The sequence below is a fragment of the Pararhizobium capsulatum DSM 1112 genome (assembly GCF_030814475.1).
Lineage (GTDB): Bacteria > Pseudomonadota > Alphaproteobacteria > Rhizobiales > Rhizobiaceae > Pararhizobium > Pararhizobium capsulatum.
On record NZ_JAUSVF010000001.1, the window covers coordinates 570344 to 624948 of the forward strand.

The 54605-nt window shown below is 60.3% G+C and carries 59 protein-coding genes (2 of these 59 running past the window's edge); 30 read left to right on the top strand and 29 right to left on the bottom strand.

The window, feature by feature from the left end; genetic code table 11:
• The 4 genes from QO002_RS02585 to QO002_RS02600 form a co-directional block, all read right to left on the bottom strand.
• Positions 1–351, bottom strand: partial view of a YiaD family glycine zipper/OmpA-like lipoprotein gene (locus QO002_RS02585; RefSeq protein WP_307226393.1) — the 5' portion only. The gene continues 315 nt to the left of window position 1, outside the view; only the first 351 of its 666 coding nucleotides appear in the window; it begins with the start codon at positions 349–351; the stop codon falls past the left edge of the window.
• A gap of 187 nt (positions 352–538) precedes the next feature.
• Positions 539–913: a hypothetical protein gene (locus QO002_RS02590; RefSeq protein WP_307226395.1), complete on the bottom strand. Its 375-nt coding sequence runs from the start codon at positions 911–913 to the stop codon at positions 539–541.
• Positions 914–1031: 118 nt separating this feature from the next.
• Entirely contained in the window at positions 1032–1562 is a 531-nt protein-coding gene (locus tag QO002_RS02595; RefSeq protein ID WP_307226397.1) for a GNAT family N-acetyltransferase, read from the bottom strand.
• Between the two features lie 7 nt (positions 1563–1569).
• On the bottom strand, positions 1570–2142 hold the full coding sequence (locus QO002_RS02600) for a helix-turn-helix domain-containing protein (RefSeq protein WP_307226399.1): 573 nt from the start codon (positions 2140–2142) through the stop codon (positions 1570–1572).
• Positions 2143–2326: 184 nt separating this feature from the next.
• Here QO002_RS02600 and QO002_RS02605 point away from each other — a divergent pair, with 184 nt between their 5' ends.
• From QO002_RS02605 to QO002_RS02620, 4 genes are all read left to right on the top strand, one after another.
• On the top strand, positions 2327–3604 hold the full coding sequence (locus tag QO002_RS02605; RefSeq protein ID WP_307226402.1) for an MFS transporter: 1278 nt from the start codon (positions 2327–2329) through the stop codon (positions 3602–3604).
• A 72-nt stretch (positions 3605–3676) separates the two neighbouring features.
• Positions 3677–5503 carry a translation elongation factor 4 gene (gene lepA, locus QO002_RS02610; RefSeq protein ID WP_370878442.1) on the top strand — a complete coding sequence of 609 codons (1827 nt, stop codon included), beginning with the start codon at positions 3677–3679 and terminating at the stop codon, positions 5501–5503.
• A gap of 45 nt (positions 5504–5548) precedes the next feature.
• Positions 5549–5791, top strand: coding sequence for a type II toxin-antitoxin system CcdA family antitoxin (locus tag QO002_RS02615; RefSeq protein ID WP_307226407.1), 243 nt, complete (start codon positions 5549–5551; stop codon positions 5789–5791).
• Positions 5791–6090, top strand: coding sequence for a CcdB family protein (locus tag QO002_RS02620; protein WP_307226409.1), 300 nt, complete (start codon positions 5791–5793; stop codon positions 6088–6090). Before QO002_RS02615 ends, QO002_RS02620 begins: the two co-directional genes overlap by 1 nt.
• Before the next feature lie 71 nt (positions 6091–6161).
• Here QO002_RS02620 and QO002_RS02625 read toward each other — a convergent pair whose 3' ends face one another.
• Positions 6162–7202 (bottom strand): glutamine synthetase beta-grasp domain-containing protein, encoded by a 1041-nt coding sequence (locus QO002_RS02625; RefSeq protein ID WP_307226411.1) that lies wholly within the window; start codon positions 7200–7202, stop codon positions 6162–6164.
• A gap of 414 nt (positions 7203–7616) precedes the next feature.
• Here QO002_RS02625 and QO002_RS02630 point away from each other — a divergent pair, with 414 nt between their 5' ends.
• From QO002_RS02630 to QO002_RS02650, 5 genes are all read left to right on the top strand, one after another.
• Positions 7617–7820, top strand: coding sequence for a DUF2735 domain-containing protein (locus tag QO002_RS02630; protein ID WP_307226413.1), 204 nt, complete (start codon positions 7617–7619; stop codon positions 7818–7820).
• Between the two features lie 251 nt (positions 7821–8071).
• Complete coding sequence (locus tag QO002_RS02635) at positions 8072–8527, top strand: GFA family protein (protein WP_307226415.1); 456 nt, start codon at positions 8072–8074, stop codon at positions 8525–8527.
• A 77-nt stretch (positions 8528–8604) separates the two neighbouring features.
• Positions 8605–9249, top strand: a complete 645-nt coding sequence (locus tag QO002_RS02640; protein WP_307226416.1) for a lysophospholipid acyltransferase family protein — start codon at positions 8605–8607, stop codon at positions 9247–9249.
• On the top strand, positions 9246–10196 hold the full coding sequence (locus tag QO002_RS02645) for a phosphatidate cytidylyltransferase (protein WP_307226418.1): 951 nt from the start codon (positions 9246–9248) through the stop codon (positions 10194–10196). The genes QO002_RS02640 and QO002_RS02645 overlap by 4 nt, the downstream gene beginning before the upstream one ends.
• Positions 10193–10867 (top strand): CDP-alcohol phosphatidyltransferase family protein, encoded by a 675-nt coding sequence (locus QO002_RS02650; RefSeq protein WP_307226420.1) that lies wholly within the window; start codon positions 10193–10195, stop codon positions 10865–10867. Before QO002_RS02645 ends, QO002_RS02650 begins: the two co-directional genes overlap by 4 nt.
• Here the strand turns inward: QO002_RS02650 and QO002_RS02655 are convergent.
• Complete coding sequence (locus QO002_RS02655) at positions 10864–11604, bottom strand: type 1 glutamine amidotransferase (RefSeq protein WP_307226423.1); 741 nt, start codon at positions 11602–11604, stop codon at positions 10864–10866. The genes QO002_RS02650 and QO002_RS02655 overlap by 4 nt on opposite strands.
• A 185-nt stretch (positions 11605–11789) precedes the next feature.
• Here QO002_RS02655 and rbfA point away from each other — a divergent pair, with 185 nt between their 5' ends.
• The 9 genes from rbfA to QO002_RS02700 all read left to right on the top strand — a co-directional run bounded on the left by rbfA (position 11790) and on the right by QO002_RS02700 (position 20214).
• Positions 11790–12209: a 30S ribosome-binding factor RbfA gene (gene rbfA / locus QO002_RS02660; RefSeq protein ID WP_307226426.1), complete on the top strand. Its 420-nt coding sequence runs from the start codon at positions 11790–11792 to the stop codon at positions 12207–12209.
• Positions 12209–12664 carry a hypothetical protein gene (locus QO002_RS02665; protein WP_307226428.1) on the top strand — a complete coding sequence of 152 codons (456 nt, stop codon included), beginning with the start codon at positions 12209–12211 and terminating at the stop codon, positions 12662–12664. Before rbfA ends, QO002_RS02665 begins: the two co-directional genes overlap by 1 nt.
• A 3-nt stretch (positions 12665–12667) precedes the next feature.
• On the top strand, positions 12668–13603 hold the full coding sequence (truB, locus tag QO002_RS02670; RefSeq protein WP_307226431.1) for a tRNA pseudouridine(55) synthase TruB: 936 nt from the start codon (positions 12668–12670) through the stop codon (positions 13601–13603).
• A 152-nt stretch (positions 13604–13755) separates the two neighbouring features.
• Positions 13756–15441 carry a sensor histidine kinase gene (locus tag QO002_RS02675; RefSeq protein ID WP_370878533.1) on the top strand — a complete coding sequence of 562 codons (1686 nt, stop codon included), beginning with the start codon at positions 13756–13758 and terminating at the stop codon, positions 15439–15441.
• Positions 15425–15790, top strand: a complete 366-nt coding sequence (locus QO002_RS02680) for an SH3 domain-containing protein (protein WP_307226435.1) — start codon at positions 15425–15427, stop codon at positions 15788–15790. The genes QO002_RS02675 and QO002_RS02680 overlap by 17 nt, the downstream gene beginning before the upstream one ends.
• Positions 15791–15972: 182 nt before the next feature.
• Positions 15973–16242 (top strand): 30S ribosomal protein S15, encoded by a 270-nt coding sequence (gene rpsO, locus QO002_RS02685; RefSeq protein WP_307226436.1) that lies wholly within the window; start codon positions 15973–15975, stop codon positions 16240–16242.
• Positions 16243–16560: 318 nt separating this feature from the next.
• Complete coding sequence (gene pnp / locus QO002_RS02690) at positions 16561–18702, top strand: polyribonucleotide nucleotidyltransferase (RefSeq protein ID WP_307226438.1); 2142 nt, start codon at positions 16561–16563, stop codon at positions 18700–18702.
• Positions 18703–18782: 80 nt separating this feature from the next.
• Entirely contained in the window at positions 18783–19805 is a 1023-nt protein-coding gene (locus QO002_RS02695; RefSeq protein ID WP_307226440.1) for a class I SAM-dependent methyltransferase, read from the top strand.
• 172 nt (positions 19806–19977) lie between these two features.
• Positions 19978–20214, top strand: coding sequence for a hypothetical protein (locus QO002_RS02700; RefSeq protein WP_307226442.1), 237 nt, complete (start codon positions 19978–19980; stop codon positions 20212–20214).
• Between the two features lie 101 nt (positions 20215–20315).
• Here the strand turns inward: QO002_RS02700 and htpG are convergent, their stop codons facing one another.
• The 4 genes from htpG to fabA all read right to left on the bottom strand — a co-directional run bounded on the left by htpG (position 20316) and on the right by fabA (position 24887).
• Positions 20316–22199 carry a molecular chaperone HtpG gene (htpG, locus tag QO002_RS02705; RefSeq protein WP_307226444.1) on the bottom strand — a complete coding sequence of 628 codons (1884 nt, stop codon included), beginning with the start codon at positions 22197–22199 and terminating at the stop codon, positions 20316–20318.
• Between the two features lie 90 nt (positions 22200–22289).
• On the bottom strand, positions 22290–23096 hold the full coding sequence (fabI, locus tag QO002_RS02710) for an enoyl-ACP reductase FabI (RefSeq protein ID WP_307226446.1): 807 nt from the start codon (positions 23094–23096) through the stop codon (positions 22290–22292).
• A 4-nt stretch (positions 23097–23100) separates the two neighbouring features.
• Positions 23101–24324, bottom strand: a complete 1224-nt coding sequence (fabB, locus tag QO002_RS02715) for a beta-ketoacyl-ACP synthase I (RefSeq protein WP_307226448.1) — start codon at positions 24322–24324, stop codon at positions 23101–23103.
• A 50-nt stretch (positions 24325–24374) separates the two neighbouring features.
• Positions 24375–24887, bottom strand: coding sequence for a 3-hydroxyacyl-[acyl-carrier-protein] dehydratase FabA (gene fabA / locus QO002_RS02720; protein ID WP_307226450.1), 513 nt, complete (start codon positions 24885–24887; stop codon positions 24375–24377).
• A gap of 321 nt (positions 24888–25208) precedes the next feature.
• On the opposite strand from fabA, the gene irrA reads away from it, so the two are divergent.
• Complete coding sequence (irrA, locus tag QO002_RS02725; protein ID WP_307226452.1) at positions 25209–25628, top strand: iron response transcriptional regulator IrrA; 420 nt, start codon at positions 25209–25211, stop codon at positions 25626–25628.
• Positions 25629–25690: 62 nt separating this feature from the next.
• On the opposite strand, the gene QO002_RS02730 is transcribed toward irrA, so the two are convergent.
• The 10 genes from QO002_RS02730 to mepA form a co-directional block, all read right to left on the bottom strand.
• Positions 25691–26311 (bottom strand): trimeric intracellular cation channel family protein, encoded by a 621-nt coding sequence (locus tag QO002_RS02730; protein ID WP_307233098.1) that lies wholly within the window; start codon positions 26309–26311, stop codon positions 25691–25693.
• 65 nt (positions 26312–26376) lie between these two features.
• Positions 26377–27165, bottom strand: a complete 789-nt coding sequence (locus QO002_RS02735) for a YdcF family protein (RefSeq protein ID WP_307226454.1) — start codon at positions 27163–27165, stop codon at positions 26377–26379.
• A gap of 120 nt (positions 27166–27285) precedes the next feature.
• A complete protein-coding gene (locus QO002_RS02740; protein WP_307226456.1) occupies positions 27286–28464 on the bottom strand; it encodes a TMEM43 family protein in 1179 nt (392 codons plus the stop codon).
• A 222-nt stretch (positions 28465–28686) separates the two neighbouring features.
• Positions 28687–29238, bottom strand: coding sequence for a transglutaminase-like cysteine peptidase (locus tag QO002_RS02745; RefSeq protein ID WP_307226458.1), 552 nt, complete (start codon positions 29236–29238; stop codon positions 28687–28689).
• A gap of 487 nt (positions 29239–29725) precedes the next feature.
• Entirely contained in the window at positions 29726–30361 is a 636-nt protein-coding gene (locus tag QO002_RS02750; protein ID WP_307226460.1) for a 2,3-bisphosphoglycerate-dependent phosphoglycerate mutase, read from the bottom strand.
• Positions 30362–30383: 22 nt separating this feature from the next.
• Positions 30384–31202 carry a 4-hydroxy-tetrahydrodipicolinate reductase gene (gene dapB, locus QO002_RS02755; RefSeq protein WP_307226462.1) on the bottom strand — a complete coding sequence of 273 codons (819 nt, stop codon included), beginning with the start codon at positions 31200–31202 and terminating at the stop codon, positions 30384–30386.
• 20 nt (positions 31203–31222) lie between these two features.
• Positions 31223–33025: an ABC transporter ATP-binding protein gene (locus QO002_RS02760; protein ID WP_307226464.1), complete on the bottom strand. Its 1803-nt coding sequence runs from the start codon at positions 33023–33025 to the stop codon at positions 31223–31225.
• Positions 33026–33147: 122 nt separating this feature from the next.
• On the bottom strand, positions 33148–34173 hold the full coding sequence (locus QO002_RS02765; protein ID WP_307233100.1) for a glucokinase: 1026 nt from the start codon (positions 34171–34173) through the stop codon (positions 33148–33150).
• Between the two features lie 64 nt (positions 34174–34237).
• Positions 34238–34618 (bottom strand): methylglyoxal synthase, encoded by a 381-nt coding sequence (locus QO002_RS02770; protein ID WP_307226466.1) that lies wholly within the window; start codon positions 34616–34618, stop codon positions 34238–34240.
• Between the two features lie 93 nt (positions 34619–34711).
• A complete protein-coding gene (mepA, locus tag QO002_RS02775; RefSeq protein ID WP_370878443.1) occupies positions 34712–35782 on the bottom strand; it encodes a penicillin-insensitive murein endopeptidase in 1071 nt (356 codons plus the stop codon).
• 188 nt (positions 35783–35970) lie between these two features.
• Here mepA and QO002_RS02780 point away from each other — a divergent pair, with 188 nt between their 5' ends.
• The 5 genes from QO002_RS02780 (at position 35971) to QO002_RS02800 (ending at position 42868) form a co-directional block, all read left to right on the top strand.
• Positions 35971–37827 (top strand): extracellular solute-binding protein, encoded by a 1857-nt coding sequence (locus QO002_RS02780; protein ID WP_307226468.1) that lies wholly within the window; start codon positions 35971–35973, stop codon positions 37825–37827.
• A gap of 186 nt (positions 37828–38013) precedes the next feature.
• On the top strand, positions 38014–39105 hold the full coding sequence (locus QO002_RS02785; protein WP_307226470.1) for a microcin C ABC transporter permease YejB: 1092 nt from the start codon (positions 38014–38016) through the stop codon (positions 39103–39105).
• A complete protein-coding gene (locus QO002_RS02790) occupies positions 39105–40256 on the top strand; it encodes an ABC transporter permease (protein ID WP_307226472.1) in 1152 nt (383 codons plus the stop codon). The genes QO002_RS02785 and QO002_RS02790 overlap by 1 nt, the downstream gene beginning before the upstream one ends.
• 8 nt (positions 40257–40264) lie before the next feature.
• Positions 40265–41893, top strand: coding sequence for an ABC transporter ATP-binding protein (locus QO002_RS02795; protein ID WP_307233104.1), 1629 nt, complete (start codon positions 40265–40267; stop codon positions 41891–41893).
• Positions 41894–41908: 15 nt separating this feature from the next.
• The gene (locus tag QO002_RS02800) at positions 41909–42868 is read left to right on the top strand and encodes a 2-hydroxyacid dehydrogenase (protein ID WP_307226474.1); all 960 of its coding nucleotides are present in this window, start codon (positions 41909–41911) and stop codon (positions 42866–42868) included.
• On the opposite strand, the gene QO002_RS02805 is transcribed toward QO002_RS02800, so the two are convergent.
• The 3 genes from QO002_RS02805 to xseA form a co-directional block, all read right to left on the bottom strand.
• Positions 42869–43723 (bottom strand): C40 family peptidase, encoded by an 855-nt coding sequence (locus QO002_RS02805; protein WP_307226476.1) that lies wholly within the window; start codon positions 43721–43723, stop codon positions 42869–42871.
• A 5-nt stretch (positions 43724–43728) separates the two neighbouring features.
• The gene (locus QO002_RS02810) at positions 43729–44064 is read right to left on the bottom strand and encodes a MarR family winged helix-turn-helix transcriptional regulator (protein WP_370878534.1); all 336 of its coding nucleotides are present in this window, start codon (positions 44062–44064) and stop codon (positions 43729–43731) included.
• 116 nt (positions 44065–44180) lie between these two features.
• Complete coding sequence (xseA, locus tag QO002_RS02815) at positions 44181–45773, bottom strand: exodeoxyribonuclease VII large subunit (protein WP_307226478.1); 1593 nt, start codon at positions 45771–45773, stop codon at positions 44181–44183.
• A gap of 141 nt (positions 45774–45914) precedes the next feature.
• On the opposite strand from xseA, the gene QO002_RS02820 reads away from it, so the two are divergent.
• Both QO002_RS02820 and QO002_RS02825 read left to right on the top strand, forming a co-directional pair.
• Positions 45915–46178 carry a spike base protein, RCAP_Rcc01079 family gene (locus QO002_RS02820; protein ID WP_307226480.1) on the top strand — a complete coding sequence of 88 codons (264 nt, stop codon included), beginning with the start codon at positions 45915–45917 and terminating at the stop codon, positions 46176–46178.
• 170 nt (positions 46179–46348) lie between these two features.
• Complete coding sequence (locus tag QO002_RS02825; protein ID WP_307226482.1) at positions 46349–46618, top strand: hypothetical protein; 270 nt, start codon at positions 46349–46351, stop codon at positions 46616–46618.
• A 6-nt stretch (positions 46619–46624) separates the two neighbouring features.
• On the opposite strand, the gene QO002_RS02830 is transcribed toward QO002_RS02825, so the two are convergent.
• Positions 46625–47611 carry a Gfo/Idh/MocA family protein gene (locus tag QO002_RS02830; RefSeq protein WP_307226484.1) on the bottom strand — a complete coding sequence of 329 codons (987 nt, stop codon included), beginning with the start codon at positions 47609–47611 and terminating at the stop codon, positions 46625–46627.
• A gap of 175 nt (positions 47612–47786) precedes the next feature.
• On the opposite strand from QO002_RS02830, the gene QO002_RS02835 reads away from it, so the two are divergent.
• Positions 47787–48737, top strand: a complete 951-nt coding sequence (locus QO002_RS02835) for an aldo/keto reductase (protein WP_307226486.1) — start codon at positions 47787–47789, stop codon at positions 48735–48737.
• 30 nt (positions 48738–48767) lie between these two features.
• On the opposite strand, the gene QO002_RS02840 is transcribed toward QO002_RS02835, so the two are convergent.
• Positions 48768–49712, bottom strand: coding sequence for an AEC family transporter (locus tag QO002_RS02840; protein ID WP_307226489.1), 945 nt, complete (start codon positions 49710–49712; stop codon positions 48768–48770).
• 189 nt (positions 49713–49901) lie between these two features.
• On the opposite strand from QO002_RS02840, the gene QO002_RS02845 reads away from it, so the two are divergent.
• The 3 genes from QO002_RS02845 (at position 49902) to QO002_RS02855 (ending at position 51470) form a co-directional block, all read left to right on the top strand.
• A complete protein-coding gene (locus QO002_RS02845; RefSeq protein WP_307226491.1) occupies positions 49902–50159 on the top strand; it encodes a DUF982 domain-containing protein in 258 nt (85 codons plus the stop codon).
• Positions 50160–50226: 67 nt separating this feature from the next.
• Entirely contained in the window at positions 50227–50526 is a 300-nt protein-coding gene (locus QO002_RS02850) for a BON domain-containing protein (protein ID WP_307226493.1), read from the top strand.
• A gap of 227 nt (positions 50527–50753) precedes the next feature.
• Positions 50754–51470 carry a Crp/Fnr family transcriptional regulator gene (locus QO002_RS02855; protein ID WP_307226495.1) on the top strand — a complete coding sequence of 239 codons (717 nt, stop codon included), beginning with the start codon at positions 50754–50756 and terminating at the stop codon, positions 51468–51470.
• Here QO002_RS02855 and QO002_RS02860 read toward each other — a convergent pair.
• The 4 genes in view from QO002_RS02860 to QO002_RS02875 are tightly spaced (each overlapping or abutting the next) and all read right to left on the bottom strand, a layout consistent with a single transcriptional unit that may run on beyond the window.
• Complete coding sequence (locus tag QO002_RS02860; protein WP_307226497.1) at positions 51451–51966, bottom strand: hemerythrin domain-containing protein; 516 nt, start codon at positions 51964–51966, stop codon at positions 51451–51453. The genes QO002_RS02855 and QO002_RS02860 overlap by 20 nt on opposite strands.
• Positions 51917–52099 (bottom strand): cbb3-type cytochrome oxidase assembly protein CcoS, encoded by a 183-nt coding sequence (gene ccoS, locus QO002_RS02865; RefSeq protein ID WP_307226499.1) that lies wholly within the window; start codon positions 52097–52099, stop codon positions 51917–51919. Before ccoS ends, QO002_RS02860 begins: the two co-directional genes overlap by 50 nt.
• Positions 52096–54339 carry a cation-translocating P-type ATPase gene (locus QO002_RS02870; RefSeq protein ID WP_307226501.1) on the bottom strand — a complete coding sequence of 748 codons (2244 nt, stop codon included), beginning with the start codon at positions 54337–54339 and terminating at the stop codon, positions 52096–52098. The genes ccoS and QO002_RS02870 overlap by 4 nt, the downstream gene beginning before the upstream one ends.
• Positions 54336–54605 carry the 3' portion of a FixH family protein gene (locus tag QO002_RS02875; protein ID WP_307226503.1) on the bottom strand. The gene runs 228 nt beyond the window's last position, so the window shows 270 of its 498 coding nt (coding positions 229–498); its start codon lies beyond the right edge, outside the window; the stop codon is at positions 54336–54338. The genes QO002_RS02870 and QO002_RS02875 overlap by 4 nt, the downstream gene beginning before the upstream one ends.

Sequence of the window (54605 nt, forward strand, 5' to 3'; positions counted from 1 at the left end):
GGTCGCGAAAGTGATGTTCGAAGGCATGTTGAGGATGATGCGGTCGCCGGCGCGGGTCACGGAAACACCGGTCCCCTGCAGCTGGGCGCGCAGTTCAGACTCCTGGCTGTCCATGTAGTTGCCGATCAGGCCGCCGCCGAGTGCGCCGATCCCGGCACCGACGAGCGCTGCGTCACGCCGCCCACGGGCGCTACCGCCAACGAGCAGGCCGGTTGCCACGCCAAGGCCCGCGCCAATCAGCGCGCCGCCAGCCGTGTTCGACATCTTCTGTTCGCCCGTATAGGGATCGGTGGTCGTGCAGCCGGAGAGATAGACGGCCGCGATGGCCGCGATGGCAGTTTTCTTGATCATGGAATCATTCGTCCTCAAAAAGTGCTTCCCTGCTTCATACTACCGATTGCGGCGGGAAGATGAAGACGTTGCATATACACGAGCATATCGTGTTGCAGACGGAGCCGGTGACGTCCTAGGGACGGCGCAACGGTGTGCGAAGATCGAGACAGCGCCGGTTCAAAAACCCGGCGCTGTCTCCGGCTCATTACTCGGTCAGGTCAATTTCTTCGGTGTTGCCGCCGGTGCAGGTGTAGCAGCAATCGTCGCAGGTTTCGGCATTGTCCGGGCCGGTGCCCCAATAGGTAGCCTTGTCACCGGAAACCCAGGCGCCGTAGCAGATTTTTTCGCCTTCATCGCAGGCCAGCGGAATCTGCTTGGTCTCGCCGTCATCCAGATAATAGACCTGATTGTTGCCCGGCCAGACATGGTCACGGTCCTGGCTGTAGAGTTCGAGCTCGACGGCATTCGGATGGCTGTTGCGCATCTGGAAGGTAACGTCGGCTGCAAACGAGGCAGCGACAGAACCCAACAGGATTGCAGCGGAAAGCGCGCCAAGCTGCGCGCGGCGAATGATGGACATGAATGATTTCCCCTTTTGCATCGGCGCCCCGCCGACGCGTATTGGCTAGCATGCAAATCGGGCTTGCGAAACGGGGTGGAGCCAGCCGTTTGCGCCATTTTTGGTAATTATCTGCTGCTCAGATCGCCGAAAGCGATTTGTAAAAAAACGTGGAGCCACAATAACTACCGTCCGGCATCAGCGCGTATTGTGGGATGACACCAACACGCTGCCAGCCGAGCTTCGAATAGATGGTTTCCGCCGCGCTTCCCGTTGCTGTGTCGAGGACCAGAACATGTCTCTTGTGATGGAGCGCCTCCGCTTCTGCTCGCTCCATCAGTAGCCGGGCGAGCCCGAGGCCGCGTGCCCTGCGATGAACCAGCAGCTTCTTCAGGTCCGCCCGGTGCGGCTGGTTCGGCATGGTACCGATGCCAAGTTGCACGGTACCGACAATATCCTCGCCCAGCTTTGCGGCGATCAGCACGGTCTCACCGACTTGAATGGCGGAAACAACACCGCGCCAATAGGGCAGGGCGTCTGCAGTCGAATAGGGGGTCAGGAAGCCGACGGAAGCACCGCCTTCGACACAATCGGAGAGGATTTCGCAGAGCGCCGGTATGGCCGTTTCGGCCTGTGCAGAGGAAAGGACGTGCAGGACAGGTTGGTTCATCGCTGTATCACTTTTTGCGGTTGAGAACGACGGCGTAGCGCGCCGGCTCGTTATAGGGGTTATGGAAGACGTGACCATCGCCCAGCGCCATGAAAAGGCAGTCTCCCGCCTCCAGCACATGGATCTCGTCACGAAGGGTCATGTTGAGCCGGCCGCTGAACAGCCAGATATGCTGTGTTGTCCCGGTCTCGATCTGGTGTGGATCGAAAACAACACGAGCGCCGGGTGGAAACTCGACGTCAACGATATCGACGGAGGAATCGACTCCTTCGGGCGAAACGGAGCGGCGTAGATAACCGGTTTCCGGATCTCGCCACTGACGCTGGTCGCAGCGGCGCGAAAAAGGCGAGGCGGGCGCCTCGTCGGTGGCGAAAAAGCGGGAGAGGGTCGTCCCGAGTGCTGCGCAAAGCCGCGCGAGGAGCTGCGCGGTCGGGCTTGCCTCCGATCGCTCCACTTTGGAAATCATCGCGCGACTTACGCCCGAGCGCGTGGCGAGGTCGTCGAGAGTTAAGCCACGCTGTTGGCGCAGCAGGCGGATGCGTTCGCCAATGGCGGCTTCGAGAGGGTCGTTGTTTTCCATTATATGAGAATTGTATTTTCTCATAATGGAGTCAAGCGACTGGTCATCCCGCCGGAATTATTTTCGCCATGCCGCTTTGGCGATAGCCGGGGCACTTGGCAAACGCTACGATGGTCTCGCTGTCTGCCCGGAAACGTGTTCTATGGCAATATGTTAGATAGCGTTTAAGGAGCAGAGGGTTTCCATGACGGCCGCAGATCACCCGCAGGTTGGCGAACCGGGCGGCTCGCTCTTGTCCATTGCCAGCATCGTCCTTTCCATGGCCTGCGTCGCCTTGGGCAACGGATTGATGCTGGCTTACGTGCCTTTCGTGCTGTCGCGGGCGGATGCTCCCTCCTGGGTTACCGGGGCTGCGGTCACGTCGCTGGCCTTTGGCGGCTTTGCCGGCTGTTTCATCGCAGGGCCGGTCATACGCCGCGTCGGCCATGCCCGTGCCTTTGCTTGCTCTATGGCATTCGTCATAGTCTCGGCCGTCATCATCGCGCTCGGGGTCAATCCACTGTTGTGGCTGGCAGCACGCATGCTCTACGGCATGTCGGGCAACGCAAATTTCATCATCGCCCAGAGTTGGGTCAATCATGCGAGCGCCAACAGCTGGCGTGGCCGTGCCATGTCGGGTTTCTATATGGCCTATGTCATCTGCCTCGGCGTCGGCGCCTGGATCTTCGGCCAGATTCCTGCGGAGGGCAATGTCTCCCCATTGCTGACGATCTGCTTCACCGCCATCGCCATCCTGCCCGTCGGCCTTACGCGGCTTCCCAATCCGCCACCGCCGGCCAAGGTCAGCGTCGATATTCCCATGACCTGGCGCAATTCGCCTGTCGCCTTCGTCGGCGTCCTGGCTGCGGGCGGGCTTTCGATGACGGTGCAGGGTTTCACGCCAATCTATGCCGCTACAAATTCCGTCAGCCAGCAGGACGTTGCGCTGCTGATGTTTGTCATGCAGCTCGGCCTGATCTTCATCCAGTATCCGCTCGGCGTCCTGTCTGACAGGATCGACAGGCGCATCGTGCTGATTATTGCATGCCTGCTGATCGCGGCTGCGGCTCTTGCCGCCTTCTTCGTCCCGTTCTCGCAAATGCTCGTTCTCATGCTGGTCTTCGCGATCTGGGCAGGTGCAGTCGAGGCGGTCTACTCGCTTGCCAATGCCCATGCCAACGACCGCACGGTACCAGCCGATTTCGTGCCATTGGCTTCGACCATGCTGCTCTGCTGGTCGAGTGCGGCGACCATCATCCCCCTGGGGGTCACGGTGTTGACGCCCATTTTCGGACCGCAGACCTTTATCTATGCCGTACTCGGCATCGCATTTGCCTATATTGCCTTTGTTGCGGTCCGCTTGCTGCACCGGGAAGTCATGCCGGCGCACCTGCGCGAGAGCTTCGAGATCAAGACGGCGCAGATGCCAAATGCCGAGGGGCTGGTCGAAGGCCACGGAATGCCAGCGGACACTGGGCGCTGAGCCCGGAATTATAGTCAACAATCGGTGCATTTCCCGCTTTGCGGCGGTTGCGACCACTGCTATATGCGGCCCATGAGCACAACACCTTCAAAGACGCCCCTGTCGCACATCCGCAACTTCTCGATCGTCGCGCATATCGACCATGGCAAATCGACGCTGGCTGACCGGCTGATCCAGTCGACGGGCGGCCTTGCCGCGCGCGAGATGTCGGAACAGGTTCTCGATAACATGGATATCGAGAAGGAGCGCGGCATCACGATCAAGGCACAGACGGTGCGCCTGCACTATGTCGCCAACAATGGTGAGACATACGTCCTGAACCTGATCGATACGCCCGGCCACGTCGACTTCGCTTACGAAGTCTCGCGTTCGCTGTCGGCCTGCGAAGGCTCGCTGCTGGTGGTGGACGCGTCGCAGGGCGTCGAGGCCCAGACGCTCGCCAACGTCTACCAGGCGATCGACAACAACCACGAAATTGTTACTGTCCTCAACAAGATCGACCTGCCAGCGGCCGAGCCAGACCGCATCCGCGAGCAGATCGAGGAAGTCATTGGCATTGATGCGTCGCAGGCCGTGCTGATTTCGGCCAAGACCGGCCTCGGTATTTCTGACGTGCTGGAAGCCATCGTCCATCAGCTTCCCGCGCCGAAGAGCGAAGGTGGTGAGACCGCCCCGTTGAAGGCTCTGCTGGTCGATAGCTGGTACGACACCTATCTCGGCGTCATCGTGCTTGTGCGCATCCTTGATGGCGTGCTGAAGAAGGGCCAGACCGTTCGCATGATGGGCACGGACGCCAAGTATCAGGTTGAACGCGTCGGCGTCATCACGCCGAAGATGGTCAATGTCGACGCGCTCGGCCCGGGCGAGATCGGCTTCATCACCGCCTCGATCAAGGAAGTGGCCGATACCCGCGTCGGTGACACGATCACCGAGGACAAGCGTCCGACCGCCAACATGCTGCCGGGCTTCAAGCCGGCGCAGCCCGTCGTCTTCTGTGGCCTGTTCCCGGTCGATGCCGCAGATTTCGAGGACCTGCGCGCCGCCATGGGCAAGCTGCGCCTCAACGACGCGTCGTTCTCCTTCGAAATGGAATCCTCGGCCGCTCTCGGCTTCGGCTTCCGCTGCGGTTTTCTCGGCCTGCTTCACCTCGAAATCGTCCAGGAGCGCCTCGAGCGCGAATTCGATCTCGACCTGATCGCGACCGCCCCCTCCGTTGTCTACAAGCTGTTCATGACCGATGGCACCGAGCGTGAGCTACACAACCCCGCCGATATGCCCGATGTCGTCAAGATCGCCGAAATCCACGAGCCGTGGATCCGCGCCACTATACTGACGCCGGACGACTATCTCGGCGGCATCCTGAAGCTCTGCCAGGATCGGCGCGGCATCCAGGTGGAACTCACCTATGTCGGCACCCGCGCGATGCTGACCTACGACCTGCCGCTCAACGAAGTCGTCTTCGATTTCTACGACCGGCTGAAGTCGATCTCCAAGGGTTACGCCTCCTTCGACTACCAGATAACCAGCCACCAGGAAGGCCATCTGGTAAAGATGTCGATCCTCGTCAATGGCGAGCCGGTCGATGCGCTGTCGATGATGGTTCACCGTACGGCGGCCGAAAAGCGCGGCCGTGACATGTGCGAGAAGCTCAAGGAGCTTATCCCGAAGCACATGTTCAAGATTCCGATCCAGGCCGCCATCGGCGGCAACGTGATCGCCCGCGAAACCATCTCGGCGCTGCGCAAGGACGTGACTGCCAAGTGCTACGGTGGTGACGCCACCCGCAAGCGCAAGCTGCTCGACAAGCAGAAGGCCGGCAAGAAGCGCATGCGCCAGTTCGGCAAGGTGGAAATCCCGCAGGAAGCATTCATCGCGGCGCTGAAGATGGGCGATGAGTGATCTTTCCATTCATGTTCTATGTGCGTTATAATTCGCACATAGAACATGGATCTGGATATGTCGTCACCCGCTCGTGCATTGGATCAACTCTCCGTCGATAGCCATCTCGTCGCTGAAGCGCGTGAGCTAAAGATTGACGTATCAGTTGCAGCTGCTGAAGGCATAGCCCAGGCAATCCGGACCGAGCGCGAGCGCCTTTGGTTGTTAGAAAACGCGGAGGCAATCCGCCAGTCCAATGAATATGTCGAAAGACATGGTTTGCCATTGGCGAAATATCGCGCTTTCTAATGGCTCGTTTCGACGTTTATCAGATCAAGGGTGGGGATCTTCCGGTCGTCGATCTTCAAGCGACATTTCTCGATAGTCTACACCATCGCGTCGTGGCGCCGCTTATCCCCGCTGAGATTTTCTTCAAGCCGTTGAGCCGTTTGAACCCGAGAATTGTCCTGGAGAACAGGACCTATGTTCTCGCAACTCATCTCATGGCCGCTGTACCAACTCACGAGATTGCTGTGAAAGTGGGAAATGTTTCCCACTGCCGTGACGAGATCGTCGCTGCAACGGATTTCCTCTTCCAAGGGTTCTGAATCAGCTATCCTTCAAAAACAAAACGGCGCGAACAATGTTCGCGCCGTTTCCTGTTTCGGGAGATTGCCAATCAAGCTGCCGCGGAGGCGCTGCCTGCGAGCGGAACTTCGGAGATGGTCTTAAGAACCTGCGAAGCGATCTGGTAGGGGTCGCCCTGGGAGTTGGGGCGGCGATCTTCCAGATAGCCCTTGTAATCGTTCTTGACGAAGGAATGCGGGACGCGGATCGAGGCGCCACGGTCGGCAACGCCGTAGGAGAACTTGTTCCACGGAGCGGTTTCGTGCTTGCCGGTCAGACGCTTGTCATTGTCCGGGCCGTAAACGGCGATGTGGTCCATGAGGTTCTTTTCGAAAGCAGCCATGAGGGCTTCGAAGTATTCCTTGCCGCCGACTTCGCGCATGTATTTGGTCGAGAAGTTGCAGTGCATGCCGGAGCCGTTCCAGTCGGTGTCGCCGAGCGGCTTGCAGTGATACTCGATGTCGATGCCATACTTTTCGGTCAGGCGCTGCAGCAGGTAGCGTGCCATCCAGATTTCGTCGGCAGCCTTCTTGGAGCCCTTGCCGAAAACCTGGAATTCCCACTGACCCTTGGCCACTTCGGCATTGATGCCTTCGTGGTTGATGCCGGCAGCGAGGCACAGGTCGAGGTGTTCTTCGACGATTTCGCGGGCAACGTCGCCGACGTTCGAATAGCCGACGCCGGTGTAGTACGGGCCTTGCGGAGCCGGGTAACCGGACTCGGGGAAGCCGAGCGGGCGGCCGTTCTGATAGAAGAAGTATTCCTGTTCGAAGCCGAACCAGGTGCCTTCGTCGTCAAGAATGGTGGCGCGGGCATTGGTCGAATGCGGCGTTACGCCGTCCGGCATCATCACTTCGCACATGACGAGAGCACCGTTGGTGCGGGCTGGATCCGGATAGATCGCAACCGGCTTCAAGACGCAGTCCGAGGAGCGGCCTTCGGCCTGCATCGTCGACGAACCGTCGAAGCCCCAGAGCGGCAGCTGTTCCAAGGTCGGGAACTCTGCGAATTCCTTGACCTGCGTCTTGCCGCGCAGGTTAGGGACCGGCGTATAACCATCGAGCCAGATGTACTCGAGCTTGTATTTTGTCATTTGACGTCTCTCATCATGAGTTGCTTCGAAAACGAGCACGCCCCGTTGGCAGGGCGGCCAAAACCGCCCGATCACCGAGGACCCGGAAATCTGTGAAGCATAATGTGTGCCAGTTTGATCGAAGACACCGGACAATCGCAAAGAAAACCAACTCTTTGCCGGTTATCAGCCTTCCCGGCGGGGATTCTTGCTGTCGTCACGCGGGGTTAGCAAAAGCGCGACATTTTTGCCTATATTTTAGACATCGTTGCAGTGCAACACGAGTGTCATCTGGTTTTTTGAGTCGCATGCGTCGTAATATGCTTACAAAAGAAACATTTGCCGAAATATTTTGCAGTAGATAGTGCAAAAACCAGGCAAAGTTGTTATATTCCCTCCAAGCGCAGATCGCGCCCCAACACCGGAGGCCATAATATGGCAATACATACGCATCACGGGTCTGCCGAGATCGTGCAGTTCCCGGCAGGCATGTTCAGACGCTCCCGCCCGCTTTCCGAAGCTGGCAGCGTCATTTCGTTCCGCAGGAAGCCGGAAGTCATCTGCTACGAAGCCCTCGAAAGCAGCTGGTACCATGGCGAAGCCGTACGCGAAGCGGACACGGAAAAACGCCTCGACTGAGAGGACCGGACTGCCGAAAGGCAGCCGGTCGCATTCGTCATCGTTTAAGCGATATCTTCGCAAATGCTCCTAGCCCGCTTTGGGGCACTTTTCCCACGACTGAGTTCTCTGTCTCGTTGCTGAAAACCTTTCGGCGGCTGCAAATGGCTGTCACGCTACAAGACGCTTGCGCGTTTTAAACACGCGCCTATCTCCCGAAGTGGACGTCGCTTTGATAAACAGTCACGCGATATGAGAATGGGAGAAACATCATGACAAACACGCCGACATTGCCGAGCGAGGGAGCCTGTCGCTGCGGGCGGGTGCGCCTGAAGATTTCCAAGCCGCCGATCCTGACCATGGCTTGCCATTGCACTGGATGTCAGCGCATGTCCTCCAGCGCCTATTCGCTGGGTGCCGCGATCCCGACCGATGGTTTCGAGGTGACACAAGGCGAGCCGGTGATCGGCGGGCTGCATGGCGAGCACAAGCACTATTTCTGCGGCCACTGCATGAGCGGGATGTTCACGCGGCCTGCCGGCATGGACTGGTTCGTCAACCTGCGCCCGACCATGCTCGATAATGTCAGCTGGTTTTCGCCCTTCATCGAAACCTATACGTCGGAAAAGCTCGCCTTCGCGGAAACCGGCGCCCGCCACGCTTACGAAACCTTCCCGCCTATGGAAGCCTATGAGGGGCTCATGGCGGAGTATCACACCCAATCCTGAGCGCCGCCTTCCATCCGCTGTCACGGAATTGACATTCCCCCGGCCATCGGCTGATCTGTCCGCCGAAGGGGGAAGGCATGAAAGCGCTGATCACCAGACCGGTTGCCATGATGATCGTCGTTTTCGCACGAGCGCTGACCGCCGTGCGTGCGATATGGCCGGAGACTGGTCTGCCCGCGGGGCAATGTGTCTACTTTGCCAATCATTCCAGCCACGGCGATTTCATCCTGATCTGGTCGGTCCTCCCGCCCTGGATGCGGGTGAAAACCCGCCCGGTGGCCGGCGCCGAATACTGGCTGGCCACGTCTCTCAAACGGTTCATCGGCTGTGATGTTTTCAATGCCGTCTTGATCGAGCGCGACCGGGAAAAACGCACCGGCGATCCGATCGCCCGCATGGCTGAAACGCTCGACGCCGGCTCGTCGCTGATCCTCTTTCCCGAGGGCACCCGTAACGAGACCGACGAGCCGATTCTGCCTTTCAAGAGCGGGCTCTACAATCTTGCGACACTCCGGCCGGATATCGATCTCGCGCCCGTGTGGATCGACAACCTCAACCGGGTGATGCCCAAGGGCGAGATCGTGCCGATCCCGCTGATCTGCACCGTCACTTTCGGCGATGCCCTGCGTCTCCGGCCGGACGAGAGCCGCGAAGCCTTTCTGGCCAGAACCAGCGCGGCGCTCCTGTCCCTTTCACCGAAAATCACGGGAGCGGCGGAATGAGCGAGGCGCGTTCGGATCTCATCCTTCTGCTCATCGGCACCGGGGCCTTTCTCGCACTGGCTTCGCTGATCGGCTACATCCTGAAGATCAGGCTTTCGCCTGACGGATCCAATACCGTCGTCGAAAATCTCAATGCACGCATTAATGCCTGGTGGGTGATGGTGGCCCTGATCGGCATCGCCTTCATCGCCGGCAGGGTCGGTGTCGTCATCCTCTTTGCCTTCTGCTCCTTTGCGGCGTTGCGCGAATTCGTGACCCTCACCAACACTCGGCGCGCCGATCACTGGGCGTTGGCAGCCGCCTTCTTCGTTGTCCTGCCGATCCAGTATTATCTGGTTGCCATCGAATATTACGGGCTCTATTCGATCTTCATCCCCGTCTACGCCTTCCTGTTCATGCCGATCATCTCGGTACTGCGCGGAGATTCTGAACGGTTCCTGATCCGCATCGCGGAGGTGCAGTGGGCGCTGATGATTTGCGTCTTCTGCGCGTCCCATGTGCCCGCGCTTCTGAGCCTCAATATTCCCGGTTATGACGGGCGCAACGTATTGCTCATCGCTTTCCTGGTCATCGTCGTGCAAATGAGTGATGTCCTGCAATATGTCTGGGGCAAGCTTTTCGGAAAGACCAGGATCGCGCCGAGACTTTCGCCGTCGAAGACAGCTGAAGGCTTCGCCGGCGGCGTCGCAAGCGCCACGCTCGTTGGTACAGGGCTCTGGTGGATAACGCCGTTTTCGCCGCTGCAGGCTGCCGGTCTTGCGCTGACCATCGCGATCATGGGCTTCTTCGGCGGGCTCGTCATGTCGGCCATCAAGCGTGACCGTGGCGTCAAAGACTGGGGCCATCTTATCGGCGGCCATGGCGGCTTGATCGACCGGCTGGATTCGGTCGTCTTCTCCGCGCCGATCTTCTTTCATATCGTTCGTTTCGGATGGTCGCTTACATGACAGGCACGAATGAAGAGCTGAAGGACCGGCGTCCGCTCGCCAGCCGCAATACGAGGTGGGCTCAAGGCATCGCCCGCTTACTGGCACAGAGGTCGGTAACGCCCAACCAGATTTCTCAAGGAAGCATGGTAGCCGCGGCACTCGCAGGCCTCTCCTTCTGGTGGGCCGGGCACAGCGAGGATATCGAGCGCATCGTCATGCTGTTGCTCGCCGCCCTGTTTTGCCAGCTGCGGCTGCTCTGCAATCTCTTCGACGGCATGGTAGCCGTGGAAGGCGGGAAGGGGGCGGCTGACGGGCCGTTCTGGAACGAGTTTCCCGATCGTGTCGCCGATCTCCTGATCCTTGCTGGTGTCGGTATCGGCGTCGATATGCCGGAACTCGGCTGGGCGGCTGCGGCGCTTGCGATCCTCACGGCCTACGTCCGCGAACTCGGGCACGCGAGCGGCTTGCCAGCCGATTTTTCCGGCCCTATGGCCAAGCAGCACCGTATGGCGACGATCACCGGGGCCGCACTCCTGAGTGTCTTCGAGCCGCTTTGGTACGGCCGCGACGACGTGCTGATCATCGCCCTGATGATCGTCGTTCTCGGCTCCGCAATCACCGTTATCCGGCGCTCATGGCATATTATCGTGCAACTGAAGGCGCGCGGCCGCTCGCCGGAGAAGACTTAACCGGCCAAGGCCTGCAATGGTGTCGTTTTGGCGTCCACCCGGATCTGTTTCACCCAGGCGCGCGCAAGTGCAAGACCGGCGGCATCGGCCTGCGGACCATCAACAGCGGCATGGGTTTCATAATCCGCAAGCCACTCCTCGTCACGTTCGACGATCTGATGACGGAATGTATCGTTCCATTCGGTCACGACCTCGGTCGAAGCTTCGAAATGGAACTGCATGCCATAGCCGGCCCGGCCAACGCGAAAAGCCTGATGTGCCACGGCGGGATTGCCGGCGAGGTGAACGGCTTCTTCCGGCAGCGTGAAAGTATCCGAATGCCACTCGAAGATACGGAAGGCGTCGCCAGCCGCTGACAGCACCGGATCGGCGCGCCCCTCCGCCGTCAATGTGACGCCATGCCAGCCGAATTCGCGCGTGCGGTTCAGCAGGTTTTCAGCGCCATAGCCGCGGGCAAGCAGCTGGCTACCCAGGCAGATGCCGAGAACGGCCTTGCCGGCTTCTGTAAAGCTGCGCATCAGACTGGCAAGTGCAGGAAGATAAGGGTGCAGCTCGTCATCAAGGGCGCTCTGTTCGCCGCCGAAGACGGCCAGCGCGTCGAAGTCGCTTGCGTTCTGCGGCAAAGCCTCACCCTGATAGGGGCGCCGCAGGTCGATGTCGGCGCCTGCTTCCGCAAGCGCCACGCCCACCTGTCCCAGTTTTGAATGGGGCATGTTCTCTACCACCAGAACCCGCATTGCCGCTCCCGTCGTCAAAATCACGCTTCTGATTGAGCATGGAGATAGGCCTCTTTCAAGACCTTCCCCCAAGTTCTCGCCACGCAGAAGGTGCCAAAAACCCGGCAAGCCTTGACCTTTGGGCCTGAAAGAGGCATTTGACCGCCACAATCGCGTTCATAGAAACGCCAGATAGCGGAAAAACCATGAGCAAACCAACCTCATCCGCCCCCTCGCAGCGCATGCTGAGGGTTGGCGAGCAAGTACGCGCAGCCCTGACCCAGGTTCTGCAGCGCGGAGAGGTGCGCGACCCGTTGATCGAAAAGACCGTCATCTCGATTTCGGAAGTGCGCATGTCGCCCGACCTGAAGGTCGCCACGGCCTTCGTGACGCCGCTTGGCATTGCCGATCACGCCGAGCCGATCGAAGCCTTGAACCGTCATGCCAAATATATCCGCGGGCGTCTCACCCCGCATCTGCGGCAGATGAAATATATGCCGGAGGTTCGCTTCAAGGACGATACGAGCTTCGACAATTACAAGAAAATCGACGCACTGCTGCGCTCGCCTGAAGTCCAGCGCGACTTGAAGGATGAAGACGGCCCGGAAGACAAAAACGGGGCGTGATGGCAAAGCATATCACTCTCGACGAGCTTAACAGCTGGACGTTCGAGCGGCGTCAGACGTTCTATCGCAATAACCTTGCCCGCTTCGACAATGCCGAGGCCGTGCGTCTCGTCGAGATGATGGTTGCCTCCGGCCTGCCTTTTCGCCGCGGCAAGGAGATCGCGCACGGTGATCGCGAGATGAAGGTTCTCGAAGCAATTGTCTATTCGCCCTACAATGAAAAGCTGCTCATCGATGCCGCCACGACCGGTAAGCCGCCGCTCGGCGCCATCGAGCCCCTGATCCGCCAAGAGCTGGGCGATGACTATAGCGTCGGCAATGGTGCGACAATCGCTGCCGGTTATCTGATCGCACGGCGTCTCTACGCCCTGGGATACGAGAAGGGCAACAGCCAGAAAATGCCGGATGGCAGCGTCGCCAAGACCGCCGCGACCTTTCGCAAAAAAAGAGCCTGAAGAATGTCAAAACCCCGCAAGCCCAAGGGTCGGCCCGTTTCCGGCTGGCTGATCCTCGACAAGCCGCTCGATTTCGGCTCGACCGAGGCCGTCTCCAAGATCAAGTGGCTGTTCAAGGCTCAGAAGGCTGGACACGCCGGCACCCTCGATCCCCTGGCGTCGGGCATGTTGCCGATCGCGCTCGGTGACGCTACGAAAACGGTCCCCTACGTCATGGACGGCCGCAAGATTTATGAATTCACTGTTGCCTGGGGCGAAGAGCGTTCGACCGACGACCTGGAAGGTCAGGTCGTCAAATCGTCCGATACACGTCCGACCGAAGAGGCGATCCGCGCCCTTCTGCCACAATATACGGGCGTCATCTCGCAGGTCCCGCCACAGTTTTCGGCGATCAAGATCGACGGCGAGCGCGCCTACGATCTCGCCCGCGATGGCGAAACCGTCGATATTCCCGCCCGCGAAGTGGAAGTCTTCCGCCTGTCGCTCCTCGGCTGCACGCCCAATCTCGCGCATTTCGAAATCGAATGCGGCAAGGGTACCTATGTGCGTTCGCTGGCGCGCGATTTCGGCCGTGCGCTCGGCTGTTTCGGCCACATCGCCTCGCTGCGCCGCAGCTTCGTCGCACCGTTCGGCGAAGAGCAGATGGTGCCGCTTGCCTCGCTCGTGGCGCTTGAGAAAATCGAGGATGATCAGGAGCGTCTTGCCGCACTGGATGCTTTCCTGATCGATACCGGTGAAGCCCTGTCGAACCTGCCACATATCGCGATCAGCGACGATCAGGCCCACCGTCTGCGCATGGGCAATCCGATCATCCTGCGCGGCCGCGATGCCCCGCTTGCCGAACCGGAAGCCTACGCCACAGCGCGCGGCAAGCTCGTTGCCATCGGCGAGATCGGCGAAGGCGAGTTTCGGCCTAAGCGGGTGTTCAATACCGACTGAGATTACGACAAGGGGCGGTTTGCCTTCCATGTCGCTCTGACGCATGATCAACGGGAAGATTCGTCAGTTTGGCCGTTAGCGATCATGAAATGATGCCGTAGCGGTGCTGCGACAACCGAGGGCAGCGTTTGAAAGACACGCGTGACAAGGGCATGTGGGTTCCTGGCGTTGCCCTTGCAGCGCGTCTGCGTCATCGGCTTCGGCGTCCTCTTTCCTTCTATCTGACCGCGCTGGTGATCATCGCCATCGTGCCGTCCTTCGTGTTCTCACTCGTCATCCTCAAGCGGATTACCGACGAGCAGGATCGTGTCCTGACCGCGCTGCTTAAGGCTTCCACCGGCTCAGTGACGCGCGTTGTCGAACGCGAAATCGACGGCATGCTGACGACATTGAAGGCTCTTTCGCCCGGAAATGAGATCGATCCCTCCGATCTTGCCGCCCTTCACGCCCGCGCTACCGCAGCCCTGGCCGATACGGGAAACAATCTGATCCTGATCGATCGTGCCGGACACCAATTGCTCAATACCCGGGTGCCCTTCGGGTCGGCGCTAGGTCCGGCATCCGATCCGTCATCAGTGGGGCAGGCTTTTGAGAGGGGCGAGCCGCTGGTCTCCGACGTCTTCTTCGGCAAGACGGCAAACCGCTGGGTTTACAATGTCTATCTGCCGGTCAGAACGCCTCTGGGTAATCCGGATTATCTGCTGACGTTGACCGGCGATGCCCACAACATGCTGAAGGCCGTCAATCGCGACGTCCTTTCTCCCGGTTGGAATGCGGCGTTGCTCGACCGCACGGGTAACCTGATCGCGTCTTCCGATCCGTCCCTTGCCGTTGGCAAGCCGTTCTTCATGGATCTGGTGCCCGCCTTTAAAGTCGGCATCAGCGAGGCCGTACACGATGGTGTTGCCTATCGAACCGTAACCGAGTTCTCTATGACGACAGGATGGAGGATCGTCGCCTGGGCGAAAACTTCCGAGGTCGATGCTCCCGTGCTCTGGTCATTTCTCTGGCTTTCTGCGGGCGCAGTGCTGTTTGCTGCCTTTGCCGTCGCGGGATCGACGCTGATTGCGCGTATTCTTGCGCAGGGCGTCACGATGCTGGCGCGGGATGCGCGGCTCCTGGGCGAAGGCAGGCCGATCGCTGCGCGCCAGCATATGATCACCGAAGTCGAGACGGTCTCGAAGGCGATCGCGGATGCTGCGCAGGAGCGCGCCAAGGCCGAAAGCGAAATCCGCTTCCTGATGCGCGAAGTGGCGCATCGCTCGAAGAACCAGCTTACCGTCATCCAGTCCATGCTCAACCAGTCGGTGACCAACGCCGAAGGCCGGCTGGATTTTGCAGACACCTTTCGCAAGCGGATTGCAGGTCTTGCGCGCTCGACGGATCTGATGATCGCCAACGCCTCGCTCGGTGTCGATTTTGGCGAGCTGGCTCAAAACCAGCTGCAGCCGTTTATCCCCGACGATCCCAGGCGTGTGCGCATCGCGGGCCCCGCCGTCAGACTTGATGCCCAGGTCTCCCAGACCCTTGGCATGGCGCTGCATGAGCTTGCCACCAATGCGACCAAATATGGCGCCTTATGCAATGGCCACGGCACGGTCGACCTCTCCTGGACGCTTGGAGACGAGAATGTCGTCATCATCTGGCGCGAACGGGGCGCGGACCTTTCGGCTATCCCGAGCGAACCGCGAAAGGGCTTCGGCACCATGGTCCTGGAGCGGATGCTGGCCATGGCTCTTGGTGCAACGCTGAAGCGCAGCACGCATGAGGACGGTATCGAATGGCACGTCACTATCCCGCGGACGCATCTGCAGGGCGAGCTTGAGGACGACAGCTGAAAGCGGGAAAGAAGATGCGGTCGATCACAGCGCCGGTGGCATCGCATCCCTGATGTTGATCATTGGCGCAGCGGAAGTCGGCGCCTCCGACCGCATCTGCAGGATTGCCGATCCCACCGGCACGCCGCTGAACATCCGTTCAAGCCCCAACCGCGCTCTTCTTTCGACCATCGACAATGGCCGGGACGTACGGGTTCTGGAAGAACAGCGGGTCAAGCACGAGCTCTGGCCGCGCATCATGGCCGATGGGCAGGAGAGGGGATGGGTTTTTGGTTCCTATCTCGATTGCGTAACCGATGCCGATGCGATGAAATCGGCGCCGACGCGGCCACCAACGCCGCTGGACTAGGCCGTCGCTCGCCGTCGAAACGGGACGACGAGCACGCCTCTTTCCTTTTGTCTCCGGATGGTTTATAGGCACCGCCAGCAAAAGCTCCGTAATAAAGGCGGCCTTCTGCTCCATTGGCCGCAGCTAGACGACATCCCGGCTGCCGGCGTCCCGAAATCCTGTAAAATCGAAAGGATCACACGATGTCGATCACTGCAGAGCGCAAGGCTGCGCTTATCAAGGAATACGCAATCGTCGAAGGCGATACCGGTTCTCCGGAAGTCCAGGTTGCTATCCTTACGGAACGGATCAACAACCTGACCGATCACTTCAAGGGCCACAAGAAGGACAACCACTCGCGTCGTGGCCTTCTGGCAATGGTTTCCACCCGCCGTTCGCTTCTTGACTATGTCAAGAAGAAGGAAGAAGCGCGTTACACCAAGCTGATCACGGCTCTCGGCATCCGCCGCTAAAACTTCGCTTCCGGCGGACGTTTCCAGATGGAGCGTCCGCCGGTCGCTTTTTACGGGGCAATTTCCCGTTCCTCGCCTCAATGCAGCCACTCCGGCGCCCGGCGAAACTATTCTTTCCAGCAGCCCGGAAGGGCCGGCGCTGCGGAACAACCGATGACCTGTCATGGGGCAGGATTGCAGGATGCTTCTGCGCTGTCAGCGCGGATTTCACGAAGCCTCCCGTTGTCTTGCCCATGACCTGTCATATTTGCGGACACGACGCCGCTCGCGCCATCCTTAAGGCAGCGACGTGGATAAGCCCGCATAGAAGGACGAGATATGTTCGATACCCACACGGTAGAAATTGAATGGGCCGGCCGCCCGCTCAAGCTCGAAACCGGCAAGATCGCCCGTCAGGCCGACGGCGCGGTTCTCGCGACTTACGGCGAAACCGTCGTTCTGGCGACCGTCGTTTCGGCCAAGGCCCCGAAGCCCGGCCAGGACTTCTTCCCGCTGACCGTCAACTACCAGGAAAAGACCTACGCCGCCGGCAAGATCCCGGGTGGCTACTTCAAACGCGAAGGCCGTCCCTCGGAAAAGGAAACGCTGGTTTCCCGCCTGATCGACCGACCGATCCGCCCGCTCTTCCCGGAAGGTTACAAGAACGACACCCAGGTCGTCGTGACCGTCGTCCAGCATGACCTCGAAAATGATCCGGACGTCTTGTCGATGGTTGCAGCATCGGCTGCCCTGACCATCTCCGGCGTCCCCTTCATGGGCCCGGTCGGCGCTGCGCGCGTCGGTTACATCAACGGCGAATATGTCTTGAACCCGCATCTCGACGAGATGGACGAGTCGGTGCTCGACCTCGTCGTTGCCGGCACGCAGGACGCCGTCCTGATGGTCGAATCGGAAGCCAAGGAACTCAACGAAGAGATCATGCTCGGCGCCGTCATGTTCGGCCACAAGGGCTTCCAGCCGGTCATCGACGCGATCATCAAGCTCGCTGAAGTGGCCGCCAAGGAGCCGCGCGACTTCCAGCCGGAAGATCATTCGGAACTCGAAGCCGAAATGCTCGGCATCGCCGAAGCCGAACTGCGTGTTGCCTACAAGAACACTCAGAAGGCCGAGCGCTACGCTGCCGTCGATGCCGTCAAGGCAAAGGTCAAGGCTCATTTCTTCCCGGAAGGTGCTGAGCCGAAGTACACGGCTGAAGTCATCGGTGCTGTCTTCAAGCACCTGCAGGCCAAGATCGTTCGCTGGAACATCCTCGACACCAAGAGCCGCATCGACGGCCGCGACCTGTCGACCGTTCGTCCGATCGTTTCGGAAGTCGGCATCCTGCCGCGTACCCATGGTTCGGCGCTGTTCACCCGCGGTGAAACCCAGGCGATCGTTGTCGCGACCCTCGGTACCGGCGAAGACGAACAGTACGTCGACAGCCTGACCGGCATGTACAAGGAGCGCTTCCTGCTCCATTACAACTTCCCTCCCTACTCGGTTGGTGAAACCGGCCGCATGGGTTCCCCGGGTCGCCGCGAAATCGGTCATGGCAAGCTCGCATGGCGCGCCATCCGTCCGATGCTGCCGTCTGCGGACCAGTTCCCCTACACGCTGCGCATCGTCTCCGAGATCACCGAGTCCAATGGCTCGTCCTCGATGGCAACCGTCTGCGGCACCTCGCTTGCTCTGATGGATGCAGGCGTTCCGTTGGCAAAGCCGGTCGCCGGTATTGCCATGGGCCTGATCCTCGAAGGTGAACGCTTCGCCGTTCTCTCCGACATCCTCGGCGACGAAGATCACCTCGGCGACATGGACTTCAAGGTCGCCGGCACCGCCGACGGCATCACCTCGCTGCAGATGGACATCAAGATCGCCGGTATCACCGAAGAGATCATGAAGGTCGCGCTTGAGCAGGCACAGGGCGGTCGCAAGCACATCCTCGGCGAGATGGCCAGTGCCATCACTGAAGGTCGCAGCCAGCTCGGCGAATTCGCACCGCGCATCGAAGTCATGAACATCCCGGTCGACAAGATCCGTGAAGTCATCGGCTCCGGCGGCAAGGTCATCCGCGAAATCGTCGAAAAGACCGGCGCCAAGGTCAACATCGAAGACGACGGCACGATCAAGATCGCCTCTTCCTCGGCCAAGGAAATCGAAGCCGCTCGCAAGTGGATCCACTCGATCGTCGCTGAGCCGGAAGTCGGCCAGATCTACGAAGGCACGGTCGTCAAGACCGCCGACTTCGGCGCTTTCGTCAACTTCTTCGGCCCGCGCGATGGCCTCGTGCACATCTCGCAGCTCGCTTCCGAGCGCGTTGCCAAGACCTCCGACATCGTCAAGGAAGGCGACAAAGTCTGGGTCAAGCTGATGGGCTTCGACGAGCGTGGCAAGGTTCGCCTCTCGATGAAGGTCGTCGACCAGGCAACCGGCAAGGAACTCGCTGCCGATAAGAAGGGTGATGGCGAAGCTGCTGAATAAGCATTCGCGTCCTTCCTGACTATCCGGGCGCGGAGCATATCGTTCCGCGCCCTTTCTTTATCCTCCACGGGACTTCCGCCATGAGCCGCGACACCTTGAAAACCCTTTTCTACCCCTTCGACAATGGCGTGCTGCCATCGCCGGGCGAAGGCGAGCGCGTGCTCTTTCTCGGCGCCGAGGCGGGCTACAGGCTGCCGGAAGGCTTTCTGGGTGAGATTGCTGCCGTCCAGCCACTGAAGCCGTTCCACAAGGCGCTGCAGGCCGCGCGCGTGAATGTTGCAACGTCTCCCGAAGGCGAGGACTATGACGTGGCTCTCGTTCTCTGCGGCAAGCACAAGGGCGAAAACGAAGACCGGATCGCCGAGGCGCTGAAGCGCACCAAGGTCGGCGGTACGGTCGTCGTTGCCGGTAGCAAGGAAGATGGCATCCAGTCGCTGCGCAAGCGTTTTACCCAGCTCGGCTGGGGTGGCGATTCGCTGCCGAAATACCATGGCGTCGCCTTCTGGTTCGGCCGGCCTGATGACGCCAATGCCGATCCGGTGATCGAGCGCTTCGCCAAGAAGCCGGTTCGTGTCGAAGGTCGTTTCGATGCAGCGCCCGGCATGTTTTCCCACGACCGTATTGATGCGGGCTCGGAACTTCTTGCATCGCGCCTGCCGACCGATTTCACGGGCCACGCGGCAGACTTTGGCGCGGGCTGGGGCTATCTCACCGTCATGCTCGCGGAAAAGTCACCCGGCCTGAAGGGCGTCGATCTTTTCGAAGCCGATTTTCATGCGCTGGAAGCCGCCCGTACCAATATCGCCGTCAATGCGTCGAAAATCCCGACGCGTTTCCACTGGCAGGACCTGACCAGCGAAGAGCCGCGCGACAAGTTCGATCTCATCATCATGAATCCGCCTTTCCATGAAAGCCAGGCTGCTGAGCCGGCGCTTGGGGCGGCGATGATCCGCATGGCTGCGAAGTCGCTTAAGATCGGCGGACGCCTGCTGATGGTCGCCAATCGCGGCTTGCCCTACGAGCCTGTCATGACCGAAGCTTTCAAGGAATGGGGCGAAACCTGCCGCAACGCGCGCTTCAAGGTCCTCTGGGGCCGTCGTTAAGGTTGAAAGGTCTGGGCGCCCACTGTTGCCGCCCTGCGTCTGCATCGGATGCCGCTGAGCCATGCCATTTCGGCTGGAACCTGTTGCGTTGCAGCGGGATTAGGTTCACCATTCTTTTGCCGCATATCCTTGTCGCGTCCCGTTGGACGCGCCGGCTCGATGGAGCAAGACGATGGGATTTGGACCTGCCCGCCCGCCTGTTACCGAAGATGTCGCGGGTGTGATTGTCAAGGATATCAAGAGCGGAGAGGGGCACAGCGCGACCTCCGAAGTGCCGCTTGCCTTCCAGACAGGTCGCCCACCGACTGATCCGGTGGTGCTCGGCGATACCCGCAAGCAGATGATGATGTTCGGCCTTTTCGCGTTCTGCACTCTCGCAGTGCTGCTTGCCGTCTGGGCGCTGGCCTGACGGCTGATCTTACCTGCGTCGACCAGATCGCCGCAGATCCATAGGATACCGAGGCTATCGGAGAGTTGGCACCGGCCGCCTGTTCCAGCCGGTGCCTCACATCAAGCCTTCAGAGCCCGCGAAAACAAACGCGAAAGCCGCTCTGCAAAGGCGCGTGGGTCCGACGGCCGATCACCATCGAGAATACGCGCCTGATCCAGCAGCAGATTGACGGCATCTGCACGGAAAGCCTCGTTGCCATTGGCCGCCACGGCGGCGATCAGGGCGTTGTCCGGATTGACCTCGAGGATCGGCTTGGCGGCGGCATCAAGCCGGCCCGCACCCTGCAGCATTTTTTCGAGTTGACGATCAGGCCCGTGTTCGGGTGCCACGAGGCAGACGGCGCTTTCGGTAAGGCGATCCGAAGTGCGGACATCAGAAACGGCGTCGGCAAGCGCCATTTTCGCGAAAGCGATGAAGTCTTTCACCGCCTCCGTCGTCTCAGCGCTCGGCTTCTCCTTGGCGTCAAGTTTCGGCACCTGCGCAAGATCAGACGTCCCTTGCGTGATCGACTTGAACGGCTTGCCCTCGAAGTCAGGCGCTGCCGTTACCCAGAAGCTGTCGATCGAATCCGTCAGCAACAGCACCTCGATCCCGCGGGCGCGAAAACCTTCGAGCTGCGGTGATGCTTGCAATTGGCCGAGATTGTCGCCGGTGAGGTAATAGATCGCCGCCTGCGCATCCTTCATGTCCTTGACGTAGTCGGCAAGCGAGCGATGCTCGTCGCCGGAGGCGGTCGTGCGAAAGCGGGCGAGCGTCATCAGCTGGCCGCGGCGCTCGAAATCGTCGTAGATGCCTTCCTTGATGACGGGGCCGAAGGCATCCCAGAGCTTGGCGAAAGCGTCTTTATCACTGTCTGCCAGCTTCTCGATGGCGGTGAGCACGCGGCTCGTCAGGCCCTTGCGGATGGCAGACAGGATCGGGCTTTCCTGGATCATCTCGCGCGAGACGTTGAGCGGCAGGTCTGATGTATCGACGAGCCCGCGCACGAAGCGCAGATAGCGCGGCATCAGTTCAGCGTCATCGGTGATGAAGACGCGCTTCACATAGAGCTTCATCCGGCCCTTACCGGTCGGATCGAAAAGATCGTACGGCTTGGAGGTCGGCACGAAGGCAAGGCCGGTATATTCGTGGCGGCCTTCGGCGCGGAAATGCACCGTCAGCGCCGGCTCGTCATATTGGCCGGCGACGCTGCGGTAGAAATCGGCGTATTCTTCCTTGGTGATCTCGTTGCGCAACCGCGTCCAGAGCGCCGTGCCGTCGCCGACCCGGCTCGTTTCGCCTGAGGGCAGTTCGACGAGATCGATCGGCACCGGCACATGGCCGGACTGCTCCTTGACGATGCGCTCGACGCTCCATTTCGACGTGTAGGACTTGGCGTCGTCCATTAGCTGCAAGGTGATGCGCGTGCCGCGTTCCGGTGCATCGGTAAGTTCGACGGCTTCGACCGTGTAGCTTCCCTGGCCGTCCGACGACCAGCGCCACGCGTGTTCGCTGCCGGCGCGGCGGGAGACGACGTCAACCCGGCTTGCGGCCATGAAGGCGGAATAGAAGCCGACGCCGAACTGACCGATCAGTTGGGTGCCGTCGCCGGCCTTGGCCGCCTCAATGCGCTCCATGAATGCACGCGTGCCCGAGCGAGCGATCGTGCCCAGCGCCTCGATCATCTCATCGCGACTCATGCCGATGCCGTTATCGGCGACAACAAGGCGATTTTCCGGTTCCAGGGACAGAGTAATGCGCGGAGAACGATCGGAGCCTAAAAGTTCTGGTGCGCTGATCGCCTCGTAGCGCAGTTTCTCGCAGGCATCGGCCGCGTTCGAGATCAGTTCGCGCAGAAAGACATCCTTGTCCGAATAGACCGAGTGCACCATGAGGTGAAGCAGGCGGGCGACATCGGCTTCGAAGACGTGATTTTCGACAGGTTTTTCAGGAGCATCGCTCATGCTTGAATTGCCTCTGACATGTTGGATTGGATGGCTCGTAACTGGCGAGCCGCGACCCAAAAATCAAGAGGCAATTTCAAGCAGGCGACGTTACTCGCTATCGGCGCTGCGGAGCGTGTCGAGCGCAGGCATCGAGGTGATGTTGTAGCCGCTATCGACATAGTGGATCTCGCCGGTAACGCCACGCGAAAGATCGGATAGCAGGTAGAGTGCCGAGCTACCGACATCCTCGATCGTCACGGTACGACGCATCGGGGAGTTCTTCTGCTGCCAGGAGAGCATCGCGCGGGCGTCCGAGATACCGGCACCCGCAAGCGTGCGGATCGGGCCGGCCGAGATCGCGTTGACGCGGATGCCGTTCTGGCCATAGTCGGCGGCCAGATAGCGTACAGATGCTTCGAGAGCCGCCTTGGCGACGCCCATGACGTTGTAGTTCGGCATGACACGCACCGAGCCGCCGTAGGTCAGGGTCAGCATCGCGCCGCCATCGGCCATCAGTGCTGCCGCGCGCTTGGCGATTTCGGTGAACGAGAAACAGGAAATGACCATCGTGCGGCTGAAATTGTCACGCGAGGTGTCGGCATAGAGGCCCTTCAACTCGTTCTTGTCGGAGAAGCCGATGGCGTGCACGACGAAATCGAGCTTGCCCCACCTCTCCTTCAGCGCATCGATGACAGCATCGACCGAGGCAAGATCCTCGACGTCGCAGGGCAGCAGGATGTCGGAGCCGGCTTCGGCCGCTAGCGGCTTCACGCGCTTTCCGAGCGCTTCGCCCTGGTAGGTGAAGGCAAGTTCGGCACCGGCGCCGGCCAGCGCCTTGGCGATGCCCCAGGCGATCGAGTGATTGTTGGCAACCCCCATGATGAGGCCGCGTTTTCCTGCCATGATACCGGTCATTGTCTTACCCGTTGTAGCGCTGGAATACGAGCGTCGCGTTGGTGCCGCCGAAGCCGAAGGAGTTGGAAAGCACCGTGTCGATCTTGGCGTTGTCGATGCGCTTGCGCACGATCGGAACGCCCTCGAATTCTGGGTCGAGTTCGGTGATATGGGCGCTTTCGCCGATAAAGCCGGCCTGCATCATCAGAAGGCCATAGATCGATTCCTGCACGCCGGCAGCACCGAGCGAATGGCCGGTCAGCGACTTGGTCGACTGGACGTGCGGGATCTTGGAACCGAAGACTTCGCGGATCGCGCCGATTTCCTTCGAATCGCCGACCGGCGTCGACGTTCCGTGCGTGTTGACGTAATCGACCTCGCCCTTCACGGTCGCCAGTGCCTGACGCATGCAGCGGATCGCACCTTCTCCAGAAGGCGCAACCATGTCGTAGCCATCGGAGGTCGCCCCGTAGCCGGTGATTTCGGCATAAATCTTTGCGCCGCGAGCCTTGGCGTGCTCCAGTTCTTCGAGAATGAGAACACCAGCACCGCCGGCAATGACGAAGCCGTCGCGGGAGACGTCATAGGCGCGCGAGGCGGTAGAGGGCGTATTGTTGTACTTGGAGGACATCGCGCCCATGGCGTCGAAGAGGTTGGACATGGTCCAGTCGAGGTCTTCGTGACCGCCGGCAAACATGACATCCTGCTTGCCCCACTGGATCATTTCCATAGCGTTGCCGATGCAGTGCGCCGAGGTCGAGCAGGCAGACGAGATCGAGTAGTTGACGCCGTGGATCTTGAACCACGTCGCAAGCGTCGCCGAAGCCGTAGACGACATTGCCTTCGGTACGGCAAACGGGCCGATGCGCTTGGGCGAGTTGTTTTTGATGGTGATTTCGGCCGCGTCGATCAGCGTGCGGGTCGAAGGGCCACCCGAGCCCATGATGATGCCGGTGCGCTCGTTGCCGCCAATGTCCTTGTCTTCAAGGCCCGAGTCGGCAATCGCCTGCTTCATCGCCACATGGTTCCAGGTACCGCCCTGCGACAGGAAGCGGGCGGCGCGGCGATCAACGAGATCGGACGTATCGATGTTCGGCGCGCCCCAGACCTGGCACCTGAAGCCATGCTCGGCGAAATCGTTGGAAAACGTGATGCCGGACTTGGCTTCGCGCAGCGACGCGGTGACCTCCTGTGCATCATTCCCGATTGAGGAAACGATCCCCAGACCCGTGACAACAACCCGTCTCATGTCGATGACCTCTTCTTTGATTTCGCTGCTTACGGCTTCAGGGCCGCGGTTCAGGCAGCTTTTTCCTTGGACAGGCCGACGCGCAGGTCGGATGCCTGGTAAATGGTCTCGCCATCGGCCTTCAGCCAGCCGTCGGCCGTGCCGAGCACGAGGCGGCCGCGCATGACGCGCTTGAAGTCGATGCCGTATTCGAGAAGCTTGACGTTCGGACGGACCATGCCCTTGAACTTCACTTCACCGGTCGAAAGCGCCATACCACGACCTTCTTCGCCGAGCCATCCGAGGAAGAAGCCGGTCAGCTGCCACATGCCATCGAGGCCAAGGCAGCCTGGCATGATCGGGTTGCCCTGGAAGTGGCAGGGGAAGTACCAATCATCCGGACGCACGTCGTATTCGGCGCGGATGTAGCCCTTGTCGTGCGCACCGCCGGTCTCGGAGATATCGGTGATGCGATGAACCATCAGCATCGGCGGCAGGGGAAGCTGGGCATTGCCGGGGCCAAACAATTCGCCACGACCGCAAGCGAGAATTTCTTCATAGTTGAAGCTGGATTGTCTGGTCATGGACTGTCGTTTCCCCACTGCGCAAGGTTTTTCGTTGACTTTGTGTAGACGAAGACGGAACGGATTTGAAGCCAATGCAGAATGCTTGCAATCCGTGCGCCCCGGCTTTTCTGTGCTGGACACAAGGCCCGTTGCCGCCGTCGCATACATGAAGGGGGTTGCAACAGCCAGAGTTAATTGCCTTTTGCCCCCAGAATAGGGCCGTTTTCGAGCGAGAACGGCCGCCTTAGCCTCTGCTAACTATTGAAAGCACGATGCTTAAAAGTTATATCGGCACAGAAGATGCATTTCGCAATAGCCAGAAGGGCCCGGCTCTATCTTATGAAGACTGCTTTGGAAATCGGTTCGGAAGACCGCCTGCGCCACTACGGCCTTCGTCCGACGCGCCAGCGCATGGCGCTTGCCGAGCTGATCTTTGCGAAGGGTGACCGGCATCTGACGGTCGAAGAGCTGCATGAAGAAGCGGTAACGGCCGGCGTGCCCGTATCGCTCGCCACCGTCTACAACACGCTGCACCAGTTTACCGAAGCCGGCATGATCCGGGTTCTGGCCGTCGAAAGTGCCAAGACCTACTTCGACACCAACGTTTCTGACCATCACCACTTCTTCGTCGAAGGCGAAAACGAGGTGCTGGATATTCCGGTCAACAATATCTCGATCGGCAACCTGCCCGAGCCACCACCCGGCATGGAAATCGCCCATGTCGATGTGGTGATCCGCCTGCGTGCCAAGCGCGGCTAGCTAGGTTCTATTTCCCACAATCCTGCTGCTTCTATCGCGCCGCTCGCACCACGAGCGCATTGTCAGATCACGTCGTTAGGATCTCGAGGAGGTCGCGGGTCACCGACCGGCAATGTCCAGCCATATTTGAGCGCACCGCCGCGGATACAGAAAGCGGCAAGCACACCCAGTGCGGAGGCAATCGTCAGCGGCGCGCCGAAATAGCTGAGACCGGTGAAGACGCAGGCGCCGACCAAGGCTGCGGTGACATAGATTTCCGGCCGCATCAGAACTGACGGTTCGCCGGCCAGAAGGTCGCGCAGAATTCCCCCGAATGTCGCCGTCAGCATGCCGGTCACAAGTGCCACAATCGGCGAGCCCGTTGCGGCAAGTCCTTTTGCTGCGCCCATGACGCAATAGGCGGAAAGCCCGATCGCATCGAGCCAGACCAGAAACCAGTAGCGCGATTCCATGCGTCGTGCCGAGAAGAAGACGATAAGCCCAGCGCAGCAACAGACGACAAGGTATAGCGGGTTCCTGATCCAGAAGACGGGGGTCGCCCCTAGCACCAGATCCCGAAGCGTCCCGCCGCCAATGCCGGTCACGGCAGCAAAGAAGATGTAGCCGATGATATCGAGATGTTTTCGCGATGCTGCCAAGGCGCCTGTCGCGGCAAAAACCGCAACACCGGCATAATCGAGCATTTCAAGATTGGACGTTATCGTCACTCACCGTCTCCCGGAAGTCATGGACTGCTGCCGAAGGTCGCTCAGCGGGGAAAGACCGCATGGGTCCTGCCGCTCAGATAATAGGCGACGAGCCCGATCCATTCCCGCACGGCGGTCGTCGTCAGCTGTGCATTGAGCGACGGTTGGCTGAAATCGAACCACAGTACCGCCTTGCCCGTCGTGCGGTAATCGGTCGGCCAGGGCAGGACATCGATACCGAGCTTGCGGAAAAGCCCGACGGAGCGCGGCATGTGGAAGGCCGACGTCACGAGTGCGCAGCTGGAAAGCCCCTCATCTTCGAGAAGCTGTCTCGTGTTTCGGGCATTCTCGAAAGTGGTGCGTGAAGCACCTTCCCGAATGAGTCGATCCGCCGGGATGCCGAAGGTCGTGAAGAAGGTTTCAGCAGCATGGGCATCGCCTTCGTAGGTGCCGCTGAAGGAGCCATCCCCGCCGGAAACCAGGATGCGCGCATTCGGATGGCTTTGGGCAAGGAGCAAGCCCTCGACGAAACGGTCGGCCGCTTGATTGAATTCGATCCCACCGCGGCTTGCCATCACTTCGTTTTCGAAGGCGCCACCAAGAATGATGATGCAGGAAAGCTCGGCCGGCAGGCTTGCCGGGCGAGCAATGCGGTCCTCCAGCTTCTGGAGCATGACCGAGCCTGTGGAGGTGAAGAGCGTAACGAAAAGCAGGATCACCGCAAGCGCTGCGAAAAAGCCATGGGCGTTGCGCATGCCGAAACCATTGAAGATCAAAGCCAGCAGCAGGAGGAGAAAGACAATGGAAAGCGGCTGCGCGGCAAGCCAGAAGATCTTGGAGATCAGAAACATGAAAACTCGGTTGCCCTGCGGGTTCAATCGGCGAGCACGTCAGGCCTGTTGCAAAGAGCCAGAGCGCCCAGGTTCGCCAACCGTTCTAGGATGGTCGTAACCCGAGCGCAACAGACGGTATCAGACGGGACGACCGAGGGAAGGTGCCGGCGCCTGCTTGCGGCGCAGATAGATCAACCCTGCGGCAAGCGCCACACCCAGTGCGAGAACGGCAATCGCGATCAACGGACGATAGGCGATCCAGGCAAGGGCGATGACCAGCGGCCCCAGCAGCAATGTCAGAACAAGCGCAATGACAGAGGTGCCGAAACCGACGATCGAGCCGACGAAGGGAATGACGTCAGCAATGATACCGAGGATCGACAGCATCATGGCGAAGCCGATGAACATGCCGAGCAGGCCGCCGAAGCGTATAAGCCAGGTGATCAGCGTATTTTCGCTCTGGGCTGCCTCGAACATTTCGGGGGCAGCAACATTACCGGCAGCGGTGAGGAAGACGGTGCGGTCGTTGCTGGTCTTGAAATCGTCCGTCACGGCATCGCCGCGCTGGGCACCGACGAAGCTTGCCGTGGCAATATCCTCGCGGCTGAAGCTGATCCTGAGGTCGCCGACCGCCGGGGCCTGCCTGTTCTGCGAGACATAGATCGTCGTCCCATTCTGTTTGACCGGCATATCGCTTCCGACCGCCGCCGATACGCTTTCAAGAACGGCGGGCGTCACGGCAAGCGGCTTGTCGGCACCGAGATCGGCAACCGCCTTGCCATCGACAGTAAAGGCACCGAGCGTTGCGCTGGACACCCAGAAACGTTCGCTCTCAAACGGCATGGACGGGTTCTGGTGCGCGCCGGAATCACGGAAATCGGAAGAATCGATTGAGCGCGACTGCCATTCCTTGCGATAGCTATAGGTCGTGACCGTTTCTTCGCCGCCGCCGAGTGTCTTTTTCGTCTCGCTCTTGCTGTCCTCGACCCATTGATACATCTCGACGGTGCGGTTGAGACCGGCAGCGCCTTGCGCCTGCACGCCGAAGGTCTGGTCTTCCGGTACACCCTGGGGTGTCACAGGCCCCGAAATGTAAACGAGCTTGCCTTCATTGGCGGCATCGACCGCGCCGCTATCGATGGAAACAACGACGCCTGCGCCCTCGACAAGCGAGTTGTAGGTATTAACGGAGCGGCCCTCGTTCCAGGAGAGCAGCCAGATCATGCCGAAAACCAGCAGTGGCCCGACCAGCAGCCCAAGCAGTCCGTTCTTGAGCCGGGAAAACCAGGATGTCGTTGTCGTTTCTGTGATGCTCATGACCGGCCCCCCGCGCCCAGCACTCTTTGGCGGATAACGTTCCAGAACGCCGCCCTATTCGTCAATTCGCTTTTGCTAACAGATTTTCTTTGATTTGGGATGTGCCATAATCTTTGAAGACGAACCATTCTTGTGGGGTTCGCACAATCACCGATTTTTTGCGATCGAAAAGGGAGAGGCGCGAGGCCTCCCCCATTTTTTCGCGGGAAATGCTGGCATTTTTTAACGGGTCCAGCGCATCGGGTTCGCGGAAGCGACGCTCACATAGCGATAACCGGTCTGGCTACGCTTGACGATCGTCTGGCGCAGATTGTCGAGAGCGAATTCGCCGGCATTGGTCTTGACCAGCAGAACGGCATGGCCTTCACCCGAACGGGTACGGACGACTGCAATGCGCAGGGCACCGGAAGGAATGCCGGCGCGGATCAGGCGGCTACGCTTGGTGACAGCGTAATCGTCGCAATCGCCCTGACGTGGGTTTAGTGTCCAGACGTCATTGCTTTCGCGCACCGGACGGATGCTGCGGTTGACCGAGCGGTTTACGGAAGCAAGCAGGCCGCGGACCTTGGAGGTGTAAGCAACCTGCGACTGGGCTGAAGGGCGGCATTCCTCGATGTGCTTCAGGCAGTACAGCGAGAAGGCGACCGGAACCGTGGCTTGGCGGCTGACCTTGAAGTTACGGCTCTGACCCATGTTGATGGCATAGGCCGAAGGCATGCTGGATACGCCGAGCGCTGCGATGGTTGCCAGTGCAATAATAGCTTTCTTGAGCATAATTTTTCCCTGTCCGTTCAGCCTTCTGTCCAAGGCTTTTTTGTTGAACCGAATTCATTTCGGATCAGGGGAGGGAGCGTCATGCTATCGAAAGGAACCGTTCCTTTCGTCCGCCTGTACCAACACGATACAAAAGGGCCTTTTCAGCGCGCTTAAATCGATAAGTACAATTTTATGGATATCGCGATTTCAATCGGGAACGCCTTGGAAACTGGGCTTTTCGCGGGATGCCGCGTTCTGCAACAGGTTTGGGAGAGGGGGAGAGCCGTAGCATAAGATCTTGAAGCAGAACGGTATTCAGCCTTGATCACCGCCTCTTTACCAACCATACACCACACTCGGCTTCGCATGCGGGAGGGCGCGTGTTTGGGATGCGACTGTCAGGAAAATCAGGCCTGGGCCCGGTGTCTGGGCCAATTCAAGCAAACAAAAAAGGCCTCAACGCCGTCGCTCCAGCGTCAAGGCCTTCGGTTCTTTGATGCCGGGCTCAGTGAGCGCCGGACATATCTCCGAGCACTTCCTTGGAAGCGACGGTGGAATCGGCGTCCAGCTTGTAAACCATAGGAACGCCGGTCGCGAGGTTCAGCGCCAGGATCTGCTCCTTGGTCAGACGGTCGAGAACCATCACCAGCGAGCGCAGCGAATTGCCGTGGGCTGCCACCAGAACGTTCTGGCCGGAGAGAACGCGTGGCAGGATGTCAGTGAGGTAATAGGGCCAGACGCGGGCGCCGGTGTCGCGCAGGCTCTCGCCGCCCGGAGGCGGTACGTCATAGGAGCGGCGCCAGATATGCACCTGTTCTTCACCCCACTTGGCGCGGGCGTCGTCCTTGTTCAGGCCAGAGAGGTCGCCGTAGTCGCGCTCGTTCAGTGCTTGGTCGCGGATCGTTTCGAGATCGGGCTGGCCAACATTGTCGAGAATAATCTTCAGCGTGCGCTGCGCGCGCGACAGAACCGAGGTGAAGGCGATGTCGAACTTGATGCCGTAGTCGGCCAGCGCCTTGCCGCCGACATTGGCTTCCTCTACGCCGAGTGCCGTCAGGTCAGGGTCTTTCCAGCCGGTGAAGAGGTTTTTCAGGTTCCATTCGCTCTGGCCGTGGCGAACAAGGACAAGGGTTCCGCTCATATATTTGCTCCTCGAAGAAAGATCAGTTGAGCCCGAGAACGTCGAGCATAGTGTAGAAACGGGGTTTCTTGTCCCGCGCCCAAAGTGCGGCTGTCACGGCGCCGCGGGCGAAAATGGCGCGATCGGTAGCACTGTGCGAAAGTGTCACCTGCTCGCCCTCGCCGGCGATGATGACGGAATGTTCGCCGATGACGGAGCCGCCGCGCAAGGTGGCAAAGCCGATGCTGCCGGCAGCGCGCGGACCGGTATGCCCATCGCGCACGCGAACCGAATTTTCGCCAAGGTCGATTCCGCGTCCACGAGCGGCGGCTTCGCCGAGCAGCAGCGCCGTGCCGGATGGTGCGTCGACCTTGTGTTTATGATGCATTTCGAGGATTTCGATATCCCAGTCGGTTCGGCCGAGCGCCTTCGCCGCCTGCTGCGTCAGGACGCCGAGCAGGTTGACGCCGAGGCTCATATTGCCGGATTTGACGATGCGGGCATGGCGGGCTGCTGCCTTGATCCTTGCGTCGTCTTCGGTGGAGCACCCGGTCGTTCCAATTACGTGGACGATACGCGCCTGGGCGGCGAGACCTGAAAATTCCACCGTTGCGGCGGGAGACGTAAAGTCGAGCACGCCTTCCGCCTCGACAAAGGCTTCGAGCGGCTTGTCGGTGATGGTGACGCCCATGGGACCAAGGCCGGCAAGTTCACCGGCGTCGCGGCCGACAAAGGCAGAGCCGGGGCGTTCGACTGCGGCAAAGACGCTGGCGCCTGTCATCGCATGAATGGTGCGGATCAGCGTCTGTCCCATACGGCCGGCAGCACCGACCACGACGAGTTTCATATCCGTACCGCTCATGCCTGCACCCATTTTTCGAATTATTCTTCCGTTGCCGAAGCGGCCTTTTCCACACCACCCTGCAGATTGTGCAGGCGAGCGTAAAGACCGTCGTTGCGCCGCGCAAGCGCCTCGTGGGTACCTTCCTCGACGACCAGCCCATCGCGCATCACGATGATCTTGTCGGCATTGGCGATCGTCGACAGGCGGTGAGCGATGACGACGACCGTACGTCCCGACATCGCGTGGTCGAGCGCCTTCTGCACGGCTGCTTCCGATTCGGTGTCGAGCGCCGAGGTGGCCTCATCGAGAAGCAGGATTGGCGCCTTGCGCACCAGGGCGCGGGCAATCGAGAGCCGCTGACGCTGGCCCCCCGATAGCGTCACGCCGTTTTCGCCGACGGGCGTGTCGTAACCCTGCGGCTGCGCAAGGATGAAGTCGTGGGCGTATGCCAGCCTTGCTGCTTCCTCGATTTCATCATCGGTCGCACCGGGGCGGCCGTAGCGGATGTTGTCGCGGATGGATCCTTCGAAGAGATAAGGTTGCTGCGACACATAGGCGAGGCCGTTGCGCAGCGATTGTTTGGTGACGTGGGCGATGTCTTGCCCATCGACGAGGATTTCGCCCGAGCCGGGATCGTAGAAACGCGGGATGAGGCTGATCACCGTCGACTTGCCAGCGCCGGACGGGCCGACGAGGGCCGTGGTTTTGCCGCCTTCTGCGACAAAGCTCACGCCCTTCAGGATATCGCCGCCGGTCGCATAGCCAAAATGAACGTTGCGGAACTCGATCTGCGCCTGCCCAAGTTTCAGCTCGGTCGCATCCGCCCGGTCGCGCTGATGCGGCATCATGTCGAGGATTTCGTAGATCATGCGCGCGTTGACCACGGCGCGCTCCAGCGACACCTGCAGGCGGGCGAGGCGGCGCGCCGGGTCGTAAGCCATGAGAAGCGCGGTGACGAAGGCGAAGAAGGCGCCGGGAGGAATATTGCTGTAGATCGTGCGGAACGCGGCGTATGCCAGGACGCTCGAAATCGCAAAGCCGGCAAATGCCTCGGTCATCGGCGCGGTTCGTTCACTCAAGCGCGCGATACGGTTGGCGCGGTTCTCGGCGCGGTCGATGATCGCTTCGACCTTGGCCTTGAGCTGGTTCTCCATTGTAAAGGCTTTGACGATGGAGATGCCCTGGATTGTCTCCTGCATCGCCCCCAGCACATGGCTGTTGATTTCCACCGATTCGCGCGTCGCCTGGCGCAGGCGCCGCGAGACATAGCGAAGGCCTATCAGAAGCGGCGGCGCAACGACGAAGACAATCAGGGTCAGCAACCAGTCCTTGCCGATCATTACACCGATCAGCGCGACGAGTGTCAGGAGGTCGCGGGCGATCGAGGTGACCGTCATGTTCAGGACGTCGCGGATGCCCGAAACATTCTGGCTGATTTGTGCGGAGATCCGGGCCGAGCGAGTGTCGCTGAAGAAGCCGACGCTTAGCGCCATCAGATGGCTGTAGAGCCGACGCTGATAGCTGGCAACGATATTGTTGCCGATTTTGGAGAGAGAAACCGCCTGACCATAGGTTGCAAAGCCGCGCAGAACGAAAGCAGCAAAAATCGCACCGCAGATGACGAGCACCATATCCGCGCGTTTGTTGGCGAAAGCTTCATTGACGACCGATTCCATGATCCACGCCGAAAAGGCCGTCGTTGCTGCCATTACGATGAGGCAGAAAACCGCGAAAGCATAGCCCTTGAGATGGGCGCGGCCGTTTTCACGGATGACACGCTTGAGGACGCTGGTAATCGTTTCCGCATCGACATGCGGATGCGTGTTTTTGGGTACTTTCAAAGGCTGTATTCCCTCGCCCGAAGCATGGTGCTGTCCCGGATGCCTCCGAAATGGCGCGCGTTTCACCGCGCTCTATAATCGTTGCATCACGGTTTGGCGAGTCTTGCGCGCCTTGACAGGCGTCAACTTCTCCAGCGGCGTCCCTCTGTAGCAACACCGAAACGCGACGGGGTGCGGGCGTAGGCGGCAAGACCTGAGAGGGCCGCGGTCGGATGTGTCACGACAAAAGTGGGTATGGTCCTCAGCAGCGCGGTATGGGGTGCCTTGTCCTCGAAGGCCGCGCGAAATTCCGGCTTCTTCAACGCGGGCAGGATTTTCTGCGAAATGCCGCCGGCCAGAAAGACACCGCCGCGGGCCATGAAGATCATCGCCATGTCGCCGGCGACGCGGCCGAGATAAGTGGCAAACAAAGACACGGTTTCGACAGCAGCAGCATCGCCGCCGGAAAGCGCGTGGCTGGTGACCCCGGCCGGGTCGGCAATATGCGGATCCTTGCCATCCGCCTCGCAGACCGCGCGGTAGATGTTCATGATACCGCGGCCACAGAGCAGCTGTTCGCCCGAGATGCGGCCCTCGATTGGTTCGAGGAAAGGCCAGATATGAAAATCGCGCTCAGTTCTCGGCCCAACGTCCACATGTCCGCCTTCGCCGGGCACCGGGAACCATGTATGGCGGGCATGCAGAAGACCGGCGACGCCGAGGCCTGTGCCGGGACCGAGCACGGCGCAGGAGGCTGAGGGCAGGATTTCGCCACCGCCGACCTGTTCGCGTCCGTCATCACCGATCGAAGCGACGGCCAGTGCCTGGGCTTCGAAATCGTTGATGATGATCACATCTTGCAGATTGAGCGCCGAAATCATGTCCTTAGGTTTGATTACCCAGCCGGCATTGGTCAGCGGAATTTCGTCGCCATTGATAGGGCCTGCAATGGCGATAATGGCCGAGCGGGGCTGCACCGAGGTCTTGTCGAGGATGCTGGTCTGCAGCGCTTCTTCGATGCTGGCATAATCGTCAGTAGGGATGATCGGGAAGATTTTCGGCTCCGCATAGGCGTCGAGCAGCAGCGCGAAACGGGCATTGGTGCCGCCGATATCGCCGACGAGGATGGGGAAAACGAAGTTCGCGTCGGCGTCGTCAAGCGGCGACATGGACGAAGACATGGGCATGGGGCTATCCGTTCCGATGCTACGGTGGTGTGCTTTGCAAGCTTTATCAGGGATGATTGAAGTCGATCAACTGTTCCGCCGTCGCCCGGTTGAGCGCCATGGGAATGTCGTAGACGGTGGCAAGCCGCATCAGCGCCTTGACATCGACGTCGTGCGGCATCGCCGTCAGCGGATCGACGAAGAAGATCAGCATCTCGACCTCGCCGGTCGCGATCATCGCGCCGATCTGCTGGTCGCCGCCAAGTGGACCGCTTTTCAGCCGTGTAATATCGAGACTGGGACAGGCTTCCTGCACGCGACCGCCGGTGGTTCCGGTGGCGACGATCCGCCACTGGGCAAGAACGTGCTCGTGGACTTTGGCAAAAGCGGCGAGATCGGCCTTCTTCTCGTCATGGGCAATCAGTGCCACGCATTTTCGCGACGACATGAAAATCCTCCCTATGCCCGCGCTGCAAGCGCCGCCGTTTAAATCGATTTGACTTCCCAATACATGAGGCAGGCACGCTTGAAAAGCCGTCCCTCAGTTCAGCGGACGCGGTGTAGGCACGGGTGCCGTCATGTCATCGGTCTCGACCTGTTCCGCACTCGAATTGACAACGGCCTCCACAGAGGGGGCATCGGCAGTCGGCGTCGCTGAATAGGCTGTGCCGTAAGTCGCGGCGGCCTCCGAATTTGCAGGCGCTGCCAAAACGGCGGTGCAGGCCTTCGGGAGATCGGCAAGCGTGGTGAATTTCGGCTTCACCGGCTTGGCATTCGGGTCTTTCTTCGGTGTCGCCCAGGGCTCCTTGGTGAACCACCAGGCCAGCGACTTGTCACATCCGTCGCCGGCTGCGACGGCGGCCTGCGCCTTGCAGGTCTTGGTACCGGGAGGGCAATGCATGCGGATATGGAAATGCTCGTCATGGCCATAAACGGGGCGCACCTTGCCAAGCAGCGAACGGTCGCCGGTCCAGGTGTCGCAGAGTTTCTTCTTGATCGCCGGATTGACGAAGACCCGCTCGACCTGCGGATAGCTCGCCGCCTGCATCACCAGCTTGGCATGGGTCGGGGTCCAGCGCTGGTTGCTGACAGTCAGAAACTTGCTCTTGTCAAGCATCGAGGTGAAGGGCATGTCCTCGCGCTGCTGAACAGAAAGAGGCTGGGCTGGTTTCGGTGTGAACCAGATGTCGGCATCGAGCCCGATCTGGTGGGACGCGTGCCCCGTGATCATCGGCCCGCCCCGCGGCTGTGAGATATCGCCGATCAGGATACCCGATCCCCATCCGAGCTTCACGGCATCCTGCGAAAAGGTCTCCAGAAGATTGATCATTGCCGGATTGCCCCAGCGGCGATTGCGCGAAAGCCGCATGGCCTGCCAGGTCGGACCGTCCGTTGGAATGGCGACGGCGCCGGCCATGCAGCCCTTGGCATAGAAGCCGATCGGGCTCGGTGCGGCATTGCTTGGCAGTTTCACCTTTCCGAATATCTGCTTGGCCGGAGTGGCGTCCGCAATCGCATCGGTTGTGACTGCGCTCATGCCCATAACGGCGGCGGCCAGAACAGGTATCGTGCGCCGCAGCGCGGTGGAGAGCGTGTTGTTCGCCAAGGTCATGTGTTGTCCAATATCGATAAAGCAATGCGCGCGCAGCCGAATCGCCAAGCTTTCATAGTGTCTTTGCCGGAGCCTTGCGAGACACGCAGACGTGAGCCAAAAAAAATGCCTGATTTGAGGCAGGTTCTGTCAATTGTCCTGATTTTGCCTATTCTGTTCGTCAGCCGAGGAAAAAAGGGAAAGACTGTATGCGCCGGATTGGCTCGTTCATTGCAAATGCGTTCCGCGTCATCATCAAGGGGTCGGTCATTACAGGGCTGCTTGCCAGTCCCCTCCTGGCGCAGGAACCGGTCTGGCGCGGCGGAACGGCAACTGTCGGCGAGCTGAAATATCAGGATGGGTTCAAGCGCTTCGACTATGTGAACCCGGACGCGCCGAAAGGTGGAGACCTGAGGCTCACCGCGATGGGCACGTTTGATTCGCTCAATCCCCTGCTTGCGAAAGGCGAGGTGGCGGGTGCCGTCGCCGGGCTCGTCTACGAGACGCTGATGAAACCGTCGCTGGACGAAATCGCCTCTGACTACGGGCTTCTCGCTGAAGCCATTTCCTATCCCGATGATTTTGCCTGGGTGAAATATCGCCTGCGGCCGGAAGCGAAATGGGAAGATGGACAGCCGGTTACGCCGGAAGATGTCGTCTTCTCCTTCGAAAAGGCCAAGGCGCTCGATCCGCAGCGCGAATTCTACTACGCCCACGTCATCAAGGCCGAAAAGACCGGCGACCGCGAGGTGACCTTCGGCTTCGATGAAAAGAACAATCGCGAGCTTCCCAAGATCGTCGGCGAACTCGTGGTCGTGCCCAAGCACTGGTGGGAAGGCAAGGACGCCAAGGGCAACCAGCGCGACATCTCCAAGACCACGCTGGAGATGCCCATGGGATCCGGAGCCTATAAGGTCGCGTCGATGACGCCCGGTTCGACAATCCGCTTCGAGCGTCGCGAGGACTATTGGGGCAAGGACATCAACGTCAACATTGGCGATGATAACTTCGGCGCGTTGATCTACAATTACTACGCCGACCTCGACGTTGCCTTCGAGGCATTCCGCTCGGGCAATGCTGATTACTGGTGGGAGAATTCAGCCAAGCGCTGGGCGACGGCCTATGATTTTCCCGCTGTCAAGGACGGACGCATCAAACAGGAGAAACTTGAGAACGACTATCGCAACCGCGGTGTTCTGGTCGGCTTCATCTTCAACATGAAGCGAGAAAAATTCAAGGATGTACGCGTTCGTGAAGCGCTCAACTACGCCTTCGATTTCGAGGAACTGAACCGGACGATCTTCTATAACCAGTATTCCCGCATCAACAGCTTCTTTTACGGCACAGAGCTTGCTTCCAAGGGCGTGCCCGAAGGCCGCGAGCTCGAAATCATCAACGAGATGAAGGACCAGCTGCCGCCGGAGGTCATGAAGCCCTATGTCAGCCCGGTGGGTGGCGACCCGAAGAAGGTGCGCGACAATCTGCGCCAAGCGATCGCCCTCTTCAAAGAGGCGGGTTACGAGCTGAAGGACAACCGAATGGTCAACGCCAAGACCGGCGAACCTTTCGGTTTCGAAATTCTGCTCGACGGTCCGACGATAGAACGGGTGGCGCTGCCCTTCGCCCAGAGCCTGAAGAAGATTGGGGTGGAGGTCAACGTGCGCACTGTCGATCCCTCGCAGTTTACCAACCGCTGGCGGTCTCGCGATTTCGATGTGCTTTATCAGGGCTGGGGACAGTCGCTCAATCCTGGCAACGAGCAGGCTGAATACTGGGGATCCCAGGCGGCTGATCGCGAGGGTTCGCAGAACTATTCGGGCGTCAGTGATCCCGCTCTCGATTTACTGATCAAACGCATCATCTTCGCCAAGGATCGCGACGAACTGATCGCCACGACCAAAGTTCTGGACCGGGTTTTGCTCGCCAAGCATATTGTCGTTCCGAGCTATACGGCGCGCAATTCTCGCATCGCCTATTCCGCGAATCTCGAACACCCTGCCGCGCTACCGGAATATTCGACCGGTTTCCCGTCGATCTGGTGGCGCAAGAGCGCTGGCGCTCAATGAGGGCCTTGCGCTCTTTGACGCCGTGCACTCCAAATGCAAAAAAGCGAATCACTCGGCGACTGGCGAACCGGTTGCCGGCAAGGAGACGAACGGATTGACCACGACAGGGCTCGCCGCCGCTGACATCCGCAACGAGGCCATACGCAATCTGGCCGCCAGCCATACAGCTCGGGATGGAGCGTTCTGATGGGAGCCTATATCCTGCGCCGCCTGTTGCTGATGATCCCGACGATCGTCGGCATCATGGCCATATCCTTCGCTGTCGTGCAGTTCGCGCCGGGTGGTCCCGTCGAGCAGGTTATTTCCGATCTCACCGGCCAGAACCAGGGCGGCGATCGGCTTTCGGGTAGCGGTGGCGACCTCGGATCGCAGAGCTTCAACGAGGAATCCTCGGGCAAATACCGCGGTGCGCAGGGGCTCGATCCCGATTTCATTGCCAAGCTTGAAAAGCAGTTCGGTTTTGACAAGCCGCCGCTTGAGCGCTTCGGCAAGATGATGTGGGACTATGCCCGCTTCGATTTCGGCGAAAGCTTCTTCCGCAATGCCTCGGTCATCGATTTGATCCTCGACAAGATGCCGGTATCGATCTCGCTCGGGCTCTGGATCCTGCTGTTTTCCTACGCCATCTCGATCCCGCTTGGCATCAAGAAGGCGATTTCGGACGGCTCGTCCTTCGATGTCTGGACATCGGGCATTATTATCCTCGGCTATGCGGTTCCTGGCTTCCTGTTCGGGATTCTTCTGATCGTGCTTTTTGCCGGCGGTTCGTTCCTGGATTGGTTCCCCCTGCGCGGTATCGTCTCCGACAATTTCTACCAACTTAGCTGGTGGCAGAAGATCATCGACTATTTCTGGCATATGACGCTGCCACTGCTGACGTTGCTGATCTCGGCCTTCGCGACGACAACGCTGCTGACCAAGAATTCGTTCATCGACGAGATCAAGAAGCAGTATGTCACGACGGCGCGAGCCAAGGGCCTTAACGACCGGCAGGTGCTTTACGGCCACGTGTTCCGCAACGCGATGCTGATCGTCATCGCCGGCTTTCCCGGTGCCTTCATCTCGGCCTTTTTCACCGGCTCGCTGTTGATCGAATATATCTTCTCGCTTGATGGTCTTGGCCGGCTGGGCTATGACGCCGTCGTCAAGCGCGACTACCCGATCGTGTTCGGTACGCTCTACATCTTCTCGCTGATGGGCCTGATCGTCGGTCTCCTGTCGGATCTCCTCTACACCTGGGTTGATCCGCGCATCGATTTCGAGCGGAGGGATGTCTGATGGCCAACATTACCACCTCCGATGCGACCCTCACCGCCGGCAAACCGGCACGCCTCTCCCCGATCAATCTGCGGCGCTGGCAGAATTTCAAGGCCAACCGCCGCGGTTACTGGTCGTTCTGGCTGTTCCTCGTGCTCTTCGTGCTCAGCCTGTTTGCGGAGTTTATCGCCAACGACAAGCCGGTTCTGGTGTCCTACAAGGGCGAGTTCCTGGTTCCGGCGCTGGTGCAGTATCCGGAAGAGAAATTCCTCGGCGACTTGGGCTTTCTCGCCGTGACGGACTATAATTCCGCCGAGATTGTCGATGAGATCAACGCCAATGGCTGGATGATTTGGCCGCCGATCCACTACTCCTACCAAAGCGCCAATTCCTACATCCCGCATTCGGCTCCGACAGCACCCTTCTGGCTGATGGACAAGGCTGAACGTTGCTCGGGCTATCCGCAGGGCGAAAACGATCCCGGCTGTACGCTCGGCAATATGAACTGGCTCGGCACGGACGACCAGGCCCGAGATGTGACAGCGCGGATGATCTATGGTTTCCGCATCTCCGTACTCTTCGGCCTCTGCCTCACCATCCTCTCGGCCATTGTCGGTGTAACCGCAGGCGCGGTCCAAGGCTATTTCGGCGGCTGGACCGATCTGCTCCTGCAGCGCTTTATCGAAATCTGGTCGTCGATGCCGGTGCTCTATATCCTGCTGATCATCGCTGCGATCCTGCCGCCGGGCTTCTTCATCCTGCTCGGCATCATGCTGCTGTTCTCCTGGGTCGGTTTTGTCGGCGTAGTGCGCGCCGAATTCCTGCGTGCCCGCAATTTCGAATATGTCCGCGCCGCCCGCGCGCTCGGCGTCAATAACCGCACCATCATGTGGCGCCATCTGCTGCCAAACGCGATGGTCGCGACACTGACCTTCCTGCCCTTCATCCTTTCAGGCTCGATCACGACGCTGACATCGCTCGACTTCCTCGGCTTCGGCATGCCACCCGGCTCGCCGTCGCTGGGCGAGCTGATCTCGCAGGGCAAGTCGAACCTGCAGGCGCCGTGGCTTGGCCTCACAGCCTTCGTCGTCATGTCGGTGATGCTGTCGCTGCTGATCTTCGTCGGCGAAGCCGTGCGTGATGCCTTCGATCCGAGGAAAACCTTCCGGTGAACGACAAAGTGACAGAACCCCTGCTTTCCGTTCGTGATCTCTCGGTCGCCTTCCACCAGGGCGGCAACACCTCGCTTGCCGTCGATCGCGTATCCTTCGACATCCGCCGCGGAGAAGTCGTGGCGCTGGTCGGTGAATCCGGTTCGGGCAAATCCGTCTCGGCCAATTCGATCCTAAAGCTTCTGCCCTATCCGGCGGCAAGCCATCCGAGCGGTGAAATCCTGTTCAACGGCAGGGACCTCCTGAAGGCATCGGATGCGGAGCTGCGTCATGTGCGCGGCAACGACATCACCATGATTTTTCAGGAGCCGATGACGTCACTCAACCCGCTGCATTCGATCGAGCGGCAGATTGCCGAAATTCTCGATCTTCACCAGGGTATCACCGGTGCCGCCGCCCGCACCCGCGTGCTGGAGCTTCTGAACCAAGTCGGCATCCGCGAGCCGGAAAAACGCCTCGCGGCCTACCCGCACGAACTTTCCGGCGGCCAGCGGCAGCGCGTGATGATCGCCATGGCACTCGCCAATCGCCCGGAATTGCTGATCGCCGACGAACCGACGACGGCGCTTGATGTCACCGTGCAGGCGCAGATTCTGGCGCTGCTGAAGACGCTGAAGGACGAGCATGGGATGTCCATGCTGTTCATCACCCACGATCTCGGCATCGTCCGCAAGATCGCCGATCGCGTTTGTGTCATGACCAAGGGCAAGATCGTCGAGACAGGCCCGACCGCGGAAATCTTCGCCAATCCGCAGCATGCCTATACCAAGCACCTGCTCGCCGCCGAGCCAAAGGGCAAGCCGCCGGCCTCCGACCTGTCCAAACCTGTCGTCATGGAAGCGCAGGACGTAAAGGTCTGGTTCCCGATCAAGGCCGGCTTCCTGCGCAAGGTGGTCGATCACGTCAAGGCCGTCGATGGCATCGATCTGTCGCTGCGCGCCGGCCAGACGCTCGGCGTCGTCGGCGAATCCGGCTCCGGCAAGACGACACTTGGTCTGGCGCTGACGCGTCTCATTTCCTCCAAGGGCCGTATCGCCTTCATCGGCAATGACATCGCCGGCTATTCCTTCAAGGAAATGCGGCTGCTTCGAAACCGCATGCAGATCGTCTTCCAGGATCCGTTCGGCTCGCTTTCGCCGCGCATGGCCGTCTCGGATATCATCGCTGAGGGCCTGAAGGTGCATGAAAGCGCACTTTCGGAGAAGGAGCGCGATGCCCGCGTCGCGGCAGCGCTGGAAGAGGTTGGCCTCGATGCCGCGACCCGCTGGCGCTATCCGCACGAATTCTCCGGCGGCCAGCGGCAACGCATCGCCATTGCCCGCGCCATGGTGCTGAAACCGCAATTCGTCATGCTCGACGAGCCCACCTCGGCGCTCGACATGAGCGTGCAGGCGCAGGTGGTCGATCTCCTGCGCGACCTGCAGGCCAGGCATTCGCTGGCCTATCTCTTCATCAGCCACGACCTGAAGGTGGTGCGCGCGCTTGCCAACGACATGATCGTCATGCGTCTCGGCAAGGTGGTAGAGCAGGGGCCTTCGGAAAAGATCTTCACCGCGCCGCAGGAAGACTATACCAAGGCCCTGATGGCCGCCGCCTTCGATATGGAAGCGGTCACTGTTCCCGCCGTCCGTCAGTAATTTTTCGAGTGCATCATGCCTGTCAAAAGCCCCGTCATCGTCGATCTGAAGTTCATCCCGGAAGAAGTGGATGCCGCCCTTGTTAGCGCTTTCCCCGGCCGCGAGGTCATCAACCTCGCCGATCCTGTTCATGAGGGTCGCGATCTCAAGGGCATCGACTACGCCGTTGTGTGGAAATCGGCACCGGATCTGTTTTCACGCGCTCCAGACCTGAAGGTGGTGTTTTCCGGCGGCGCAGGCGTGGATCACGTGCTGACGCTTCCGGGGTTGCCGGAGGTGCCGCTGGTCCGCTTCGTCGATCGCAGCCTCACGACGCGGATGAGCGAATGGGTTGTCATGCAATGCCTGCTGCATCTGCGCCAGCACCGCGCCTATGAGGCCCGGGCAAAGGCGCATATTTGGGAAGATCTGATCCAGCCGGAAGCGGCCGACATCACCGTCGGTGTCATGGGTCTCGGCGTGCTCGGACAGGATGCGATAACAAAGCTTTCGATGATGGGTTTCAAGACCGTCGGCTGGTCGCGCTCGAAGAAACATATCGAGGGTACCGGGACCTTCGATGCGGATGGACTGGATGTCTTTCTCTCGAAGACCGATTTCCTCGTTGGCCTGTTGCCGTTGACAGACGAGACGCGAGGCATTTTCAATGCCGGACTCTTCGCCAAGCTCAGCCGCAAGGGACCTTTCGGCGCGCCGGTGTTCATTAACGGCGGCCGTGGCGGCAGCCAGGTCGAAACCGATATTCTCTCAAGCCTGGAGTCGGGGACGCTTGGCGCTGCCTCGCTTGACGTCTTCGAACAAGAGCCGCTCTCTAAGAACAGTCCGTTCTGGGACATGGACAACGTCTACGTCACCCCGCATGTTGCGGCGTCGTCGGACGTCAAGGCGCTGTTTTCCCATGTCGAGCAGCAAATCGAGCGGTTTGAAAGCGGTCAGCCGCTGCAGCATCTGGTGGATCGCAAAGCCGGCTATTGATCAGGGCCGGCGATAGCCTGTCGGCTGGTTGTAGAGCCAGCCGATCCGGTTGATCGACTCCTCCAGGCCCTCATGGGACACATTCATCGTGTGGCCATTGGCGTGCAAAAGCGTGTGCTCATTTTCCATGATCGCCACATGGCCCTTCCAGAAGACGAGGTCGCCACGGCGCAGCTCATCGCGGGTAATCGGTGCGCCGAGACCCTTTGCCTGCATGTCTGTGTCGCGGGGCGCCTGACGTCCCGCCATCGCCATCGACAGTTGAACGAGACCGGAGCAATCGATGCCGAAACCGGAACGGCCGCCCCAGAGATAGGGTGTTTCAAGGAAGCGCTCCGCAACGGCCACATAGTCGTTGGCCATGTCGGCATCGACCAGCGCGCAATGGTTGGCGATAACAGCTTGTCCGCCATCGAGCAGGAAATAGCGGGTGCCGCGTGTCTCGCGTTCGTCGACAACTGTGATGCGGCTTCCCATGGAGAGCGGCTGCACGGTTGGGAAACGCAGGTCAGGGCCGACATAGACGAAGGTCCGTGGCGCAGTCACGATGTGCGTTGGGCTCTTGATCACAGGGCCGATCGTATAATCCGGCACATAGCCGACATAGCCGTCGCTATCCGCCTTCACCCAGGCCCATCCCGCTGATGTGTCGAAGACATGGACGATTTCGCCGAGCAGAAGCTCCGTGTCGGTGCCGCATTCGAGTTCCGGCCGTGCCCTCAGCTGCACGACGGGTACGGTGACCTCGCAGGTGGTTCCGACCACATAGTTGTCAGCGCTGACGAGGCCGCGAAGGCGCTCCTCGGCAAGATCGGGGCGATAGGCATTGAGGCGGCGGTCGGGAAGATCAGACATGGTTCTCAAATAGCAAGTTTGCGTCCCTGATCAATGATCAGATCGCCAAGTTTTTCAAGATAGAGCGCGCCTTCCAGCGTGCGCTTGATGATGACGTTGCGCCGATCCTTGTCATCGCGGTTGCGCGATACGAGCTGCAGGTCGCCCATCGTATCGAGCGCGCGGGTAATGACCGGCTTTGTGACGCCGAGCGTTTCGGCAAGCCCGCGCACCGTATGCGGCGGCGGGACGAGATAGATATGAAGCAGGATGGATATTTGCCGGAGCGTCAGGTCGTGGCCGAGCCGCACCTGTTGCAGCGAGGCGCCGTGCCAGAGATTCAACGCCTGCGAGGCGGACATTTCGATCGGCAAGGCAGACCTCACGCATAGTTCATGCCCAAGCTAACCCAGGGATCGTTACGGAAGCGTTTCTTTTTCGAGGCGTGTCGCGATCGGTCAGAGGCGCTTCTCGTGCATCAGAAAAGACTGCCCTGCTTTGCGGGCCCACCGGAGATTTCCTTGTCAGCACGCTTCTTGGCCGGCTTGGGTGCCGGAGGTGGACGATCGCCGGTGGTGACGGCATTGACACTGTCATCGGCAAACTCGATCGAAATCGCCTGGCCGGAGCCAAGAGATGCCGCTGCGTGCACGGGCAGGCCCGCGTTGTCGTAGACGATCGCGTAACCGCGCTTCAGGACGTTGCGGTAGGAGAGGGATTGCAGCACGCGATCCTGCGCCACGACCAAACCCCTCAAGCGCCGGAGATCGGCGGCCATCGCCGTATCGGAGCGGGCGGAAAGGCCGGCAATGCGATCGCGCGAGCGATGGACCTGCCCAAGGATGCGAACGGGCAGCGCGCGAAGCGAAGCATCCGCCGCCGATGTTCTGCCGCGGGCACGGTCGATCATGCGTTCGACAATACGCTCGGCGCGCATCATGCGTTCGGCAAGCCGCTGCCTGTCGCCGGCAAGCCGGTTGGACAGCATGTCCGGCCGCAGATGTGCGGCAATGCGCTCGAAGCTGCGGCGCTTATTGGCGGTGTTCATCTGCAGACCGCGGCCGAGACCGGTCGAAGCCTCATCGAAACGCCGGCGCGGCAAGGCTAGAAGCTGGTCGAGCGAAGGCAGCGCCCGGCCGAGCGCGCGCAGTGCCTGACGCCGGTTGTCCATCTGTCGGGTCGCCGCCCCTCTAAGGCGTGCACCAAGCCCCGCCACCATCGCCTCAAGCTCCGCCTTGACCGGCACGGCCATTTCCGCGGCTCCGGTCGGCGTTGGTGCGCGCTGGTCGGCCGCATGGTCGATCAGTGTCCAGTCCGTCTCGTGCCCCACGGCTGAAATCAACGGTATACGCGATGCGGCGGCGGCCCGCACCACCGCCTCGTCGTTGAAGCTCCAGAGGTCTTCGAGGCTGCCGCCCCCGCGCGCCACGATGAGCACGTCGGGAACGGCGAACAGACCTGCGGGCGAGAAGGCGTTGAAGCCCTCGATCGCGGCCGCCACCTCATTGCCCGAGCCTTCGCCCTGAACCCGCACCGGCCAGACGATGACATGCACGGGGAAGCGATCGGAGATGCGATGCAGGATATCGCGAATGACGGCACCAGTCGGCGAAGTGACGACGCCGATGACACGCGGCATGAAGGGCAGGGCACGCTTGCGCGCGCTGTCAAACAGGCCCTCGGCCGCCAGCTTGCGTTTTCGCTCTTCCAGGAGCGCCATCAACGCCCCGGCACCGGCGGGCTCCAGAGTCTCGATGACAATCTGGTATTTTGACGAGCCGGGGAAAGTCGTGACCTTGCCGGTCGCGATGACTTCCATGCCTTCTTCAGGCCGGAACTTGAGCCGGCTCATCGTCCCCTTCCAGATCACGGCATCGATGCGCGCCTTGTCGTCCTTCAGGGCAAAATAGGCGTGACCCGAGGAATGCGGTCCGCGATAGCCGGAAATTTCGCCGCGCACGCGCACCTGGTCGAACGCCTGCTCGACCGTCCGCTTGATCGAGCCGGAGAGTTCCGAGACCGAGTATTCGGCAAGGTTTGACGGGGTTTCTGATTCGAAGAATGAGCTCATGAACGCCAGTTTGCCGTGCCTTCACTTTATTTGCCAGCGTTTGAGACAAACCCTCAACAGGCGTTTCACTCTCCCCGTTTTCCCCCGTCGCCTGGCATGCGCGGATCATGGGTGGATTGCTGTCTTGATAAAGGAGCTTCCATGCCAGACCGCTTTTCCAACAATGCCGCCTCGCTCTCAGGCCCGGCGTCGCACGCTTTTACGATCACCCCATCCGATACCGCTGATCTCGCGGAGGCCGTCCGCGCGCTTTATGTCGGGAGCGGCGGTGCCGTGAGCGTTCGCACGGTTTCGGGCGCGAGCGTTACCTTTCTCACAGTTGCAGGGGGCGCGATCCTGCCGGTGCGCGCGGACCGGGTTTTTCAAACGGGCACCACCGCGGCGGATATCGTCGGCCTGATTTGATGTGCAGAAACGGGCCGCCGCTTCGAACAGCGGCGGCCCGGTCTTCACGTTTTGTAATAATATGAAACAGTTTGCCCGTTTCCCGTGTTATAACTGGGCACTGCAGGTTATGCGAAATTTATCGAGCCTTGTGCAAGCATGGAGGTAGAGTTTAGCAACGGGAGGGTCGGATGGTGATCTTGACCGCATTCGCAATTGGACTGCTGACAACGGCCTTGCGCTCAGTCATCTGCTATGCGCTTGCCGGCTGCCTGGTCCTTGTGGTCTTCGGCGCCGCTGCTCTTGTTTCAGCGGGACCTGTTTCCTTCATGCCGCTGCTATTTGCCATCCTCGGCTATAACGCAGGCATTGCGGCCGCGGTCGGCTCCTATCTCGTCGCTGACCGGCTTCGCACCGCCCGATCGGAAAGCAGAGCGCAGCGACCGACACCGCTGCGCTGACCCGTATCAGACTGTTTCCCAGCCATCTTTTTCGCTAGCGCGATAGATCGCATCGATCAGCTTCTGGTTGTTGACCGAGCTTTCCAGTGTCACGATCTCCTCGGTTTCACCGGCAGCGGCGCGCGCAAAAGCTTCCACTTGCAGCTTGTACTGGCGCGCATCCTGGAAACGGAAGTGCTGGGATTGCGAGTGGTTCTGGTTGGTGAGCTCGATTTCTTCGGCGCCGTAACGGTCGGCGTTGAAGGGGGACTTCACCTCGATGAACCCCTTGTCGCCGTGGAAAACCATGACCTGCCGCGCTGCAAGCTGGGTCGAGATGTAGAAGGCCAGTTCGAAATCGCCGAAGTCGGCCCGCACGCTTGAATAGATGTCGGTGCCGAAATCCGGGTCACGATCGGTGTTTGCCTGCACGCGAACCGGCTCCTTGCCGGTCACGAAACGGGTCGAGATGGTCGGATAGACACCGATATCCGGCAGGCCACCGCCGCCGAGCTCGGGGATGTTGCGCATGTTGCTGGTGTCGCGGTTGAAATAGGTAAAGGCGCCCTGCACGTAGCGCAACTTGCCGATCGCGCCCTCGGCCAGAAGCGAGCGTACCTTCCGCCACACAGGGCTGTAGGTCACCATATAGGCTTCCGAAACGATCACCTTGTTGCGGTCACGCGCTGCAATCAGTGATTCGATCTGCGAGGCATGCAGCGAGATCGGCTTTTCGCAAAGCACGTGCTTGCCGGCATCGGCAGCCTTGATCGACCATTCGATATGCTGTGAGGTTGGCAGCGGAATATAGACGGCATCGATCGTGTCGGATGCCAGCATCTCCTCATAACTGCCGAAAGCGTGGGGCACGGAGAAGCGGTCGGCCATGGCGCGCGCCTTGGACAGATCGCGGCTGGCGACGGCGGTTACGACGCAGTTTTCCGCGTCCTGGATAGCCGGCACGACAAGTTCGCGGCCGATCTTGGCGGTCGATAGGATACCGAAGCGCAACATCTGTAGTCCTCCCTAATGATGGCCGCACAGTAGCGGTGAGGTACGTGCCCATCAAGCGGTATCGCATTCGAATAATTCGCCTCATCTCGCAAAAAATGCCCTGTACGAAGCCGGGTTTGCTGGGGCACAGTCCACTCTCCGCAACGATGCGACCCCTCACTCAGGAGCTGATCCCATGGAAAAGCGCAGCCTTGGCCGCACCGGCCTGTCGATCGCCCCGCTGGTTTTTGGCGGCAATGTCTTCGGCTGGACGGCCGACGAAAAGACATCCTTTGCCCTTCTCGATCGCTTCTTCGATGCCGGTTTCAACGCCATCGATACGGCCGATGTCTATTCATCCTGGGTGCCGGGCAACAAGGGTGGCGAATCCGAAGCGATCATCGGCAAGTGGTTGAAGCAATCCGGCCGATCCCGTGACGAAGCCGTCATCGTCACCAAGGTCGGCTCCGAAATGGGGCCGGGCAGGAAGGGGCTGAAGGCCGGCTGGATCAAGCAGGCTGTCGAAGACAGCCTGGCACGGCTGCAGACCGATTATATCGATGTCTATCTTTCCCATTGGCCGGATCCGGAAACACCCTACGAAGAGACGCTGGCCGCCTATGATGCGCTGTTGAAGGAAGGCAAGGTCCGTCATGTCGGCGCCTCGAACCTCAATGCGGCGCAGTTGCGCGAGGCGCTCGACGTTTCTGCGGCCAGCGGCCTGCCCCGTTACGACGTCCTGCAGCCGGAATACAATCTCTACGACCGCTCTTCCTTCGATGGGCCTTTGCGCAATCTCTGCATTGCGGAGGAGATCGGCGTCATCACCTATTTCAGTCTCGCAAAAGGCTTCCTCTCCGGCAAGTACCGGTCGCACAAGGATCTCGAGGGCTCTGCCCGCGGCGGCGGCATCGGAAAATATCTCGATGGCCGCGGCATGCGCATTCTGGGTACACTGGACGAAGTTGCGGCCGATCTCGGGGCAACGCAGGCCGAGGTTGCGCTGGCCTGGATCACGGCCCGTCGCGGGGTAACGGCGCCGATCGCCAGCGCCACCAGCCTGACGCAGGTCGAAAGCCTGATCAAATCGGCGACGATCACCTTGAGCACGGAGGCCTGCCGGTTGCTCAACGAGGCAAGCGAATAAGGGTTTTTCGTCAATTCCCTCGACGCAGCCTCAGAGCAGAATGAATGCCCAGGCCGAGACCGAAATGACGCCAAGCGCCGTGGTCAGCGTGATCGTCGAGGAGGCGAGGCCATGGCCGACGTTGAAATGGTTGGCAATCAGCCAGGCATTGACGCCGGTCGGCACTGACGAGGTAAGGACGAGTGCGGCCGTCCAGGCGTGGTCGAGTGCGAGCAGATGGCAGGCGGCAAAGACGGTTGCCGGCAGCACGACGAGCTTCAGGCAGGTGGTGACGCCAGCGAGTCCCAGATTGCCGGACAGGCCATACTTGTCGAGCGCCATGCCGATCGAGATCAGCGCCGCCGGCGCGGCAACCGCCGCAATCTGATCGACGACAATCTTGACCGGCCCGCCGAGCGGCGTTCCGAGCAGATGATAGAGTGCCCCGAGCGCAAGCCCGATGACCAGCGGATTGCGGACGAGATTGCGCATGATCCCGCGCAGCAGCCGCAAAGGGCTTTGGGCGGCCTTGCCATTCGTCTTGCGCTCCGCCCGCTCCATCAGCACCGTCCCGGCGATCATCATCACAGGCAGATGCACGGAAAGCAGGATCGAAAGCGCCACCAGCCCCTCTTCGCCGACATTGCGCGATACCAGCGGTAGGCCGATGAACACGTTGTTGGCAAAGGCGGAGGAAACGCCGGCGAGAACCCCGATGCGCGCATCGCGGCCAAACAGCAGGGTGGCGGCAAAATGCCCGAGACCCCAGGTGACGGCGACGCCGGAAAAATAGGCGACCCAGAGCAGCCAGGGCGAACTGCCGCTGAAATCGGCTTCGGCGATGGTGCGAAAGAGAAGGACGGGGACTGCAACCCGGAAGACGAAATCGCTCAAGCCATCGCCGACAGTCGCTTTGAGATAGCCGATCCGGACGATCAGCCAGCCGATAAGGATGAGCAGGAAGACGGGGACGACATTGAGGAAGATATCGGACATCAGCACGAGTCTCTGGAGAAAAGACGACATCCGACCTTTACGACCCGCAAACAGCCACAGGCAACGGAAAATCATCACGCCGTCATTTTGCAATGCACATTAGAAATCGCTTCTGCAAAATCATCCTGACGCAAGCCTCGCATGCGAGATTTAGCGTGCGAAATGTAGCCTAATTGTGAGGCATCCCCGATGAACGAAAAGTGGTGGCAGGAACCCGTCGTCCTCGAACTTGGCGGGATTGGAAAATACCAGGTGGTTCGCAACACGCGCGAGGCGGCGGAATGCCTTCTCGATCGATGGCCTGTCCACGAGGGCATGGCCTACAAGGCGGCGATCCGGATGTGCCGATATGTGCTGAGCGGCGAGCAGCCTGTTGATTATGCACGGCAGGATTTCATTGCCGCCGCAGTCGAAGCCTTCATCCATGTGGAGCCCCCACGTATTTGATGAAGGTGCGGGAAACCCCCGGAACATTCGAGATCAGATGGCGTTCCCTCTCTGGAAGGAAAAGCCTATGGCCACGGAACGCTCTTTTTATGCCCATAGCGATGACAGGGCCGACCTGCAGGACGAAGACCTGGCCGGTAAGGTGCTCCGCTATATCCGTTATGTGACGCTGATCGACACCTCCGATATCTCGGTGATGGCGATTGGCCGGACGATTGTGCTCAGCGGCACGGCCTCCTGCGAGACCGAAATCGGCTGCGTCGAGGAAGCGACCGCCGCCGTGATCGGTGTGCATCTGATCGAGAATCAGCTGGAAGTGCGCAAACATAGGGTACATCGCGCAAAACTTTGCAGCGGTTTTGCGTAAAGGATAGTCCTAAAAACAAAGGCCTGAAGCGGGGGGCTCATCGTAACGATCGCGACACGCCTTGAGTGCAATGACGCGGCATTGGCGCGCAGTGGGTGGTTTTGTCGCAAAGTGTGATGTTCCGCAGCGTCGAGGAAGCGGCTATCAAGGTGTTGATGCGACGGGAGCATTTTTGCTCTGATTTTTGGACGCAACACGGGGTCGCAGGGGCAGCACCGGCATTGGCAATGACGCGCATAGACATTCACAACTCACAGACGCCGGCTCTCTGTCAAAGCTGCGAGATCCGCCATAAGGGCATGTGCGGCGCGCTTGATGCGGACGAGTTGCTCGCGCTTTCGCGCCATACGCGGCAGGTGCGCCATGAGGCAGGTGCCCAGCTTTCCAGCGAAGACACCCCGATTACCTCCTACGCCAACGTCATGCGTGGTGTGGTGAAACTCACCAAGATGCTGGAAGATGGCCGCCAGCAGGTCGTCGGCCTGCAATTCGCGCCGGATTTCGTCGGCCGTATGTATGGCAGCAACAGCGATGTCTCTGTCGAGGCGGCCTCCAACGTGGAGCTCTGCCGGGTGCCGCGTGCGGCGCTGGAGCAGCTGGTTGCCGACAATCCCAAGCTTGAACGCCGCCTGATGGAGCAGACGCTCAGGGAACTGGACGAAGCCCGCGGCTGGATGGTGACGCTTGGTCGCAAGACGGCGGCGGAGAAGGTGGCAAGTTTCCTCTATCTGATCGCCACTCATATCAGTCCTCAAGACGATGCCGGCGCGGCAGAATTCGACCTGCCGCTGTCGCGTGCCGATATCGCCGATTTCCTGGGCCTCACCATCGAAACCGTATCGCGGCAGATGACGAAGCTGAGGACATCCGGCGTGATCACCATCATCGCCAACCGGCATATCCTCGTGCCGGACCTTGCCCGCCTCAAGGCGCGCTGCAGCTGAGGCGGGCGGTGTCGCCCGTGCCGGCCAGAAGCAACGGCATCAGTACGTCGCGATCGAAGTGGATATGGCGGCGGGTGGCGGCAAAGAAGGTGCGCAGCATGTAGCCCAGCGTTTCTGCAGAAGGCTTTGGCCTGCCCCAGCCGCGAGCGCTCAGCGCATCGTAAAGCTCATCGGCATAGGCGTCGTCCTCCAGATGCTCGAAGCGGAGCCGGTCAATGATGGCGGCAAAGGCTGGCGACGCCGCGGTGCGGTCCTGCAACAGCGGAAAAAGCAGCAGCTCCTCCAGCTTGTGGGCACGGTCGAGAACGGCGGGGATGGTACGGGCAAGGCGCAGGCAATGAAACCTGTCGAGCCCAGCCGGCAAGGCGTCCGCCAGCCGCTCCAGCGCATCGCAAAGCGCCAGCTGTTCGCCCCAGATCTCCGAGAGCAGCGTGAAGGATTCCGTCTTAGAGGCTTGCGCGTGCAGGGGTCTGCTCCTTGCTGGGGAGTTCGTCATTTTCGACGAAGATCCGTTCGGCGGCACCGTCGAGATCCTCGTATTGGCCGCTTTTCAGCGCCCAGAGGAAGGCGATCAGGCCAAGGCCCCCGAGGAAGAGGGCGACGGGGATGAGGAACAGCAGCATGGTCACGGCGCGACGACCCCCATTACCCGTCCCATACCGTTTCTCTTGGCGGGCTGTGGGGCGGGCGCTTTCAGCCGAAGCGCATTGGCGATGACCAGGATGGAGGAGACCGACATGGCAATTGCAGCAACCAGCGGCGTAACATAGCCGAGGATGGCGATGGGCACGGCGAGGGCGTTGTAACCGATCGCCAACGCGAAATTCTGCCGGATCAGCTTGCCCGCCTCGCGCGACACCGAGAGCGCCAGCGGTACGGCCGACAGGCTTTCGCGCAGGAAAACGAAATCCGCAGCATTGCGGCCGATATCGGCGGCAGTGGCAGGCGCCATCGAGACATGGGCGGCGGCGAGGGCCGGAGCATCGTTGAGGCCATCGCCAACCATCAGAACCCGATACTCATCGAGAGCAAGCTCGTTCAGCCGGTGGACCTTGTCGCCGGGTAATACCTGCGCTTGCCAGTGGGTGATGTCGAGCACCTTGGCGGTTTCGGCCGCTGCTACGGCGCGGTCGCCAGAAAGCATTTCAATGCCGATGCCGCACGAACGCAGCGCTGCAAGGGCTTGCGGAGCATCCACGCGCAGGCGGTCGGTGAAGGTGAAGGCGGCGCGGAGCATGCCATCGACGCCGAGGACGGTTGCCGCACCATCGGCGGCGTCCGGATTCCTCAGGGCCCAGCAGGCCCGGCCAAGCCGGTAGGACCTGCCTCCCAGCCGTCCGGATATGCCTAGGCCGGGATGTTCCTTCACTGCATCGAATTTCAGCTTTGCGGCGGGATAAGCCTCGGCGATTGCCCGTGCGCTCGGATGGCGTGAGAGAGCGGCAAGGGCGGAAGCGATCTCCAGTGGCTGGCCATTCGCAGCAAAGGTCGATGTCGCGACCGGGTGGCCTGATGTCAGCGTGCCGGTTTTGTCGAAGACAACGATATCGATCTGGGCGAGCCGCTCCATGGCGGAGCCGTCCTTGACCATGATGCCGTTTTCAAACAGGCGACGGGCAGCGACGACCTGCACGATCGGCACGGCAAGGCCGAGCGCGCAGGGGCAGGTGATGATCAGAACGGCAATGGCAATGGTGATCGCCCGGTGCCAGTCGCCGGAGACGAAAAGCCAGCCGATGCAGGTGAGAAGCGCCGTCAGGTGGACGACGGGCGAGTAGAGCGCCGAGGCACGATCGGCGATGCGGCGATAGGTGCTGCGGCTGCTTTCGGCGGCCTCCATCAGGCGGACGATTTCTGCGAGGAAAGATTCGCGCGCGATCGCGGTAACGCGGATGACGAGCGGCCCTGAGAGGTTCAGCGTGCCGGCCCGGACAGTGTCGCCTCTCGTGTTGGCCTGCGGCGCGGACTCGCCGTTGACGAGCGAGCAATCCATATCCGACATGCCCTCTACAACGGTGCCATCCACGGGTACCCGCTCGCCCGCCGTCACCAGAAGCTGCATGCCGACGGAGATTTCGCCGAGTGGCAAATAGCTGTGGCTGCCATCCCCGCGCAGTATAACCGCACCTTTCGGCTGAAGTCGGACAAGCCCCTTCACCGCCGCCCGCGCCTTGTCGCGCATGACGTGATCCAGCGTGCGACCGATCAGGAGGAAAAAGAGCAGCGAAACAGACGCATCGAAATAGGCATGTTCGCCATGATGCAATGTCTCATAGAGGCTCATGCCGAAGGCAAGCGAGACGCCGAGCGCGATCGGCACGTCCATGTTCATGCGGCCATGCTTCAGCGCATTCCAGGCGGAGCGGAAATAGATGCGGCCGGCAAAGAGTAGCGCCGGAAGCGCAATCAGCGGCGACAGCCAGTGGAAGAGATCGCGTGTCGAGCCATCCGCGCCCGACCAGACGGAGACCGAGAGCAGCATGATATTTCCGGCGGCAAAACCCGAAACGGCAATCGCGCGCATGAGCTCGCCACGCGTCTTGTCGCTTTCGGCAGCGTCGCTGTCGAAGAGATGGGCGGGATAGCCGAGCGCGGCCAGCTTTTCCACAAATTGCGGGGTCGCGACGTCCTTCCAGGAGACGGTGACGCGCCGGGTCGAGAGATTGACGCGAGCGCTGAAAACCTCGTCGAGCGCCCCGAGTTCGCGCTCAATCAGGGTGATGCAGGCGCCACAATGGATATCCGGCACCGCAAGCTCCGTCTGTAGGAGGCCGTTTCCGAGCGGGCGGCTTTCGAGCCTAAGCTCATCAATGCCCGGCAGGCGGGTGGCGGCGAGCCCGATTTCCGTTCCAGGAGCGCAGCAGCTCATTGCAGCACTCCGTTCTCGATGGTGATGCGCAGGGTGCTGCGATAGGGTGTTTCGAGCCCCGCCTCGGCGTTGATCTCAACGTCCCAAATACCATCGCGCAGCTTGTCGACCGAGATGAGATCGCCATTGTCAGCAGGTGTGAGCGTCGTCGTCCAGTTGGCGCCCTGATAGGCCGGGTGGCGAAAGACGACGGTTGCCGAGCGGGCAGGGACAGGCTTTCCATCCGCACTGGCAAGCCGATAACTGAAATGACCACCAGCAATGTC

What these genes read in the sequence shown, in the direction of transcription:
- QO002_RS02635 (WP_307226415.1), top strand. Translation starts at nt 8,072, where the DNA reads ATGACAAACACGCCGACATTGCCGAGCGAGGGAGCCTGTCGCTGCGGG.
- QO002_RS02860 (WP_307226497.1), bottom strand. Translation starts at nt 51,966, where the DNA reads ATGACGAACTCCCCAGCAAGGAGCAGACCCCTGCACGCGCAAGCCTCT.
- QO002_RS02810 (WP_370878534.1), bottom strand. Translation starts at nt 44,064, where the DNA reads ATGTCCGCCTCGCAGGCGTTGAATCTCTGGCACGGCGCCTCGCTGCAA.
- QO002_RS02800 (WP_307226474.1), top strand. Translation starts at nt 41,909, where the DNA reads ATGCCTGTCAAAAGCCCCGTCATCGTCGATCTGAAGTTCATCCCGGAA.
- QO002_RS02870 (WP_307226501.1), bottom strand. Translation starts at nt 54,339, where the DNA reads ATGAGCTGCTGCGCTCCTGGAACGGAAATCGGGCTCGCCGCCACCCGC.
- QO002_RS02695 (WP_307226440.1), top strand. Translation starts at nt 18,783, where the DNA reads ATGAGCCGCGACACCTTGAAAACCCTTTTCTACCCCTTCGACAATGGC.
- htpG (WP_307226444.1), bottom strand. Translation starts at nt 22,199, where the DNA reads ATGAGCGATGCTCCTGAAAAACCTGTCGAAAATCACGTCTTCGAAGCC.
- QO002_RS02650 (WP_307226420.1), top strand. Translation starts at nt 10,193, where the DNA reads ATGACAGGCACGAATGAAGAGCTGAAGGACCGGCGTCCGCTCGCCAGC.
- QO002_RS02590 (WP_307226395.1), bottom strand. Translation starts at nt 913, where the DNA reads ATGTCCATCATTCGCCGCGCGCAGCTTGGCGCGCTTTCCGCTGCAATC.
- QO002_RS02770 (WP_307226466.1), bottom strand. Translation starts at nt 34,618, where the DNA reads ATGTCGTCGCGAAAATGCGTGGCACTGATTGCCCATGACGAGAAGAAG.
- QO002_RS02740 (WP_307226456.1), bottom strand. Translation starts at nt 28,464, where the DNA reads ATGAGCATCACAGAAACGACAACGACATCCTGGTTTTCCCGGCTCAAG.
- QO002_RS02605 (WP_307226402.1), top strand. Translation starts at nt 2,327, where the DNA reads ATGACGGCCGCAGATCACCCGCAGGTTGGCGAACCGGGCGGCTCGCTC.
- QO002_RS02745 (WP_307226458.1), bottom strand. Translation starts at nt 29,238, where the DNA reads ATGCTCAAGAAAGCTATTATTGCACTGGCAACCATCGCAGCGCTCGGC.
- QO002_RS02750 (WP_307226460.1), bottom strand. Translation starts at nt 30,361, where the DNA reads ATGAGCGGAACCCTTGTCCTTGTTCGCCACGGCCAGAGCGAATGGAAC.
- QO002_RS02855 (WP_307226495.1), top strand. Translation starts at nt 50,754, where the DNA reads ATGACGCGCATAGACATTCACAACTCACAGACGCCGGCTCTCTGTCAA.
- QO002_RS02790 (WP_307226472.1), top strand. Translation starts at nt 39,105, where the DNA reads ATGGCCAACATTACCACCTCCGATGCGACCCTCACCGCCGGCAAACCG.
- QO002_RS02830 (WP_307226484.1), bottom strand. Translation starts at nt 47,611, where the DNA reads ATGTTGCGCTTCGGTATCCTATCGACCGCCAAGATCGGCCGCGAACTT.
- QO002_RS02825 (WP_307226482.1), top strand. Translation starts at nt 46,349, where the DNA reads ATGGTGATCTTGACCGCATTCGCAATTGGACTGCTGACAACGGCCTTG.
- QO002_RS02645 (WP_307226418.1), top strand. Translation starts at nt 9,246, where the DNA reads ATGAGCGAGGCGCGTTCGGATCTCATCCTTCTGCTCATCGGCACCGGG.
- QO002_RS02730 (WP_307233098.1), bottom strand. Translation starts at nt 26,311, where the DNA reads ATGCTCGATTATGCCGGTGTTGCGGTTTTTGCCGCGACAGGCGCCTTG.
- QO002_RS02640 (WP_307226416.1), top strand. Translation starts at nt 8,605, where the DNA reads ATGAAAGCGCTGATCACCAGACCGGTTGCCATGATGATCGTCGTTTTC.
- rpsO (WP_307226436.1), top strand. Translation starts at nt 15,973, where the DNA reads ATGTCGATCACTGCAGAGCGCAAGGCTGCGCTTATCAAGGAATACGCA.
- QO002_RS02675 (WP_370878533.1), top strand. Translation starts at nt 13,756, where the DNA reads ATGTGGGTTCCTGGCGTTGCCCTTGCAGCGCGTCTGCGTCATCGGCTT.
- QO002_RS02665 (WP_307226428.1), top strand. Translation starts at nt 12,209, where the DNA reads ATGGCAAAGCATATCACTCTCGACGAGCTTAACAGCTGGACGTTCGAG.
- QO002_RS02840 (WP_307226489.1), bottom strand. Translation starts at nt 49,712, where the DNA reads ATGTCCGATATCTTCCTCAATGTCGTCCCCGTCTTCCTGCTCATCCTT.
- xseA (WP_307226478.1), bottom strand. Translation starts at nt 45,773, where the DNA reads ATGAGCTCATTCTTCGAATCAGAAACCCCGTCAAACCTTGCCGAATAC.
- QO002_RS02620 (WP_307226409.1), top strand. Translation starts at nt 5,791, where the DNA reads ATGGCTCGTTTCGACGTTTATCAGATCAAGGGTGGGGATCTTCCGGTC.
- QO002_RS02600 (WP_307226399.1), bottom strand. Translation starts at nt 2,142, where the DNA reads ATGGAAAACAACGACCCTCTCGAAGCCGCCATTGGCGAACGCATCCGC.
- rbfA (WP_307226426.1), top strand. Translation starts at nt 11,790, where the DNA reads ATGAGCAAACCAACCTCATCCGCCCCCTCGCAGCGCATGCTGAGGGTT.
- dapB (WP_307226462.1), bottom strand. Translation starts at nt 31,202, where the DNA reads ATGAGCGGTACGGATATGAAACTCGTCGTGGTCGGTGCTGCCGGCCGT.
- QO002_RS02655 (WP_307226423.1), bottom strand. Translation starts at nt 11,604, where the DNA reads ATGCGGGTTCTGGTGGTAGAGAACATGCCCCATTCAAAACTGGGACAG.
- QO002_RS02850 (WP_307226493.1), top strand. Translation starts at nt 50,227, where the DNA reads ATGGCCACGGAACGCTCTTTTTATGCCCATAGCGATGACAGGGCCGAC.
- fabI (WP_307226446.1), bottom strand. Translation starts at nt 23,096, where the DNA reads ATGACCGGTATCATGGCAGGAAAACGCGGCCTCATCATGGGGGTTGCC.
- QO002_RS02765 (WP_307233100.1), bottom strand. Translation starts at nt 34,173, where the DNA reads ATGTCGCCGCTTGACGACGCCGACGCGAACTTCGTTTTCCCCATCCTC.
- pnp (WP_307226438.1), top strand. Translation starts at nt 16,561, where the DNA reads ATGTTCGATACCCACACGGTAGAAATTGAATGGGCCGGCCGCCCGCTC.
- lepA (WP_370878442.1), top strand. Translation starts at nt 3,677, where the DNA reads ATGAGCACAACACCTTCAAAGACGCCCCTGTCGCACATCCGCAACTTC.
- QO002_RS02735 (WP_307226454.1), bottom strand. Translation starts at nt 27,165, where the DNA reads ATGTTTCTGATCTCCAAGATCTTCTGGCTTGCCGCGCAGCCGCTTTCC.
- QO002_RS02785 (WP_307226470.1), top strand. Translation starts at nt 38,014, where the DNA reads ATGGGAGCCTATATCCTGCGCCGCCTGTTGCTGATGATCCCGACGATC.
- QO002_RS02820 (WP_307226480.1), top strand. Translation starts at nt 45,915, where the DNA reads ATGCCAGACCGCTTTTCCAACAATGCCGCCTCGCTCTCAGGCCCGGCG.
- QO002_RS02845 (WP_307226491.1), top strand. Translation starts at nt 49,902, where the DNA reads ATGAACGAAAAGTGGTGGCAGGAACCCGTCGTCCTCGAACTTGGCGGG.
- QO002_RS02805 (WP_307226476.1), bottom strand. Translation starts at nt 43,723, where the DNA reads ATGTCTGATCTTCCCGACCGCCGCCTCAATGCCTATCGCCCCGATCTT.
- QO002_RS02615 (WP_307226407.1), top strand. Translation starts at nt 5,549, where the DNA reads ATGGATCTGGATATGTCGTCACCCGCTCGTGCATTGGATCAACTCTCC.
- QO002_RS02630 (WP_307226413.1), top strand. Translation starts at nt 7,617, where the DNA reads ATGGCAATACATACGCATCACGGGTCTGCCGAGATCGTGCAGTTCCCG.
- mepA (WP_370878443.1), bottom strand. Translation starts at nt 35,782, where the DNA reads ATGACCTTGGCGAACAACACGCTCTCCACCGCGCTGCGGCGCACGATA.
- QO002_RS02625 (WP_307226411.1), bottom strand. Translation starts at nt 7,202, where the DNA reads ATGACAAAATACAAGCTCGAGTACATCTGGCTCGATGGTTATACGCCG.
- QO002_RS02700 (WP_307226442.1), top strand. Translation starts at nt 19,978, where the DNA reads ATGGGATTTGGACCTGCCCGCCCGCCTGTTACCGAAGATGTCGCGGGT.
- fabA (WP_307226450.1), bottom strand. Translation starts at nt 24,887, where the DNA reads ATGACCAGACAATCCAGCTTCAACTATGAAGAAATTCTCGCTTGCGGT.
- irrA (WP_307226452.1), top strand. Translation starts at nt 25,209, where the DNA reads ATGAAGACTGCTTTGGAAATCGGTTCGGAAGACCGCCTGCGCCACTAC.
- truB (WP_307226431.1), top strand. Translation starts at nt 12,668, where the DNA reads ATGTCAAAACCCCGCAAGCCCAAGGGTCGGCCCGTTTCCGGCTGGCTG.
- fabB (WP_307226448.1), bottom strand. Translation starts at nt 24,324, where the DNA reads ATGAGACGGGTTGTTGTCACGGGTCTGGGGATCGTTTCCTCAATCGGG.
- QO002_RS02835 (WP_307226486.1), top strand. Translation starts at nt 47,787, where the DNA reads ATGGAAAAGCGCAGCCTTGGCCGCACCGGCCTGTCGATCGCCCCGCTG.
- QO002_RS02780 (WP_307226468.1), top strand. Translation starts at nt 35,971, where the DNA reads ATGCGCCGGATTGGCTCGTTCATTGCAAATGCGTTCCGCGTCATCATC.
- QO002_RS02595 (WP_307226397.1), bottom strand. Translation starts at nt 1,562, where the DNA reads ATGAACCAACCTGTCCTGCACGTCCTTTCCTCTGCACAGGCCGAAACG.